The following is a 57,671-nucleotide window of genomic DNA, read 5'->3' as shown; positions in this document are numbered from 1 at the left end:
GTTCCGTCCTCCCTTCCCTTCCCTTCCCCTCCCCGCCGCGCCGCCGACGACGTCCGTCCCGGACCGGAGGGGCCGGGGAGGGGGCCGCCCGATCGGCCGCCCCCTCCATCGCACCGCCTGCGTCGCGGCCGCGCCAGTCAGCGGCTGTACCGGTCGGCGGAGGCGCCGGTCAGCGGAGGCGCAGCAGACGGGTACCGATCGAGGGCGGGCTCAGCTTCCGCTGCAAGGCCACCGGCACGGACCGGGCGCCGGGCCCCGACCCCACGGTCAGCACCCCCACCTCGGTGCCGGCCGCGGCCTCCCGGGGCAGCCCCCCGGACGGCTTCGGCGCCAGGTCCAGACGGATCCGCTGGCCGGGAAGGCCGGGCAGGGTGCAGTCCCGTACCGCCACCAAGGGGGTCCGGCCGCCCAGACCGTCGTCCAGATGGCCGACCACCTGGCCCTTGCGGACGGCCGGGGTCGCGGTCAGGGCCGCCCGTACCGCCTCGATGATCTTCTGGCTGTTGGTCTTGACCAGCGCCAGGCTGTTGAGGGCGTCCGGGTCCGGCGCCGGGGCGTGCTGGTCCAGCAGGGCGCCCAGGATCAGCGGGGTGTCGCTCCCGACGGTCTTGTACGCGGCCCACAACAGGGCCCCGCCGGCCGCCGAACTCGAACCCGTCTTGATTCCCTTGATGCTCAGGCCGGCCAGCAGCAGGTTGTCGTTGTTGTTGTTGATCGGGTCGGGCAGACCGGGGATCGTGGCGTTCGGCAGGGCGACGATCGCCCGGAAGGCGTCGAACCGCATGACCGCCTCGCCCAGCTTCAGCTGGTCGGCCGCCGTGCTCACCGTCCTGGCGTCCAGCCCGCTGGGATCGGTGTAGACGGTGTCCTTCATACCGAGCTCCCGGGCGGCGGCGTTCATCTTCGCGACGAACGCGGCCTCGGAGTCACTGCCGGTGTCCCAACGGGCCAGCTGCCGGGCGATGTTGTTGCCCGAGGGGATCATCAGCATCTTGAGCATGTCCTGGAGGGTGAACTCGCTGCCGGCCTCCAGACCGGTGATCCGCGACTCGCTGGTGGAGTTGCCGTCCGCGACGGCCTTGGAGTCGATGCGGATCCGGGGGCCGGCCTCGTTCTTCTTCAGCGGATGGCCCTTGAGGACCACATAGGCGGTCATCACCTTCGCCACACTGGCCGTCGGCACCGGCTTCTGCACGCCGAAGGTGCCGGTGTCGCCGGAGCCGACGATCCTTACGGCGCCTTGGCCCTCGGCGGGCCAGGGGGGCGTGAACGTGCCGGCGACCGTGTGGGCGGCCTCGGCACCGCCGAGCGCCACGGCGGGCAGCGGGCGCAGCAGTTGGGCGCCGGCGCCCAGGGCCAGGAGCAGCAGCAGCGGCGGAGTCCAGATCTTGAGCCGGCGGGCGGCCGTGCGGGGCAGGGTGGGCGGCGGGGGAGGCGTGTTGGTGAGCTGCGCCAACAGATCGAGCGGCACGGGCTGCTCGGCGGTCGCCTGCGCGATCCCGCGCGCCGGGGACGGCGCCGGGGCCGCGCCGGGCTGCGGCTGCCGGGCCGGGGCCCCGGCCGGGTTCGGCTGCGGCGTGCCATTCTGCGCGGCGCCGCGCAGCGGCGGAGCCTCGGCCGGGTTCGGCTGCGGCGTGCCGGGGCGCCCCGGAGCGTCCGCCGGTGCCGGCGCGGCGGCGCGGCTTGCCTGCGGTGTGGGGGTGACTTCGGCCGCCTGGTCCGGCTGCGGCGCGCTGCGCTGCGTCCGGGCTCCGGCCGTGTCCGGCTGCGTCGCCGTGCCGTGCCGCGTCAGGGCTTCGGCCGTCTGCGGCTGTACCTTCCCGCGCTGAGCCGGAGCTTCGGCCGTCTCCTGCTCTGCTGCGCCGTGCTGGGCCGGGGCCCCGGCCGGGTTCGGCTGCGGCGGGCCATTCCGCGCGGCGCCGCGCAGCGGCGGAGCCTCGGCCGGGTTCGGCTGTGCCGGGGCTTCGGTCGTTGCCGGCTGCGCCGGGCGGCTTGCCTGCGGCGTGCGCGCGGGCTCGGGGGCTGAGGCCCACGACGGCCGGGGTGTACGCACCGGAGGTGTCGTGCGCCGGAAGGGCGCGGTGCGAGGGTCGGGCGTTACCGCCGGGGCGCCTGCCCTGGGCGGGTCCAGCGGCTTCAACGCCACGAACTCGCTCGTCCGCTCCGAGTCGGTGTCGGCACCGTCTCCCGACGCCTTTGCGGCTGCCGCCGCCTTGTCCCCCGTACGTACCGCCGACGTGGCCGGGGCCGCGGCGGCGGCCATGCTCGCGGAGCCGCCCTCGGCCTGCGCCTCGGCGGCCGGGTTGGCCGCCGCCTTCGCGGGCGGCTTCGTGCCGGCGGTCGGCGCGGTCCCCTGAGCGCGCTCCGGGTCCGGCGCGTCTTCGCCACCTGCAACCCGCGCCGCCTGCGGCGTGGGCTCCGTCGGGGCAACGACGCCCGCCTGCGGCGTGGGCTCGGACCGCGGGTCGGCTTCGGGCCGCGGGGAGGCCTGTGCCCGCTGCGGGGCGGCCCCCTGCCGTGTGGGCTCGGCCGGTGGCCTGGCCTCCGTCGGGGCAACGACGCCCGCCTGCGGCGTGGGCTCGGCCTGCGGGTTGACCTGCGCCTGCGACCCGGCGTCCGCTTGGCGGGGCGCCTCCGCCTGCGCAGCGGCCTGCGCGTGCGGGATGGCTTCCGCCTGCCGTATGGGCTCGGCCTGCGGCCCGGCGTCCGCCGGTGGCGTGGCGTCCGCCTGGGCGGTGGCCTCGGCCTTCGGCGTGGCCTGAGGGTGCGGGCTGGCCTGCGGGCGCGGCGTGGCGTTCGCCTGCCGCGCGGCCTGCCCCTGCGGGGCGGGGTTCGCCTGCCGCGTGGCCTCGGCCTGCGGCCCGGGGGCCGCCTGGCGGCTGGCCGGTGCCTGAGAGGTGGCCTGTGCCTTCGGGGTGGCGGCCGCCTGCGGAGCGGCCTGGGCCTGCGGCGCGGCGGTCGCCTGTGGCGTGGCCCCCGGCTGCGGGGTGGCGTCGGCCTGCGGTGTGGGCTGGGACCGCGGGTCGGCTTCGGGCTGCTCGGTGGCCGGTGCCTGCGGCCTGGACTCCGCCTGCCGTATGGGCTCGGCCGGCGGTGTGGCCTCCGTCTGGGGTGCTGCGTCCGCCTGCGGGGTGGCGTCGGCCGGGGGTGTGGGTTCGGGGTGCGGTGTGGGGGCGGGCTCTGGCGTGGCCGGGGGTGGGGTGGGGTGGGACTGCGCTTTCGCCTTGTCCGGGTGCTGCTCCGGTGTCGTGGTCATCTGCCGCGCCGCTCTGCTCGTTCCGTGTCCGACTGGGGGACCGGCGCCCCCGGGGGGAACACCGTTCGATTGTCCAGATCGCTTCCGGCGCGCTGAGGTTTCGTGGTGACCGGTTCTGTTGCCGTTCGGTCATCTTCAGGTGCGGCACCGCTGTCCTGGCACCGTGGGCCGGGTGGAGCCCAGGTCACGGCGTTCCTCCTCGGTGAGCCCGCCCCAGACGCCGTACGTCTCCCCGGCGTCCAGTGCGTGCCGCAGGCAGGCGGCGCGTACGGGGCAGCGGGCGCAGACCCGCTTGGCGGCGCGGTCGCGTGCCTCGCGGGCGTCGCCGCGCTCGCCCGCGGGGTGGAAGAACGGGCGGGATCCCAGGCCCTGGCAGGCGGCCTGCTCCTGCCAGGTCCAGTGGTGTTCGGCGAGGCCGGGGAGTCGTCGGGTGTCGCTCATGGATGGGCTCCTTCCGAGGGGAGAGGGACGGGGGCGGGGACGGGGGAGCATTGTTCGCGCGCCTGCTCGTTAATCCGGAGGGCAAACCCCGGGGCCGCCGGTGCGGGAACCGGGAGGGTGCCAGGTCGGCGGTATATGTCGGTGGGTGACTTAAGATTTCGGCATGAGTGATCGTGCGATGCAGGAACCCACCCTCCTTCTCCTCACCGCGCTCGCGGACGAGCCCCGGCACGGCTACGCCATCGCCCGTGAGGTGGAGAAGATCTCGGACGGGCGGGTCAAGCTGCGGACCGGCACCCTGTACGGGGCGTTGGAGCGGCTGCTCGGGCAGGGGCTGATCGAGGTCCACGAGGAGGAGATCGTGGACAGCCGGCTCCGTCGTACGTACACCCTCACCGCCGCCGGCCGGCAGGGCCTCGCCGCGGAGGCCGAGCGGATCGCGGCCACGGCGCGGGAGGCCACCCGGCGGCTGGGTGCGGCCGGAGCCGCCGAGCCCTCCGGCAGTGGGATCTCCGGGATCTCCGGGAAGTCGGCGACCGCGTGAGCTGGTTGTTGCGTCTGTATCCGGCGCGGTTCCGGACGGAGTTCGGCGACGAGATAGCCGAGGCGTACCGGGAGGCCACCGCGGAGGCCGGGCCGGTGGACCGGTGGCGGGAGGGGGCCGACATCGCCGCGCACGCGCTGCGGATGCGGCTCGGGCTGGGCTCGGCGCATCGTGGCGGGCGGCTGGTCACGGCGGTGGCGCCGTTCGCGCTGGCCGGCACGGTCGCCTATGCCGGGTTCCATCTGCTGTCGACCGTCACCGACTGGCGGATCAGCCAGGACCCGGACTTCCTGGTGCCGTTGAGCTACGCCACCGGCGGCTGCTACCTGCTGGCCCTCACGGGCGCGGTGCTCGCGCTGGCCGGGCGGTTCGCCGGGGCGCTGTGGTCCCTGCTGGGGATGGCCGGCGCCGCCCTGGTCGTCCTGCTGGTGCTGTTGCCGGCGGAGCCGGCGCTCGGGTGGGAGTTCGCCGGGTACGTGGGTCCGCCGGTGCTGTTCGCGGCGGTTCCGCTGCTCTGTCCGCCGGATCTGCGCCCGCCGCGCCGGATCCACAGTGCCGCGGGGGTGGTGGCCCTGGCGATGTGGGTGCCGCTGTCGGTGTTCCTGCTCGCGCTGATCGAGTCGATGCAGCTGGGCCTGGTGCCGTACTGGCGCTACGGGGTTCCGGTGCTGGCGGCGCTGGCCCTGGCGGGCCGCCGTGCCTTCGCGGGGATCCGTACGGGCCCCCGGCTGGCGCTGTCCGTGGTCCCGTTCGCGTTCCTCGGGTACATCGCGGGGGTGCTGGACCAGGACGACCTGCTGCCGCTGGCCCTGCTGGTCGCCGGCGCGGGGGCGGTCATGCGGGCGTTGCGCCGGCGACCGAGTCCGGTCAGCCGGCCGTGATCCTGATCTTGGACTGGCCGTGGCCCAGTTCCTCCCAGTCCTCCATGAACCGCGCGGTGAGGCCGTACCGGGCGGCCAGCGCGACCAGGGTCCCGGTCTGGTAGTAGAAGTCCTCCCGCAGCACCTGGTGTTCGGTCCCGGTGGTGCGGTCGAAGGTGAAGTCGAAGTGGCCGCCGGGTGCCAGCACCCGGCCCACATGGGCGAAGCACTCCTCGATGACCTCGATCGGCGAGTGCGAGAACACGCTGTGCGCGTGGACCACGTCGAAGTGCGCGTCGGGCAGGAAGTCCAGCGTCAGATTGCCGGTGATGGTCAGGTGCGGGACCTTGGCCTGCAGGCCCCGTGAGGTCAGCGTGTCCTTCGCGGCCATCAGGATGTCCGGCGAGATGTCTATGCCGTAGTAGTGGCCGGGCTCCAGGTAGTCGATGAACCGCCAGCCGGCGCGCAGGTTGCCGCAGCCGATGTCGAGCATCCGGGCCTCCGGCCGGAGCCCGTGCCGGAGCAGGTAGTCGAACTGCATCCGGCCCAGCGCCAGCCACCGCTCGTGGGTCTGGCTGCCCACCGCCGCCTCCGGGTTCCGGCGGGTGTCCGAGGCCATCACGGCCCGGTAGTAGCCGACGTGGTCGGGGTGCTTGAAGGACAGCCACCGGTCGCGGGCGGCCCGCTTCAGGTACGGGGCGATGCGGCCCGGCTGGGTCGCGGCGTACCGGACCTTGTGGACCAGGGACGCCCGGTTGGCGACGAGGTTCTTCTTGGTGGCCATGCTGCGTTGCTCCGTTTCCCGTGCACGCCGGAGTCCCGGTCCGGCGGGGCGCGGTCGGACGCCCCACCGGAACGCCGGCTTCATGTCGTCACTATATGCCGTTCGCCGACATATGTAAGTCGGGGGGAGGGGTGGGCGGTGCGGGAGGGGTGTTGGGGGTTCCGCCGAGGGGTCCGGGCCGGGTTGGTCGGGACGACGCATTGCCCGCCGGGGGGTGCCGACGGGTTTGATTCGGAACGGATACGGGTTGGATCAAGGAACCGGCCGGTACCGGAGGAAGCGAAGGGACACCCATGCTCGCCGGCTGCACGCCCTGGCCCGATGAGTTCGTCGACCGCTACTGGGCGGCCGGACACTGGCGCGGCACCACCCTGGACAACCTGCTGCGCGGCTGGGCCGTGGGCTACGGACCGCGCACCGCCCTCGTGCACGGCGAAACCCGCCTCACCTACGCGGCCCTGAACCGACGCGTGGACCGGATGGCCGCCGGGATCCGGCTGCGCGGGATCCGCTCCGGGCAGCGGGTCCTCGTCCAGCTCCCCAACGTCCCCGAGTTCCTCGTCACCGTGTTCGCCCTGATGCGCGCCGGAGCGGTGCCGGTCCTCTGCCCGGTCACCCTCCGGGCGGACACCGTCTCCCCGCTGGTGCGGACCACCCAGGCCGTCGGCTACGTCGGCCCCGCGACCCACCAGGGCTTCGACCACACGGCCATGGCCGCCGCCATCGCCGCCGAAGGGGCCTTCCTGCGCCGGGTGTTCACCTACGAGCCGCCGGGCACCTCCTCCCCGTACGGCGGGATGACCACCGACCCGGCGGGCTGCCACTACAGTCCGCTCGGCACCATCGACGCCGCGCCCGAGCCGCCGCTCGCGACCAGCGCCGGAGAGGTGGCGTTCATGCTGCTCTCCGAGGGCGCCGACGGCGAACTCCGGCTGCTCCCGCGCACCCACAACGACTACGCCTACCAGGCCGGGGCCGCCGCCGCCCGGCTCTCCCTCGACGAGCGGGACGTGTACCTGGCCGCGCTGCCCGCCACCCTCAACCTCACCTTCGGCTGCCCCGGGATCCTCGGCACCCTCGCCGTCGGCGGCACCGTGGTCCTGGCCGAGGACCCCGCGCCCGCCACCTGCCTTCCGCTGCTCGCGCGGGAGCGGGTCACCCTCACCTCGGTGCTCCCCGAGCTCGCCCGGAGCTGGCTCGACGCGCTTCCCGGGGACGGTTCCGGCCCCGGCCCGCATCCCGGCCCCGCCGGGCCGCTCCTGGTGCAGTCCGGCGGGACGTCCGGCGAGCCGGCGTGCGGCGGCCCGGAGGCCGCCGCACGGCTCCGTGACGCCTGGGGGTGCCGGGTCCAGGAAGTCTTCGGCACCGACGGCGGGCCGCTCACCCTCACCCCGCCCACCGGGCCGGACCCGGTCGGCACCGCGCCGGCCGACCGCGGCCATGACCACGGCCACCCGCTCTCGCCCCTCGACGAGATCCGCATCCTCGGGCCGGACGGCGCGGAGGTGCCGGCCGGACAGTCCGGCGAACTCCTGGTCCGCGGCCCCTACACACCGCGCGGCTACTACCGGGCGCCCGAACACAACGCGCGCGCCTTCACCGCCGACGGCTACCTCCGCACCGGCGAACTCGCCCGCCGCCTCCCGGACGGCGCCCTGCTGCGCACCGGCCGCCTCCACACCCCCTGAGGGCCCTCGGCACCCGCAGCGGGCCATCGGCCCGTCAGCCGCGCCGGGACCACTCCTCGGCCAGCAGCCGGTAGGAGCGGACGCGGGCGGCATGGTCATGGGTGATCGTGGTGATCAGCAGCTCGTCGGCTCCGGTGGCCGCCCGCAGGACGTCGAGCCGGTCGGCGACCGTCCGGGCGGTGCCCACGAAGCGGGTGTCCACCCGGTCGGCGACCAGGGCGTGCTCGGCGGCCGACCAGCCGGCGGTGAGGGACCTCGACTCCTCGGGGGAGGGGTAGGGCGGGGCGCCCTCGGCGGTGCGGATCGCGTGCACCCAGGGTGCGTAGCCGGTGGCCAGCTCCCGGGCCGTCTCCTCGTCCTCGGCCACCACCACGTCCGCGGACACCGTCAGATAGGGCCGGTCGAGCTCGTCCGAGGGTTTGAAGGAGGTCCGGTAGCCGGCCGCCGCCTCCAGTACGGAGGCCGGGCTGACGTGGTAGTTGGCCGCGAACCGCAGCCCGTTGCGCCCCGCGGTCTCCGCGCTCACCCCGCCGCTGCTGCCCAGCACCCACACCTGGAGCCGGGCGCCTTCGCCGGGCACGGCCCTGGCCGGTACGCCCTCCGGCGAGCGGTAGTCGCCGCGCAGCAGGGCCAGTACGTCGGCGACCTGTCCGGGATAGTCCGGGGGCCGGGCCCCGGGCAGGTTGAGCAGCCGCTCCTGGAGGGCCACCCGTGGATGTTCCCGGAGGTGGGCGAAGGAGAACCGGGGCGGGATCAGCAGTCCTTCCGGGGTGTGCCCGACGAAGGGCGGAGCGGAGTCCGGGGCGGGGGCCGGCGGCCGGCCGGCGGAGCGGCCCAGCCCGAGATCGAGCCGCCCCGGGTGCAGGGCGTCGACCAGGCCGAACTCCTCGACGGTGGACAGCGCGGTGCGGTGGCCCAGCTGGACGGCGCCCGAGCCGATCCGGATCCGTTCGGTCGCGGAGGCGGTCAGGGCCAGCACCACCGCCGGGGAGGTCCCGGCCACGCCGGGGTTGAGGTGGTGTTCGGCGAACCAGTAGCGGGCGTAGCCGAAGCGCTCGGTCTGCCGGGCCAGGTCCACGGACCGGTGCAGGGCCTCGGCGGCGGTGGAACCCGAGCTGATCGGGACGAGGTCGAGGACCCCGAGGGGGGCGCGGGACATGCCTGCTCCTCAGCGGTGGGCGGTGGCGGGGCCGGGGACGCCCAGGTGGTCGCGGAGGGTGGTGCCCGTGTACTCGGACCGGAACACCCCGCGTTCCTGGAGCAGCGGGACGACCGTGTCGGCGAACACGTCCAGCCCCCCGGGGGTGATGTGCGGGACGAGGATGAACCCGTCGGCGGCGTCCTGCTGGACCAGGGCGTCGATGGACCGGGCGACGGTGGCGGGACTGCCCACGAACGTCTGGCGGGCGGTGGTCGCGATCACCAGCTCGCGGATCGACAGGTTCTTCTGCTCCGCGAGCGCCCGCCACTGACGGGCCGTGGCCGCCGGGTCGCGGAACTGCCGTACGCTCGCCCGGCCCAGCGCGACGGTGTTCTCGCCGGGCTCCGGGTCCACCTCGGGGAGCGGGCCGTCCGGGTCGTAGCCGGACAGGTCCCGGTTCCAGACGTGCTCCAGGTACTTGATCGCGGTCTGCCCGCTGACCTGGCTCCGGCGGACCTCGTGCGCGAGCTGCGCGGCCTCGGCGTCGGTGTCCCCGAGGACGAACGTGGCGGCCGGCAGGATCTTCAGCTCCTCCGGTGCGCGGCCGTACGCGGCGAGCCGGCCCTTGACGTCGGCGTAGAAGGCCCGGCCCTCGTCCGCGGTCGCGTGCCGCCCGAAGATCGCGTCTGCCTCGGCCGCGGCGAACTCCCGGCCCTCGTCGGAGTCGCCGGCCTGGAAGACCACCGGCCGCCCCTGAGGTCCGCGCGGCACGTTGAAGCGGCCCTCGATGTCGAAGTGCGTCCCGTGGTGGGCGAAGGCCCCGGCCCGGGCGTCGCGCAGGAAGGTGCCCGTCACGGGGTCCGCCGCGATCTCCGAGCCGTCCCAGGAGTCGAACAGCTCGTGGGCGGTGGCCAGGAACTCCCTCGCCCGCGCGTAGCGCTCCTCGCGCGGCAGGAAACCGCCGCGCCGGAAGTTCTCACCGGTGAAGGCGTCCCAGGAGGTGACCACGTTCCAGGCGGCCCGGCCGTCGGACAGGTGGTCCAGGGAGGCGAACTGGCGGGCCACCTCGTACGGTTCGTTGAAGGTGGAGTTGATGGTGCCGGTCAGCCCGATCCGTTCGGTGACGGCGGCGAGGGCCGCCAGCACGGTGAAGGTGTCCGGGCGGCCGACCACGTCCAGGTCGTAGATCTCGCCGCCCTGCTCCCGCAGGCGGAGGCCTTCGGCGAGGAAGAGGAAGTCGAACTTGGCGCGTTCGGCGGTCCGGGCGAAGTGGACGAAGGAGTCGAAGTCGATGTGGCTGCCCGCCGCCGGGTCGCTCCACACCGTGGTGTTGTTGACGCCCGGGAAGTGGGCGGCGAGGTGGATCTGCTTGGGCGGTCTGCTGCTCATGGGTCGCTGGTCCTTCCGGAGCGTCCGGGTCAGGTCGCGGGGCCGGTGGCCGGGGCGGCCGGGGAAGGGGCCGCGGCGGCGTAGCGGTTGGCCGGGTGCGGGTCCAGGCCGAGGAGGCCGCGCAGGGTGTCCGACGCGTAGGCGGTACGGAACAGGCCGCGCCGTTGCAGCTCGGGCACCAGGCCCCGGGTGATGGCCGGCAGGTCGCGGGCGATCACCGCGGGCCGCAGCCGGAAGCCCGACAGACCCGCCGCCCGGCGTTCCGCGAGGAGGTCGGCCAGCTCGGCCGGAGAGCCGGCGAACACCTCGGAGCCTTCCGTGTCCGGGCCGCCGTCGAGGGCGTCCAGCCGTTCCCGGCGGGCGGCGGCCGCCGGCCCGTCCCGCTCCAGATGGACGGTGAGCTCCCCGAACAGCCGGAGCGGCGCGGCCCCGGGGGCGGCCGCCTCCCGGGCCCGCCGGACCGCGGCCACGGCCTCGCGGGTGGCCTCGAAACCGTGGGCGGCGAGGAAGCCGAGGTCCGCGGAGCGGGCTGCCAGACCGTACGGGGGGACTCCGTCCCCCGGCGCCGCGGCCGTGGCGATCAGGGGCTGTCCCTGCGGCGGGCGCGGGGTGATGGAGGGGCCCCGCACGCTGAAGTGGCGGCCCCGGAAGTCGATGTGGTGGAGTTTGGCGCGGTCCACGAACCTGCCGGTGGCCGCGTCCCGGATCTCCGCGTCGTCCTCCCAGCTGTCCCACAGCCGCCGGATCACCTCGATGTGGTCGGCGGCCTCCTCGTGGAGTTCGGGTCCGGTCGGCGGGGCCGTGCGGCGGCCGAAGTGTTTCTCCTCGTGGGCGAGCCCGGAAACCTGGATGTGGACTCCCGCGCGTCCCCGGCTGACGTGGTCGAGGGTGGCGACGGCCTTGGAGATGTGGAAGGGCTCGGTGTGGGTGGCCGTCACGGCCGGGACCAGCCCGATGTGCCGGGTCAGCGGGGCGACCCGGGCGGCGGTCAGTACGGCGTCCAGCCGGCCCCGGACCCGGTCGGTACGGGTGTCGGGGCCGTCGGGTGCGGCGGACTGGAGGACGAGGGCGTCGTCGAAGGTGACCAGGTCCAGCAGACCGGCCTCGGCCTCGGCGACCAGCCCGGCCCAGTAGCGGGCGGTGAACAGCTCCCCGGGCCGGGCTCCCGGCTCGCGCCAGGCCGCCGGGTGCCGGCCGGCGCCGTCCAGGGCGACGGCCAGGTGCAGGAAGGGTGGGCGGGACGGGTTTCCGGGCGGGTTTGCGGGCGTGCTTCGGGGCGGGTTTCCGGGTGGGGGAGCGGCCATGTCGGAAAACGCTACGACCGGGTGTCCGGGCGTTCAATGACCGTGGTGTGAAGAGCATTTGGCGGCAGTGTGGCCTCACGGGGAGTGAGCTCCGGGTGGTCCGGCCGAGCCCGCCCGAACCGGCCGGGCCGGGCCCGGCCCTTGGCCGAAAGCGCGGTGCGGTCGGGGCGGTCCCCTGTTAATTCCTCGGAAACTCCCATCGCCGCCTTGTCTGGTCTAGACCTATGTTGGCCGGGTTTGGACCCCCGGGCGCCACACGTGCCGCATCCGGCCCCGCCACTCCGGCGACTACTATCGGCACAGAGGGTCACGGCGCGGGTGAGGGGCCGCGCGCCGGACTGCGGGGAGGAGACGGGGTGCCGATGACTGCCGCAGCAGCCGAGGACGGGCCGGCGCGGGAGCGGGGCCGGGCCCAGCTGGCCGAGCTGCTCGGGCTGAACGACCGCCTGCTCGACGTCTACCGGACCGTGGTCCGCCGTCCCGGATGGGGGGTCGCGGAGCTCGCCGGGCATCTGGGCATGACCGAGACCGAGGCCCGCGGCTGCCTGGACCGGCTGGCCGAGCTCTCCATGCTCTACCCGGCCGGCTACTCCGCCACCCCCGTCGCGCTCAACCCCGAGATCGGCCTGGCGGCCCTGCTCGACCGGCGGGACGCCGAGATCCAGAACCAGCGGGCCCAGCTGGCCGCCGCCCGCACCGAGGTGGCCGAGCTCGCCGTCGTCTACTCCACCCACCAGCCGTACTGGGGCAACCTGGGCCTGGAGCGGCTCGAAGAGGTGGCCGGCGTCCGGGCCCGGCTGGTGGAGCTCGCCGAACAGGCCCAGTCCGAGCTGCTGTGCTTCATGCCGGGCGGCGCGCAGAGCCGCGAAGCCCTGGACGCCAGCCGGCCGCTGGACGAGAAGAGCCTGTCCGCCGGGGTCCGGATCCGGACCCTCTACCTCGACAGCGTCCGCAACGACCGCGCCACCACCGAGTACGCCCGCTGGCTGGCCGGGCTCGGCGGCGAGATCCGCACCATCCCCTCGCTGCCCGTCCGGATGCTCGTCGTGGACCGGTCCGTCGCCCTCCTCCCCAACGACCCGGACAACAGCCGGGCCGGGGCCGTGGTGGTGAAGGCCCCGGGCGTGATCGCCGCCCTGGTGTACCTCTTCGAGTCCGCCTGGCAGCGCGGCCGGGCCCTGGAAGGGGTCAAGCCCTCCGGTCCGGGTGAGGTCAGCGTCCAGGAGCTGGAGCTGCTGAGACTTCTGGAGACGGGCAGCACCGACGAGGTCGCCGCCCGCAAGCTCGGCGTCTCGCTGCGCACGGTCCGCCGGATGATGGCCGACATCATGGGCAGGCTGGGCGCCCGCAGCCGTTTCGAGGCGGGCCTGCTGGCCGCGCGGTCCGGCTGGATGTAGCACCACGGCCATGGCCGGGAACGGACCCCGGCCCTGGCCGCCTCAGGCCATGGCAGTAAGTGGCCGGGACCGATCCGGTTTTCGCGGTTCCGGCCGGTGCCATCATGTGCAGCCATGTACGCCATTCATATCCTGGGACAGCTCGGCCACCTCGGCCAACTGGACATTGACGACGTTGTGCTGGAACTGCGTAAACTGCGCGACTTCGGTCTGGAGCACGTCTACGTACCCGGAACGAAGGAATCCGCGCACTGTGGGGTCCTCTATGTCACCGGAGCCTCAGCCAAAGCCGCGGGAGTCGCGGTGCTCACCGCTGTCCGGCAGGTGCTCGCCGGCAGTCGCATGCGGGCTGACCTGCATACTTCCCTGGACCCCCGGTCCGCCGGTCTCTGTGATGCCACCGTCAGGGTGACCGCTCCGGCGAGGTGAATGGCACCAAGTGGCCTCGGCACGATGTGGCCACTGAAACGGCTGGATACCGCCTCGACTTCTGTGTCATCTTTGCCGAGCAAAGAGCCGCCGAATTCACGGACAAAACGCTGGTCCGGGAAGAAGACGGCTCACCCGCACAGGCCTTGGGGCATTGTGCACAGCACGAAGAGGACCGACCCATGTTGACGCGCTTTCTGATTTCCCTCACCTGCTCGGCGGCGGCACTCACCGCCGTGGTCTTCTCCGCATCGGCAGAGCGTTCCCCCGTCTCCGAGGTCCGGGCCGGCGCCGCCCAGCCGGTCCAGACGACCCCCTACAGCTGGGGCTGGGACTAACCGTCCCGAACCGGGAACCGTCCGTTCCCGAAGCGGGAACCGTCCGTTCCCGACAGGGGGCGTCCGTCCCCGAGCCGCCGATGTGTCGCCATCGTCGCCGACACCGGCCCGCCCGCACCCGTGACCCGCACACCGCCGTGCCGCCGGGGCGATGTCATCCGCCGGTCCGCCCGAAGAAACCCGCGGACGGTTTTCCCTCCCTGTGAGGTCTCAGCTCGTGCAAGAACCACTCGTCCACCGTGCGCCGTTCACCTTCGGCCAGCTGTCCCTGTGGCGGTCCATCGAACGGATCCCGCCGGAGGTCTGCAATCTCCCCCAGCTCTGGACCCTTCCCGCCGGTACCGGCCTCGCTCGTGTCGAGCGGGCGCTGGAGACCCTGGAAGCCCGCCACGAATCACTGCGCACCCGCTGTGAACCCGAGGGCGAGTACGGCCTCACCCAGGCCGTCTGGCCGCCGGCCCCGGTCCGTCTGGAGGCCGTGGAGGCCGGTCCGGGACCGGAAGGGACCGCCCAGGCGGTCGCGGACGGCCTCGCCGCCGACCCCTTCGACCTGACCCTGGACCGGCCCTGGCGGGCCCGGGTGGTCACCGAGGGGGGCGAGCCCGTCCGGCTCGCCATCTGCTTCCACCACATCGCCGTGGACGCCTGGGCCATCAACCAGCTGAACGAGGAGTTCGGCGCCCTGCTGGCCGGCCGCGACCTCCCGGGCCTGGCACCGAACTGCCGGGACCTGGCCATGGAACAGTGGTCGGCGGCCCGGCAGGGGCGCCGGAAGTCCGCGCGCAAGCACTGGCGGCAGATCCTCGAAGCGGCCCCCGCCATGGAGCGGGAGGCGCCCACCGAGGAGTTCTCCAGCCGCTGGGCCCGGCTCGGCTCCGCCCCGGTCGCCCGGGCGGCCGCCGCGACCGCCGCCCGGCTGGGCGTCTCGCTCCCCTCGGTGGTCCTCGCCGCGTTCTGCCTGGCCCTCGCCAAGCGGACCGGCCGGACCAGGCTGCTGGTGGCCGTCTACACCAACAACCGCAGCGATCCGCGGTGGGAGGATCTGGTTGCCGCTCAGAACCAGATCATCCCGCTGCTGGTCGACCTCGCCCCCGGGGAGCCGTTCGAGGAGGTCGTCCGCCGCGTCCACTGGGAGTCGCTCCGGTCCTACCGGCACGGCGCCTACGACGTGGACGACATCCTCGAACTGGGCCGGGAGTTCGGCTACAGCGGGTCGGTGAACGGCTGCTTCGAGGGATCCGTCAGCGGGTTCTTCCCCTACTTCTTCAACTACCTCGGCCAGTACCAGCGGGACCAGAACGCCCCCGAGCCGAGGCTGGAGACCGGAACCGCCGGACGCAACATCGGCGCTCCGCTCTACCTCCAGGTCCAGGACGACGACGTGCTCACCTGCACCCTGCGCGAGAACTCCAACGCCCGGGGCTTCGACCAGGTGACCGAACTGCTCCGGGGCCTCCAGGAGGCCATCCTCTCCGCCACCGGCGTGGAGTAGACCCGCTCCGCATCAGGATCCATCCCCCGGGAGGGGAAGTGTCAGACCACCTCATAGTCATCCACCGGTGGAGCGACAGCTACGCGGACTACGCCGCCTACGTGGACCACGGCACCCACCGCATCAGCTACATCACCACCGGGCCCGGCGCCGGCTCGCTCCCCGGGACGGCCGCGGCCGTCCGCACCGTCGGCAGCACCGAGGACGGCAAGGAGGTGCGGGCCGCCGTCGCCGAACTGGTCGACGCCTTCGGCCCGCCCGCCCGGATCATCGCCCTGCACGAGGTCGACCTGGACATCGCGGCCGAACTCCGCGAGGAACTCGGCGTCCCCGGCGAGCAGCTGGCGGCCCTCGCGCCGTTCCGCGACAAGCTGGCCATGGCCCGGCGGCTCGCCGCCGCCGGGGTGCCGGTGCCCGCCACCGAGCCGGCACCCGACCACGCCGCGGTCCGCGCCTTCGCCGCCGTCCACGGCTGGCCGGTCCTGGTCAAGCCGGTGCGCGGCACCGCCAGCGCCGGGGTGACCCGGCTCGGCTCGGAGGCCGAACTGGACGCCTACGCGTTCCGCCCGGACGTCCCGATGCTGGTGCAGCCGTACCTGCCGCACGAGATCCTGCACGTGGACGGGGTGGCCACCCCGGAGGGGCTGGGCGCCTGGCGCGCCTCCCGCTACCTCAACACCTGCCTGGGGTTCACCGAGGGCGCCGCGCTCGGCTCGGTGGAGATCGACGATCCGCGGCTGCTCGGACCGATCGGCGAGTTCACCGCCGCGGCCACCCGGGCCCTGTCCGAGGGCTCCTGGGTGTTCCACCTCGAACTCTTCCTCTCCGGCCCGCCCGCGGAACCCCGTCTCCAGGTCCTGGAGGTGGGCGCCCGGCCCGGCGGCGCCGAGGTCCCCTTCCTGTGGAAGGAGGTCCACGGCATCGACCTGATGGCCAGTGCCTTCGCCCTCCAGCTGGGTGCCGAGCCGCCCGCCGCCGCCCGCACCCGCGCCGCCGCGGCGGTGTCCGCCGAGCGCGGCGGCTGGCTGCTGGTGCCCACCCCGGCCGCCCGGCCCTGCCGGGTGCTGGCCGCCGGATCCCGGCTCGGCACCGCCGACGGCCCGTACGCGGAGCGGATCCCGCTCGCCGGACGGACCCTGCCCGACCTTCCCGGCTACGAGCACTCCGGTGCCCGCTTCCGGTTCCGCGGCGGCAGCACCGCCGAGGTGGAGGCCGCGATCCTGCGGACCGTCGAGGAGTTCGATTTCCGCTGTGCGGAGATCGACCCCGGGGCCCCCGAACGCGTGGTCCTGGTCGGCACCGGCGGCCGCGCCTACCGCGAGTACGCCATGGCCTCCGCGGCCGCCCGCGCCGACATCGCCCTGGTCACGGCCACCGAACCGGACTGGCAGCTGGAGTACGCCGGCGACCACCGCACGGTCGCGGACACCGGCGCCGACGCCCTCACGGCGGCGGTCGCCGACTGCCTCGGCACGAGCACCGGCCGGACCGGGGTGTTCACCTGGGACGAGGTGCTGCTGGAGGCCACCGCCGAGGCGGCCCGCCGGCTGGGCCTGCCCCACATGTCCCCGGCCGCCGCCCGCAACTGCCGGGACAAGCTGTCCACCCGCCGGCTGCTCCGGGACGCGGGGGTCGCCGGAGTGCGCTTCGCCCACGTCCACGGCCGCGAGGAGGCGCTCCGCGAGGCGGCCGGCATCGGCTATCCCGTGGTGGTCAAGCCCCGCTCCCTGGCCGGGAGCGTCGGCGTGGTGATCGCCCAGGACGCCGGGGAGCTGGCCGCGCTCTACCACCTGGCCTCCGACGCGGCCTTCCCGGGCCTGGACCCGCTGGACGGCGTGGTCCTGGAGGAGTTCCTCGACGGGCCCGAGATCAGCATCGACTCGGTGGTCCGCGACGGCGAGGTCCGCCCGGTGAACGTGGCGCGCAAGCGGCTCGGCTTCGACCCCTTCTTCGAGGAGGTCGGCCATCTGGTGTCGCCCTGGCGGCAGGAGCCCTGGGCGGAGGAACTCCTCGACCTGGTCGTCGAGTCCCACCGGGCCCTGGGCGTCCGCACCGGGGTCACGCACGCGGAGGTGCGGCTCACCGCCGCCGGGCCGCGGCTGGTGGAGCTCAACGGCCGTCTCGGCGGCGACTTCATCCCGTACCTGGGACAGCTGGCCACCGGCATCGACCTGACCGCCGCCGCGGTGGACCTGGCGCTCGGCCGGGAGCCGGACCTGCGTCCGCTCCGGGACGTCTGCGCCGAGGTGCGCTTCCTGTACCCGGCCGAGGACAGCGTGGTCCGCTCGCTGGACGTGTCGGCCGCCCTGGCCGCCCCCGGAGTGGCGGAGATCGTGCCGCTCGCGGTACCGGGGACCCGGCTGCTGCTGCCCCCGCGCGGGGTGGTCCCGCGGCTGGCCGCCGTGATCGTCACCGGCGACACCCCCGAGGACTGCCGGGAGGCACTGGACCGGGCCTGCCCGCTGGTCCGCTGGGAGACCGAACCGCTCGGCACCGAAGGAGCCCCGGAATGAGCGTCCTGCGGATGATCGGACAGCGGCTGCTGGGCAGCTACGCGCTGCCCTCGAAGGAAGCCCGGCTGATCGCCGCCGCCGTGGTGGTCTACGCCACGGGCAGCGGCCTCTACCTGGCCGGCGGCACCGTCTACTTCGTCAAGGTCATCGGACTGAGCGTGGCCCAGGTCGGCACCGGCCTCACCCTCGCCGGTCTGGTCGGCTTCCTCACCACCGTGCCCGTGAGCATGCTGGCCAGACGGCTCGGCCCGCTCCGGCTGCTCCGCCTGGTGCAGGTGTGGCGGGCGGGCTGGTTCGCCGCCCTCGCCTTCGCCGACAACGTCTACACCTTCACCCTCTTCGCCTCCCTGTTCGCGATCTCGCAGGGACCGGTCTTCCCGATGGTGCAGCTGGTGGTGGGGGCCGTCGTCGGGGACGCGGACCGGACCCGGACCCTCGGGGTCATCGGCTCGGTCATCAACGTGGGCATGTCCGTCGGGGCCCTGGCCGCCGCGCCGTTCCTGATCGCCGGCAGCGACGCGATGTTCCAGGCCGTGCTGCTCGCCGGCGGCCTCTGCTGCCTCGGGTCCGCCGCCCTGTTCGGCCGGCTGAGGATCGCCCCGGCCGCCCCCGAGGAGGGGCCGGCCCGCTGGCACGCCGGACTGCTCTCGGTCTGCCGGGACCGCCGCTACGTGGCCCTGACCCTGGCCAACGGCGTGCTGTTCCTGCACACCGTCCTGCTCGGCGTCGGACTGCCGCTGTGGGTCATCCAGTCCACGGACGCCCCTGCCGGACTGCTCAGCGCGCTCTTCGCGGTGAACACCGTCCTCGCCATCCTCCTCCAGGTGCACTTCGCCAAGCGGGTCACCGACTCGGCCGGGGCCACCAGGGCGCTGCGCAACTCCGGGTTCGCGCTCGCCGCCTTCAGCGTGCTGCTGATCGTGTCGACCTACTCCGGGGACTGGCTCACCATCGGCGTGCTGGTGGCCGCCACCGTGCTGCTGACCTGCGGGGAGCTCCTCCAGGCGGCCGGTGGCTGGGAACTGTCCTACCGCCACGCGCCCACCGCGCAACGCACCGAATACCTGTCGGTGTTCAGCCTGGGCGGCGCCGCCGCCGGCATCGTCGGCCCGGCCCTGCTGGCCCTGCTGCTCAGCTGGGAGGTCCGGGGACTGACCGGTCTGGCCCTGCTGTTCGCGGGCACGGCCGCGGCGGTCACGGTGATCGGCGGCCGGCTCGCCCGGGCGGAGCGCGCCACCGAAACATCCGCAGAAGCGGAACAAGGAAAGGTCATGTCATGAAAGACCAGCTGCTCACCCTGATCGCGGCCGTCGTCGAAGAGCTCAACGAGCGCCGCGACGAGAAGATCCCCACCGACAACCTCCTGGAGGTCGGCCTGTACGGCGACACCGGTGTGTTCGACTCGATGCACCTGGTGAACTTCCTGGTCCTGGTCGAGGAGTCCCTGGAGGACGAGTTCGACGTGGAGGTCTCCCTGACCTCGGAGAAGGCCGTCTCCCGTCGGGTGAGCCCGTTCAGCAGCGTGCGCCGGCTGATCGAGTTCATCGAGGAGGAGATCGTGCTCGCCCGCGGCCCGCTGGAGCCGAGCGTTCTGTGATCGTCCTGATTACGGGGACCCGGACCGGTATCGGCAAGGCCCTGGCCACGCACTTCCTCGGGCTCGGCCACCGGGTGGTGGGCTGCAGCAGAAGGCCCTCGACCATCGACCACCCGGAGTACCGGCACCACGAGGTGGACCTCACCGATCCCAAGGCGATCAAGTCGATGTGCCGGGCGATCCGCACCGAGTACGGACACCTGGACGCGGTGGTCAACAACGCCGGCACGTCGAACATGAACCACTTCATGATGACCCCGGACGAGCTGTCCCGGCGGATCTTCGACATCAACTTCTTCGCGGTCCTCAACTGCTGCCGGGAGACCGTCAAGCTGCTCCAGAAGAGCCCGGAGGAGTCCCCGGCGATCCTGAACGTCTCCACGGTCGCCGTGCCGTGGGCCCTGGAGGGCCAGTTGGTCTACTCGGCCAGCAAGAGCGCCGTGGAGCAGCTCACCCGAGTGATGAGCAAGGAGCTGTCCGGCTTCGGGATCCGGGTCAACGGGATCGGTCTGCCGCCGGTCCACACGATCCTCACCCGGACCGTTCCCAAGGCGAGGATCGACGAACTGATAGGCCGTCAGACGGTCAAGCGGATGTGCACGATGGAAGACATTGTCGGGCCCGTCGAATTCCTGGTCTCCCGGGAATCCGGATTCGTCACTGGAGAGACAATATTTCTTGGTGGTGTGAACTGAATGCGCAACGAACTTCTCGGCAGGCTCGACGAACTCGGCACCCGGACCGCCGTCATCGACGGGGACACCCCCTACACCTACGCTGAACTGGGCGACCGCATAAGGCTGCTGGAGCGGGAGCTCCGGGAACAGGGCGTCCGCCCCCACGAGGTCGTCGTCCTCAACGCGGACTTCTCGTTCCTGTCGATCGCGGCCCTGCTCGCCCTGTACCTCAACCGGAACGTCCTGGTCCCCGTCGTCTCGCTGACCGAGACCACCCTCGCCACCGTCCAGGAGTCCTGCCACCCCGCCCATGTCCTGCGGGTCGGCGAGGAACTCGTCTTCGAGAGGACGGCCGGGACCCCGGCCGGTCCGGCCGCCGCCTACGAGCGGCTGGTCGAGGAGGGGGCCGCCGGACTGGTGCTGCTCAGCAGCGGCAGCACCGGGGCGCCCAAGGCGATCCTGCACAACCTGGACTCCCTGGTGGCGGAGAAGCTCGGCAGGCGGGCCCGGACCGGCGGCAGGCCCGCCAACGTCCTGATGTTCCTGCTCTTCGACCACATCGGCGGCATCAACTCCCTGCTGGGGGCGCTCCGGATCGGCGGCACCGCGATCGTGCCCCGCCGCCGCACCCCGGACGAGATCTGCGCCCTGATCGAGCGGCACGGCATCCGGCTGCTGCCGACCAGCCCGACCTTCCTCAACCTGATCCTGATCGCCGGCTACCACGAGGAGTTCGACCTCGGCAGCCTGCGCCTGATCACCTACGGCACCGAACCGATGCCGGAGGAACTGCTGAAGCGGGTCAACGCGGCCTTCCCCCGGGCGAGGCTGCTCCAGACCTTCGGCACCAGCGAGACCGGGATCTCCACGACCACCAGCGAGTCCTCGAAGAGCACCTACTTCAGGATCGAGGACGAGAACGTCCGCTACCGCATCGTGGACGGGGAGCTCCAGCTGAAGAGCACCACCCAGTTCCTCGGCTACCTCAACTACCCCAGCGACTCCCTCACCGAGGACTCCTGGTTCCGGACCGGCGACCTCGTCGAGGAGAACGCCGACGGCTTCATCAGGATCAAGGGCCGCACCAAGGAGATCATCAACGTCGGCGGGGAGAAGGTCCTCCCGCTGGAGCTGGAGTCCGTCCTGCTCTCCAGCCCGCTGATCGCCGACTGCGTGGTCTACGGGCAGCCGAACTCCATCACCGGCCAGTCCGTGTACGTGGACGTCCGCCCGCGCGGCGAGATGACCCGGGCCGAGGTCCGCCGGCACGTGGCGGAGTTCCTCACCGGCAAGGTCGAGCCGTTCAAGATGCCCTCCAAGGTCAACCTGGTCGACGCGGTGACCGTCTCGGAGCGCGGCAAGAAGAAGCGGATCCTGACATGAGCGGCCTGACCGTGATCGGGGCGGGGAAGTTCGCCGCCGAGGTCACCCGCTACATCGGGGACGCCGGGGCGGCCGACCCGGAGCGGTTCCGCGTCGAGCGGTACCTCAGGGCCGACGGGGAACCCGTCCACGTACCGGACGGCACCTGGACCGAGCTGGCGGAGTTCCGGCCCCCGGCCGGCACCCGGGTGGTCCTGGCCCTGGCCGACCCGGCGCTGCGCAGCTGGGTGATCGACGGGTTCGTCGACCGGTACGGGCTGACCGCCGAGAACATCGTCCACCCCTCCTCCCGGATCGACCCCGAGGGCGTCGCCGGGACCGGGAACCTCATCGGGCCGGACTGCTACTTCGGCGTCGGCACGGTCCTGGGCAGCTACAACGTCCTCAACTACCGCTGCACCGTGGGCAACTACTCCCATCTGGGATCCAACAACTTCATCGCGCCGAACTTCCACTGCGGGAACAGCGTGACGATCGGGACCGGCAACTTCTTCGGTCTCAGCTGCACGGTCGCCCCCGAGGTCACCGTCGGCGACGACAGCAGGTTCCAAGCGGGACTCACCCTCTTCGAGGACATGGCGAGCGGGCACTCCTATCTGGCGCCGAGCCGCATCAAGTCCATCAAGTCGTATCTGAAAGGCAAGCAATGAAGCGCGCGAAGATCTCGGTCATCGGTGCCGGCCCCGCCGGATGCGTGGCCGCCCTCACCCTGAACAAGCTCGGCCACGACGTGGAGGTGTTCGAGAAGGGCCAGTTCCCCCGCTACCGGGTCGGCGAGTCCTTCCTCCCCGGCACCCTGTCGATCCTGAACCGCCTCGGCCTCCAGGAGAAGATCGACGCGGCGAACTTCGTCCAGAAGCCCTCCGCGACCTTCCTGTGGGGCCAGGACCAGGCCCCCTGGACCTTCTCCTTCGCCACCCCCAAGACCGCCCCCTGGGTCTTCGGGCACGCCATCCAGGTCAAGCGCGAGGAGTTCGACGCGCTCCTCCTGGACGAGGTCCGCGAGCGCGGGGTCACCGTCCACGAGAGCACCTCGGTCGCCGACGTCGACATCTCCGCCGCCGACAAGGTCTCCCTGACCGTGCGCCACGCCGGTGAGACCCGGGTGGTCGAGAGCGACTACGTGATCGACGCCGGCGGCGCCGGCAGCCCCCTGGCCCGCCAGCTGAAGGTCCGCCGCTACGACGAGTTCTACAAGAACTTCGCCGTCTGGTCCTACTTCCAGCGCAAGGAGCCCTTCGAGGGCGACCTCAAGGGCACCACCTACTCGATCACCTTCGAGGACGGCTGGGTCTGGATGATCCCGCTCAAGGGCGACGTCTACAGCGTCGGCCTGGTCGTCGACCGCTCCAAGGCCGCCGAGGTCAAGGAGCTCGGCCCGGAGCGCTTCTACCGCGAGACCCTGGCCAAGGCCACCCGCGCCACGGACATCCTCGGCGACGCGGAGATCAGCGACGAGGTCCGCATCGTCCACGACTGGTCCTACGACTCGGAGCACTTCTCCGCCGACCGCTACTTCCTCTGCGGCGACTCCGCCTGCTTCACCGACCCGCTGTTCTCCCAGGGCGTCCACCTCGCCACCCAGTCCGGGGTCTCGGCCGCCGCGGCCATCGACCGGATCACCCGGCACGAGGACGAGGCCGAGGCGGTCCACGCCTGGTACAACCGCAGCTACCGCGAGACCTACGAGCAGTACCACGAGTTCCTCGCCTCGTTCTACACCTTCGCCTCCTTCACCGAGCCCGACTCGGAGTTCTGGCGCAAGCGCCGCATCAGCGAGTCCGACGACGCCCGCCTCAGCCGCAAGGCGTGGTTCGACAAGCTGGTCCAGGACGACCCGGAGAACCCGACCACCTCCGTCGCCGACTTCCGCGACCGCGCCTCCACGATGATCGCCATCGGCCGCCACCAGCGGAAGGAACTCAGCAGCGAGTTCTCCGAGGAGGAGCTCAACATCGCCCGGGTCCGCTGGATCAGCGACCTCACCAAGCAGCTCAACCGGATCACCCGGCTGGAGTGGACCGGCCAGGAGGTCCTGCTGAAGGACTACTACAAGGTCGAGCCGCTCAGCTTCCGCCTGGAACAGAAGCTGGTGCTCGCCAACGAGGACGGCCTCGACATGATCAAGTTCCCGGTCGAGGAGGAGCACCGCGACATCTTCCGGATCGTCACCAAGGAGACGGTCGGATACAAGAGCCTGATCAAGCAGCTCAACGACGCGGGCAAGCAGGAGGTGAGCTCGCAGATCGTCATCCGCCTGATGGAGGCGGGCCTGCTCACCGGCTACGACAAGCACGACAACCGCGTCTTCATCCAGGACCGCCTGCGCTTCGACGGCGTCGGCGTCGAGTACGAGGTGTGAGGGTGACCATGGATTCCGTCACGTACGTCTTCATCGCCGGCATCAGCAACTCCGGGCCGGAGCACTGGCAGGCCATCTGGCACGCCCGGACCCCCGGCAGCGTCTGGGTGGAGCACACCTCCTGGGACGACCCGGTCCGCGACGTCTGGGTCAAGGAACTCGACGACACCCTCCGGGCCGTCGAGGGCCCCAAGGTGCTGATCGCCCACAGCCTCGGCTGCACCCTGGTCGCCGAATGGGCCGCCGAGCACCGTGACGACACGGTCGCCGGCGCCTTCCTGGTCGCCACCCCCGACGTCCACGGCCCCGAGTTCCCCACCGCGGCCCTGGGCTTCGACCCCGCCCGGCACACCGCGCTGCCCTTCCCGGCCGTCGTGGTCGCCAGCGAGGACGACCCCTACGCCTCCGTGCGGTCGGCCTCCGAAGGCGCCGAACGGCTGGGCGCCCGGCTGGTCGAGGTGGGCCCCAAGGGGCACATCAACGCCGGCTCCGGCCTCGGCGACTGGCCCGAGGGCTGGGACCTGTTCACCGGGGCGTTCACCCGGTGACCCCGGCCGGGGAGCCGCCCGACGGCGGCTCCCCGGCCCCGCCACGGCCACGGCGGCCCCTCCGGACAGAGGTCGGAAAGAGCCGCCGTGCCCGGCGGCCCGGCTGGCTACCGTGAGCCGCGTACTCATCCACAGAGGAGAACACACCGTGCCCCACGCCGAGTGGATCACTGTCACCGCCATCGGCGCGATCGCCCTGGTCTTCCTCGTCGCCACCGCACTCACCGTGCTGTGCCGGCGCATCGGGCAGCCGGCCGTGGTCGGCGAGATCACCGCCGGCATCTGCCTCGGCCCCAGCCTCCTCGGGCTCCTCCCCGGGGACCTGCCCGCACGGCTCTTCCCCACCGAGATCCGCCCGCACCTCGGCGTGGTCGCCCAGGTCGGCCTGCTGCTCTTCATGTTCGTCATCGGCTGGGAGTTCGACGGCCGCTCCCTCAAGGGCCAGCTGGGCTCCACCGGCACGATCTGGTTCAGCTCGATCGCCCTCCCGATGATCCTGGGCGTCGGACTCGCCTGGGCCGTGTACTCCTCGCACAAGGTGGTCGACGGCCACACCGTCCCGTTCGCCGAGTTCGCCCTCTACCTCGGCGTGGCCATGTCCATCACGGCCTTCCCCGTACTGGCCCGGATCATCGCCGAACACGACCTCCAGCACACCCGCACCGGCATCCTCGCCCTGGGCCTGGCCGCCGTCGACGACCTCCTCGCCTGGTGCATGCTCGCCGTGGTCGTCGCCATGACCACCGCCACCGGCGCCGCCGGATTCCTCGGCGTGATGGGCTGGTCCGCGGTCTACCTGGCCGCCATGCTCTGGCTGGTCCGCCCGGCCCTCGCCGCACTGCACCGCCGGCTGCGTCCCGAGCACGGCCCCTATCTGGCCGTGCTGGTGGCCGGCGGGGTCTTCGGCTCGGCCGTCCTCACCTCGCACATCGGCATCCACGCCATCTTCGGCGCCTTCATGTTCGGCCTGGTGATGCCCCGCCGCGCCACCGGCGGACTCCTCGACCGGGCCGCCGGAGTCCCCATCGAGACCGTCGGCAAGGTCCTGATGCCGGTGTTCTTCGTGGTCACCGGACTCTCCGTGGACCTGACCTCGCTGTCCACCGGGGACTTCCTCCAGGCCGGGGCGATCATCCTGGTCGCCTGCCTCGGCAAGCTCGGCGGAGTCGCCCTGTCGGCCCGGATGACCGGCATGGCCTGGAAGGACGCCACCGCCCTGGGCGTGCTGATGAACACCCGGGGCCTGACCGAACTGGTCATCCTGAACGTCGGGCTCAGCATGGGCCTGCTCACCGTGCAGCTGTTCTCCTCGATGGTGATGATGGCCCTGATCACCACGGCGATCGCCGCACCCCTGCTCACCCTGCTGCTGCCCAAGCCCACCGGCGCCCCCACCGGCGCCCCTGCCGACACTTCCTCCGGTACGGCCGCCGAACCGGCCGGGGCCGGGACCCCGGCGCCGGCCCATGCGCCCGCTCCGTGAGGAACCCCTGCTGCCGGCCGGGCTGCTGCCACCGGGGGTCGCCGTGGGGGAGCTCTTCGCCGACCCGCCGCCCGGCACCGCACCCCTCCCGGCGGAGGAGGCCGTGGTGGCCGGGGCCCCGGCCACCCGGCGGGCCGAGTTCACCGCCGTACGGTGGTGCGCGCGGGCCGCGCTGGCCCGACTCGGGCTGGGGCCGGTCCCGATCCTCCCGGTGGGCGAGGGTCCCGCGTACGCCCGGGGAGCCGTCCGCTGGCCGGAGGGGTTCGTCGGCAGCATGACCCACTGCGCGGGCTACCGTGCGGCGGCGGTGGCCCGCCGCACGGAGTTCGCCTCGATCGGGGTGGACGCCGAACCGAACGAACCCGTCCCGGAGCGGATCAGGGACCGGGTCACCCTCCCCGAGGAGCGCGCCGACCTCGGCCCGCTCCTCGCGGACCGGCCCCGAGTGGCCTGGGACCGGCTGCTGTTCAGCGCCAAGGAGAGCGTCTACAAGGCGTGGTTCCCGCTCACCGGCCGATGGCTGGACTTCACCGACTGCCGGATCGTCCTCGATCCCGACCGGGGCACCTTCACCGGGACCCTGCTGGTCCCCGGACCGGTGCTCGGCGGTCGGCGGCTCGACCGCTTCGAGGGCCGCTGGGGCGGCCGGGGCCGGCTGCTGGCCACCGCCGTGACGGTACCCGCGGCCGCGCCCGCACCCACCCACCGACAGCAGAAGGGAACGGACGGATGAACGGGGAAGCACCGCTCGCCTCACGGGCGCGGGAGTTCGCGGCGGCGGCCCGGGCGCTCCTGGAGGCCGCCGCACCGGGCCCGGCGCCGGAGGCCGCCGGGGATCCCGGTGAGCTGCCGCCGCGGGTGGCGGCGGATCTGGAGGGCGCCCTGTCGGACCTGCACCGGCTCTGCGGGCTGCTCGTCCGGGCGGACCCGGGCGGTCCGTACGCCGAGGACCTGGCCCGGTCCGCCGAGGCGCTCCGCTCGGCCTCGGGGCACTGGCGGGCCGTCGCGGTGAACGGGTCCTGCGCCGGACCGTGGTGAGCCGCCGCCCCGCCGGCCGCCGTCCCGCCGGTGGCCGTCCGCCGGTCGCCGCTGCCGGTCAGAGCCAGGGGAACCGCTCGGCCGGGTAGCGGTAGGCCCGGAACACCGAGTTCTGGGCGCCCGCCGAGGACTCCAGCCCGACCCCGTCGCCGAAGGACCGGAACTGGGGGACCACGAACTCCCAGACCACGTCCCCGTCCGGGGTCACCTCGAAGAGCCGGCCGAAGGACCCCTCGGCGATGAAGGTGTTCCCGTTGTCCAGCCGCTGGGCGCTGGACATGTAGGGGCTGAAGAAGTTCTGCGGCGGGTTGTCCTGGTAGGCCCACACCTCCTCGCCGGTGTGCGGGTCGAGTTCCAGGACCCGGGAGTAGGGCACCGAGGTGGTGTCCCGGTAGGTGCCGTTGTCGAAGACGAGCACGGTGCCGCCGGGCAGTTCGTGCGGGTGGTGCTGCTGGGCCAGTACGTCCGGTCCCACCCGCCAGCGGACGGAGCCGTCGGCGCGGTCCACCGAGATGGCGGTGGACGCGCTGCGGAAGCCCAGCACCAGGGAGCCGTCGGCCTGCTCGTTGACGGTGTTGGCCATCGGCCAGTGCTCGCGGGCGAAGTGCGGGTTGAGCGGGAACTCGGCCGGGTCGAGGTGCTCGATGGCGGCCCACCGCCACACCGTCTCCCCCTCCCAGGTGAGTTCGTACACCACATCGCCGTAGATCACCCCGCCGGGCGCCTCGGAGCCGGGGATGCCGCCCTGGACGCGGGCCGCGTCGGCCGGGTCCAGCGGCTCCACCACGGTGATGACCAGGTTGCCGTTGCGGAGCACCGAGGCGTCGTGGTGGTGGAAGGGGTGCCGGACCTCGCGCACCACCGTGGAGTCGGGGGCGAGCTCCTGGAAGATGCCGCCGTGGTAGACGTCCCAGATGGGGAAGAGGGTCGGGCCGGTGGTGTCCTTGGCGGCGTAGAAGAGGTTTCCGCCGGGCAGCAGCTGGGCCTGGCGGCCGGGCGGGTGCGGGGAGGTCCAGGTGTGGACGGGGCGGCCCTCGATGTCGATCAGATGGATCTCGCCGGCGCTGGTGATGGGGGTGTAGAGGGTGAGGCCGCCGGAGCTGCGGTCGGGGTCGTGGGCGATCAGGCCGGTGCCGCGGCGCCGCAGGGTGTTCTGGTCGATGGTCACGGGATCCTCCGTAGGGTCGAACTGGGTTGTGGGTGTGGTCAGTTGGCGTCGAGGGTGACGGCGGCCGGGTCGGCGGCGGCCAGCGGCTCCGGGTCCAGGTACGCGGCGAGGGCGGCGGGTTCCGCGGAGCCGGGCAGGTCCTGGGCGGCCTTGGCCCAGGCGGCCTCGCGGGCCAGGTCGGTCAGCAGGGCGGGGGAGAGGGTGGTGCCGTAGCGGTAGCGGGGCTGGAAGGCGTCCACGTAGTCGGCCCGGAGGGCGCCCTTGGACTGGGCGAGGAGGTCCTTGCGGGCGGCCGCCGGGTCCTGGGCGATCAGCCGCTGGGCGCCGATCACGGCCCGGAGGGCGGCGGCGGTGCCCTCCGGGGTGGCGGCGGGGCCGGCCACCAGCAGGGTGTGCGCGGTGTAGCCGGTGAACGGCAGTTCGGCGTAGCGGCCGGCGAGGGCGGTGCGGGCGGCGCCGTAGAAGCTGGGGAAGGTGACCCCGGCGTCGACGTCCCCGCGGGCGAGTGCCGGGGTGACCTGGTTCGGTGCCAGGTTGACCACCGTCACGTCGGCGGCGGTCAGTCCGGCCGAGGCGAGCATCCGGGACAGTGCGTACTCGACGTTCGTGCCCTGCGGGACACCCACCTTGCGGCCCTTGAGCGCCGGGAAGGCGCCGATGCCGGTGTCGGTGCGGGTGAGCAGCCGCCAGTCGGAGAACCGGGAGAGGTCGGCGACGATCCTCAGCTCGCGCCCGCCCAGGGCGGCGGTGACGGCGGGCAGGTCGCCGACCACGCCGAGCTGGGCCTGGCCGCCGAGGACGGCGTTCAGCGCGTCCCGGCCGGTGGGCTGGTTGGTGAGGGTGGCTCCGATGTTCTCGGCGGACCACAGGGACCGCTGCTGGGCCACGTGCACCGGGGCGCCGCCCAGCTGGTCGCTGGCCGCGATGGTCACGGTGGCGCGGCCGCCGGCCCGCTCGCCGGAGTCCTCCGCGCAGGCGGTGGCGGTGGTGGCGAGCAGGGCGGTCAGCAAGGCGGCGGCCAGGGTCCGGGACCGGCGGGGCCGGGCGGGTCTGCGGGGCCCGGGTGCGGTGGTCGTGGCGGCGGTGACGGTCATGGTGGGGCCTTTCGGGGCGGGGCAGGGCGGGGCAGGGCAGGGCAGGGGGCAGGGCGGTGGCGGTGTGCCAGGTGCGGGTCGGGGCGGGCGGGTGACGGGCTAGTGCGGGGTGGGCTGGGCGCCGAGCAGGTCGGCGATCCGGGAGCGGAGAGCGGGGTCGGCGGGGCCGGGCGGGACGGGGTGGTCGGCGAGGATCCGGCCGGGCGGTCCGCCGAGCACCACGACCCGTCCGGCCAGGGCCAGCGCCTCGTCGATGTCATGGGTGACGAACAGCACGGTGGTGCCCCGGCGCTGCCACAGTTCCCGCAGCAGCTCCTGCATCCGGCTCCGGGTGAGGGCGTCGAGGGCACCGAACGGCTCGTCCATCAGCAGGACTTCGGGTTCGGCGGCCAGGGCGCGGGCCAGGGCGACCCGCTGCTGCATCCCTCCGGAGAGCTGGGCCGGGTACTTCTCGGCGCCCTCGGCCAGGCCGACCTCGGCCAGTGCGGCCAGGGCGCGCCGGCGGCGTTCGGCCCGGGGCAGTCCGAGCCGTTTCAGGGCGAACTCCACGTTGCCGCGGGCGGTGCGCCAGGGGAACAGCGCGTAGTGCTGGAAGACCACGCCCCGGTCCGGGCCCGGGCCGGGGACCGGGGCCGGGCCGGCCGTCACCCGGCCGGCGGTGGGCCGGACGAACCCGGCGACCGCGCCGAGCACGGTGGACTTGCCGCAGCCGCTCGGCCCGAGCAGGGCCGTGAAGGAGCCTGCGGGCAGTTCCAGATCGGTGGGTTCCAGGATCCGCTGGGTTCCGTAGGACACGGTGAGGCCGTCGAGGCGGACGTCCAGGCTCATGAGGCGCTCCAGTGCACGAAACGACGTCCGATCGCGGCGAGGACCAGGTCCACGGCCACGCCGAGCAGGCCCAGCACGATCAGTCCGGCGAACATCCTGTCCACCCGCAGGAACTGTCCGTCCACCTGGAGGCGGTAGGCCAACCCGGCGTCGGCGCCGCCGAGTTCGGCCGCGACCAGGGCCAACAGGGCCACCGAGGCGCCGTACCGGAGGGCGGCGAGGACGGCCGGAGCGGCGGCCGGCAGCAGGACCTCGGTGAAGCGCCGGTGCAGCGGTGCGCCGAGTGAGCGGGCGGCCCGCAGATGGCTGGCCGGGATCCGGGACACCCCGTCGTGGACGTACAGCCAGACGGCGAGCAGTACCGCGTAGGCGATGAGGAGGCGTTTGGCGGTCTCGCCGATGCCGAACCAGGCGGTGGCCAGCGGGACCAGGGCGATGGCCGGGATCGGGCGGAGGAAGGAGACGGCCGGGGTGACGGCGGCCGAGACCTTCGGCAGGTAGCCGGTGAGGAAGCCGAGGGCGCTGCCGAGCAGGGCGCCGAGGGCGAAGCCCTGTCCGGCCCGGGTCAGGCTGGCGCCGAGGTCGGTGGCCAGGACCCCGCTGCGGGCGCTGTCGGCGAGTGCGGCGGCGGTCTCGGCCGGGGTGGGCAGCAGTCCCGGGGCCACCGCGCCGGACCGGGCCAGCAGGTACCACAGTGCGAGCACCGCGGCGGCGGTGCCCAGGGCCGGACCGAGCCGGCCCAGGGCCCGGCCGGGCGGTGAGGGGGTGGCGTGCACGGGGCTGCTCCTCGCTCGTCAATAAGTGAGGTCAATAATTGACCACGCTTATGACGGGAGTGTTGCGGCAGTGCGAAACCTCTCCGGGGCCCCCGGACGCCTGATCGCGATGCGGTACGTTCACCTGCGTGTCACGACCCGAACCCACCCCCGAGGCGATCGAGGTCGGGCGGGTGATCCGCGACTGCCGCAAGGGGCAGGGCGTCTCCATGGCCGTCCTCGCCACCCGCTCGGGCCTCTCCCAGCCCTTCCTCAGCCAGCTCGAACGCGGCCTGGCCACCCCGAGCCTGAGCTCCATCTACCGGATCGCCGAGGCCCTCGACGTCGCCCCCGGCACCTTCCTGCGCCCGCCCGCCCGCCCCGGCGCGGTCAGCCACGAGAGCGATCCACAGGTCATCCGGGTCAGCGAGGCCGCCGGCCAGACCGCGCAGGTGCTGATCCCCGGCGGCAGCAGCGCCCTGATGGAGGCCTACGAGCACCACTTCGAACCCGGCCGCGGCGAACGCGGCTGGTTCCGCCATCCCGGCGAGGACTTCCTCTACGTCCTGGCGGGAGAGGTCGTGCTGGAGGTCGAGGGCGAGGAGCCGCTGACCCTGCGCGCCGGGCAGAGCGCCCACCACCGGGGCGAGACCCCGCACCGCTGCCGGCTGGCCGGCCCGGACCCGGCGCGCACCCTGCTGGTCATCGCCGGCCAGTAGACGGGAGGTCTCCGGCGGCCGACGGGATCGCACCGCAATCGACTTAGGGTAGCCTTACTTCGCCCGGGGCGGGGCGGTGGTCAGCCGTGCCCGCGCCGGGCACCGGGGGGCCCGGAACGGCCGGGCGGCAGTGCTTCGTGGAGGTATGACCGTGACCATATCCGCCCTGATCGGCGCGCCCGCGCCCGAACGGACCACGGGCACCGCCGTGGACGAGGAGTTCATCGCGGCCGGCGGCCATCCCGCCCACGTCCACGACTACCACCAGTTCCTCTACGTGCCGCTGGGCCGGATCACGGTCACCGCGGACGGCCGCGACCACCGGCTGGACCCGTCCGTGGCCCTGTGGATCCCGGCCGGTGTCCGGCACAGCGCCCGCTTCGACCCCGACTCCCTCATCGTCGCCGAGTCCTTCGACCCGGACGCGCACCGGCTGCCCTACACCGGACCGGCCGTCATCAACGTCACCGCCGCCCAGCGGACCCTGCTGCTCGCCCGGATGCGCAGCTCCGGGGCGGCCGCCGACGATCCGGCGGTCTTCGCCGCCCTCAGCGGCGGACACCCGGACGCCCTGCCGCTGCCCCAGCCCACCGGCCGGGTCGCCACCGAGGTGGCGCGCGGGCTCGCCCGCCGCCCCGAAGACCCGCGCACCGCCACCGAATGGGCCCGGGACGTCTACACCAGCCCCACCACCCTGCGCCGGTCCTTCCGGGAGGAGACCGGGCTGGCCTTCACCGAGTGGCGCACCAGGCTCCGGCTCAACCACTCGCTGGAACTGCTCGACCAGGGGATCCTGGTGGGGACCGTGGCCGCCCGGGTCGGGTTCACCACCACGAACGGCTATATCGCCGCCTTCCGCCGCCACTTCGGCCAGACCCCCGGCTCCTACACCCGGCACTCCGCCTGAACTCCCGGCCGACGGGGCCTCACCAGGCCTCCGCCACCCGGTCCGCCGTGGTCACGTACGCGCACCGGCCGGCCGCCCACTCCAGGGCCATCCGGTGCTCCCGGGCGGAGAAGTCCGCGACGGCGTCGGCCACCACGAACGCCTGGACGTCCCGCATCCACGCGTCGCAGGCCGTCATCATCACCCCGATGTGCGCGTACACGCCGGTGATCACCAGCTGGTCCCGGCCCAGGGCCCGCATCCGCTCCAGCAGGTCCGTCCGCACGAACGCGCTGTACTTCCACTTGGTGAGCACCAGGTCCTCGGGGCCGGGGGCGACCGCCGGGGCGATGGCCTCCGCCTTCGGATCCGCCGGCAGCCCAGGACCCCAGAAGTCCTGCTGGAGCCCCCGCTCCTCGGGGCTCTGACCGCCCGGCTGTGCCGTGTAGACCACCGGCACACCCGCCCGGCGGGCGTCCGCGCACAGCCGGGAGACCTCCTTGAGCAGTCCGGTGACGGGCTGCTCCGCCGTGTCGTAGGCGGACAGGAAGTAGTTCTGCAGGTCGTGCACGAGCAGCACCGACCGTCGGGGGTCGAGCTTCCACTCCACCCGGTTCGCGGGAAGTTCGGCGGCGGTGGGCATCGGGTAGGGGGCGACGGCGGGCAGGGCCATGGGAGTTCCGTTCGGTAGCGCGAAGGCGGGGCGGTGAGGGTGCGGGCGGGGAGGAGGGTCAGGAGGCGGTGGTGGCGCGTAGGTCCCGCTTGGAGATCTTGCCGACCCCGGTGGTGGGGAAGGCCGTGACGAACAGCACCCGGTCGGGCACCTTGTACGCGGCGAGCCCGCGCTCGCGGACGAACCGGCGCAGCTCGGCACCCGTCGCGGGATCCGCCTCCGCGCGCAGGATCACATAGGCGCAGGTCCGTTCGCCCAGATAGGCGTCCGGCTCGGCGACCACGTTCGCGTCGTGCACCGAGGGGTGCGCGAGGAGGTGGTTCTCCACCTCCTCGGCGGCGATCTTCTCGCCGCCCCGGTTGATCTGGTCCTTCGCCCGCCCCTCGACCACCAGATGGCCGGTCGGGGTGGCCCGGACCAGGTCTCCGGTCCGGTAGAAGCCGTCCTCGGTGAACGAACGCGCGTTGTGGTCCGGCGCGTTCCAGTACCCGCGGATCGTGTACGGGCCCCGGGTCAGCAGATGGCCCACGGCCCCCTCCTCGACCGGCCGGTCCTCGTCGTCCACGATCCGGATCTCGTCGTCCGGGGAGATCGGCCGGCCCTGGGTGGTGACGATCAGCTCCTCCGGATCGTCCAGCCGGGTGTAGTTCACCAGGCCCTCCGCCATCCCGAACACCTGCTGGAGGGTGCAGCCCAGCGCGGGCCGGACCCGCCGCGCCGCCTCCTCGGCGAACTTCGCCCCGCCGACCAGCAGCACCTCAAGACTGCTCAGATCGTGCGCGGTGCGCCCCGCGGCCTCGGTCCACAGCAGGGCCAGCGGGGGCACCAGCCCGGTGATGGTCACCCCCTCGGCGGCGATCAGCGGGAACGCCGTGTCCGGCACCGGCTGCGGCGCCAGCACCACCCGGCCGCCCGCGTACAGGGCGCCCAGCGAACCGGGCGAGGACAGCGGGAAGTTGTGGGCGGCGGGCAGGGCCACCAGATAGACGGATTCCTCGGTCACCCCGCACAGCTCGTTGGAGCCGCGCAGCGAGTAGATGTAGTCGTCGTGCGTGTGGGGGATCAGCTTCGGCACCCCCGTGCTGCCGCCCGACAGCTGGAGGAACGCCAGGTCCCCGGGGCCCGGCCGGTGGGCGGGGAGACCGGGAGCCGGATCGACGGGGACCTCGGCCAGGGCGGTGAACGGGCCCGGATCCGCGTCTGCGATGAACACCTGCCGCAGGGTGGGCACTTCGGCGCGGACCTCGGCGGCCAGCTCGCGGTGGTCGAACTGGGACAGCACGCCCGGACCGATGTAGGCCACCGCCTCGGTGAAGGCGCAGAAGTAGCCGATCTCGGTGCGGCGGTGGGCCGGCAGTGCGAAGACCGGGAGCGCCCCCAGCCGGAACAGCGCGAAGACCACCTCGAAGAACTCGGCCCGGTTGGGCAGCTGGACGACCACCTTGTCCCCGGCCCCGATGCCGCGGGCCGCGAACCCGGCGGCCATCCGGTCGGCCCGCACGTCCAGTTCACCGTACGTCCACGTGCGGCGGCCGCCGTCCGGGCCGCCTTCCGGGTCGACGATCGCGATCCGGTCGGGGTGGGCGGCGGCCCGCTCGGCGAGCATCCCGCCGAAGGTCTCGCCGCGCCACCAGCCGGCCGCCCGGTAGCGCTCGGCGAACTCGGCCGGCCACAGGGGGGTTTCGGTGCTCACAGGGACACCCCCACGGCGCGCAGGAAGGTGCCGAACTTGGCGGCGGTCTCCGCCGTCTCCTCGTCCGGGCGGGACTGGGCGACGATCCCGGCCCCCGCGTACAGCCGGAGTCTGCCCCCGCCGCCGTCCTCCGGCCCGGTCTCCTCGGCCTCGGCGCAGCGGATGGTCACCACCCACTCGCCGTCGCCGGAAGCGTCCTGCCAGCCGACCATCCCGGTGAAGAACCCCCGGTCGAAGGCCTCCGTCTCGCCGATGACCCGACGGGCCACCTCGGTCGGGGTCCCGCAGACCGCGGGGGTGGGGTGCAGCGCGGCGGCCAGCTCCAGGGCCGTCAGCTCGGGGCGGGCCACCGTGGCCGTCAGCGTGGTCGAGAGGTGCCACATGGCGGCGGTCCGGATCAGGGTTGGCCGCTCGGGCACCACCAGGTCGGTGGTGTACGGGGCCAGCGCCCGGCGCATCGCCTCCACCACCACCGCGTGCTCGTGGAGGTCCTTCGGGGAGTTCAGCAGGGCCGCGGCACGGCTGACGTCCTCGGCCAGGTCCCCGCTGCGCGGCACCGAGCCGGCCAGCGGATTGGCGACGAGGCGGTTGCCGCGCCGGGACACCAGCAGCTCGGGGCTGGCCCCGATCAGGGTGCGGCCCGGGCCGGTGGGCAGCGCGAAGTTGTAGGCGCCCGGATCCCGGCGGGCCAGCCGCTGGAGCATCGCGGGCAGGTCCAGCGGCGCGTCGGAGGCCAGCTCCAGCGAGCGGGCCAGCACCACCTTGTCGAACTCCCCGGCCCGCATCCGCCGGACCGCGGCCGCCACGCCCTTGCCGTACACCTCCGGCTCCGGAACGGCCGTCACCGACCAGCGGGCCTCGGCCGCCGGCGCCGGCGGCAGGGCGACCAGGGGGTCGGCGGCCAGCGGCGGACCCTGGCGCACCGACCCGGCGACGACCAGCGCGTCGGGGGCGTCCGGGGCGAACGGTACGCAGCCGATGGCCAGCGGCCGGGGCAGCCCCGCCCGGGCGGCCCGGGCCAGAGCGGTCCGCACCCGCTCCGGCAGCGGCCGCCCGTCGGCGGCTATCGCACGGTGCACGCCCTCGGCGAGCAGGGTCCGGGAGGGGGTGGCGAGGAACCGCGCCCCCGGGCGGTAGGCGTCGAGGAGCCCGGTCGCCGCGCCCACCGAGGGGTGGCCGGGGGCGGGGGAAGCGGGGGCGGTGGTGGGGGCCGGGGTGGCGGCCTGGGGGACCGTCGGCACGGTGACTCCTGTTCGGGACGGCTGGGCGGTGGTGTGGTGGGGGCCCGATCGGGGATCGGGCGGGGGCGGGGAGGGTGCGGGTTGGTGCGGGGCGGCGGTCAGCGCAGGGTGGCGCCGCCGTCCACGTACAGGTCCTGCATGGTGATGTGCCGGGCGCGGTCGGAGCAGAGGAACGCCACCGCGTCGGCGATGTCCTGGGGATCGGCGATCCGGCGCAGCGGGATACCGGTCCGGTAGCTGGCGAGGTCCCCGTCGAGGACCCGCCGGGGCGCCTCCGGATCCGTCCACAGGGCCCGCTGCATCGCGGTGTCGGTGGAGCCGGGGCAGACGGTGTTGCAGCGGACCCCGCTGCCCGCGTACTCCAGGCCCACGCACTTGGTGAACATCACCGAGGCGGCCTTCGAGGCGGCGTACGCGGCCATCCGGGCGCGCGGGATCCCCGCGGCGTTGGAGGCCACCGTCACGATGCTGCCGGAACCGCGCCGGGCCATCGGCCCGACCACCGCCCGGGTGGTGTGGAAGACCCCGGTGGAGTTCACCGCGAAGGTCTGCGCCCAGTCCTCGTCGGTGAGTTCGGCGGCCGGCCCGGTGCGCAGCACCCCGGCGACGTTCACCAGGATGCCGACCGGGCCGAGCTCCCGTTCGACCAGGGCCACGGTCTCCTCGACGGCGGCGGACCCGGTCACGTCCAGCGGGTACGCCCGGACCCCGCCGGCGCCCGCCGCGGCGAGCCGGTCGGGGAGCCCGGTGAGGGCCCCGCCGGGCAGGTCCGTGGCGGCGACGACCGCGCCGAGCCCGGCGAGCGTGCGGGCCACGGCCTCCCCGATGCCCCGGGCGGCGCCGGTGACCAGCGCGACCCGGCCGTCGAGCCGGGACCGGTCGGCGGGAGTGGCTGCGGACATGGATCGATCCTCCTGAGGTGGGGGTTCCCGTAATCGGGGACGGTTCAGCGGGGGGTGGACCCGAGGGCCCGGGCGACCAGCGGGCCGATCTCGGCCAGGGCCGCCGGGGACATCAGCGCGTCGTGCCCGCAGTCCAGGACGTGCTCGGTGAGCCGCCCGTCCAGGTACGGCGGCCACACCCGGCCCGGTGCCTCGGCGGCCGGGGTGCTGCGGCCCGCGGTGACGAACAGGACGTCACCCCGGTAGCGGCGGGTGCGGCTGCGGGACAGCAGCCGGACGCAGTGCAGGTTGGTGGCGACGATCGCGTCGAGGAGGTCCTCGTCGAAGCCGGCCAGCAGGCCCTGGCTGTCCCGGATCGCCCGGAGGGCCTCCGTGCGGTCGGGACCCGGCCCGTCGGCGTCCGCGGTGGGCGCCTCCAGCCCGGCCACGGACAGCAGGAACCCGCTCTCCTCCCGCTTCAGCCGCTCCGCCCAGTCGGGCGAGTCCACGTACGACCAGTCCTCGTTCTCCGGCGGGTAGGCGTCCAGCAGTCCGAGGAAGGCGACCTCCTCGCCGCGTTCCTGGAGCAGCGCGGCCAGGGTCTGGGCGACCGTCCCGCCGAAGGAGTAGCCGAGGAAGTGGTACGGGCCCTCGGGCTGGACCGTCCTGATCTCCGCCAGGTACAGCTCGGCCAACCCGGCCGCATCCTCGACCTCCGGCAGCGCCCCCGCCAGCCTCGGCGACTGGAGCCCGTACACCGGCCGGTCCGCGTCCAGATGGCGCAGCAGACCGGTGTACTGCCAGCCGAACCCGGAAGCCGGGTGGAAGCAGAACAGCGGTGCGGCCGTGCCGCGTTCGCGCAGCGGCATCAGGACCCGCAGCGCGTCCCGGCGGGCGTCGGAACCGATCCGGGCGGCGATGTCGGCGACGGTGGGCGCCGACATCACGGTGGCCACCTGGAGCGGGATCCCGAGCTCGGCGCGGATCCGGCCGACCAGCCGCATCGCCAGCAGCGAATGCCCGCCCAGTTCGAAGAAGTTGTCCTCCGCGCCCACCCGGTCCAGTCCCAGCACCTCGGCGAACACCCCGGCGATCAGTTCCTCCCGGGCGTCCTTGGGCGGGCGTCCGCCGCCGTCGCCGAAGTCCGGGGCGGGCAGCGCCGCCCGGTCCACCTTCCCGTTCACCGTCAGCGGCAGTGCCGACAGCTCCACGAACGCCGACGGCACCATGTACTCCGGCAGCGACGCGGACAGCGCGGCCCGCAGCCGGACCGGATCGGCGGTCTCCGAGCCCGACGGCACCGTGTAGGCGACCAGCCGCTTGAGGCCGGACGCGGCGGTGTGGACCACCACGGTCGCCGCCGACACCCCCGGAAGGGCCGCCACCGCCGACTCGATCTCGCCCGGCTCGATCCGGAATCCGCGGATCTTCACCTGGTCGTCGGTCCGCCCCAGATAGTCGATCAGACCGTCGGGGCGCCGGCGCACCAGGTCACCCGTCCGGTACATCAGGGTGCCCGGCTCGCCGAACGGGTCGGCGGTGAACCGCTCCGCCGTCAGCGCCGGCCGCCCCAGATAGCCGCGCGCCAGACCGGCACCCGCCAGGTACAGCTCCCCGGCCACCCCGGTCGGCACCGGGCGCAGCGAGCCGTCCAGCACATAGGCGCGGGTGTTGAGGATGGGCCCGCCCACGCAGGAGGCGGTGCTGTCGGCGACATCGGCGCCCAGCGCGTTGATGGTGTACTCGGTCGGCCCGTACAGGTTGTAGCCGGTGGTGCCGGGCGTCTCCCGCAGCAGGGTCCACAGCGTGTCGGGCACCGCCTCGCCGCCGAGCAGGACCAGCGCCGGCCGGTGCCGGTCCGCGTCGAGGAGACCGGCGTCGACGAGCTGCTGCCCGTACGAGGGCGTCACGTTGACCACGTCGATGCCGACCCGGTCGTAGTGTGCGGTCAGGGCCGCCGGGTCCATCCGCAGCTCCTCGCCGATCACGTGCACCTCGTGCCCGTCGACCAGCCAGAACAGCTCCTCCCAGGACATGTCGAAGGCGAACGACACGGTGTGCGCCACCTTCAGCCGGCCCCCGCCGGCCGCCCGCACCGCCGGGGCGAAGATCCGCTCCCGGTGGTTGGCCAGCATGTTCGTCAGACCCGCGTACGGCACCAGGACGCCCTTGGGGCGGCCGGTGGAACCGGAGGTGTAGATCACGTACGCCGGGTTGCGGCCGTCCACCCGGCCCGCGGTCCCGGTCCCGGACAGACCGTCCGAGGACAGCCCGGCCAGTTCGGTCCGCAGCGGGTCCGAGTCCAGCACCAGCGCCGGCACCCCCTCCACCACCGGCATCCGGTCGGCGACGGCGGCCGTGGTCAGCAGGCACAGCGGGCCCGCGTCGGAGACCATCGCGCCCAGCCGGTCCACCGGGTGGCCGAGGTCCAGCGGAAGGTAGGCGGCACCCGTCTTCAGCACGGCGAACAGCGCGACCAGGAACTCCGCGGACCGCGGCAGCCCCAGGGCGACCACCCGCTCCGGACCGGCCCCGCGGGCCGCCAGGGCGCGCGCCAGCCGGTTGGCCCGGCCGTCCAGCTCCGCGTACGTCAGCCGCTGCTCCCCGAAGACCAGGGCCGTCGCCTCCGGGGTGCGCGCCGCCTGCCCCGCGAACAGGTCCACGACCGTACGGTCCGGGAACGGCTGCCCGGTGCAGTCGCCCCAGGCGAGCTGCTCGGCCCGCTCGTCCGGCGTCAGCGTGTCCAGTCGGCCCACCGGCAGGCCCCCGCCGTCGGCGAGCTGCCCCACGAGCAGGGCCAGCCGGCCGGCCAGGGCCCGCGCGGTCTCCTCCTCGTACAGGTCGGGCCGGTAGGCCAGGGTCAGTTCCAGGGCGCGACCCGGGGTGACCGCCAGGGTCAGCGGGTAGTGGGTGCCGTCGACGCTGTGCGTCCAGCCGATCTGGTGGGCCTCGTAGGCCGCCTCCCGGGCCGCGTCGTCCCGCGGGGTGTTGCGGAACACGTAGAGGGTGTCGAAGAGCTGCCCGATGCCGGTGTCCCGCTGGACCGGGCCCAGGCCCACGTAGTGGTGCGGCAGCAGGGCGGCGTGCTCGCCCTGCACCCGGACCAGCAGGTCCCGCAGGGTCTCGCCCGGCCGCAGACCCACCCGGAACGGCAGCGTGTTCATGAACATGCCGATCATCTGGTCCACGCCGGGGACATCGGCGGGCCGGCCGGAGACCGTCGCGCCGAACACCACGTCGTCGCGGCCCGTCAGACCGGCCAGGGTCATCGCCCAGGCCGTGCTCAGCACCGTGTTCAGGGTGACCCCGGCGCCCCGGGCGAAGACCCGCAGCCGGTCGCTGGTCTCCTCGTCCAGGGACAGGTCCACGACCTCCGCCGTCACCGGCCGGCGGGCCGGATCGGCGGGGGCGACCAGCGTGCCCTGCTCCAGACCCGACAGATGGGCCCGCCACGCGGCCAGCGAGGCATCGGTGTCCACCGCGGCCAGCCAGCGCAGGTAGTCCCGGTAGGGGGTGACCTGAGCCGCGTCCTCGGCCGGCCGGCCACCGCGCGCCCCGTACAGGGCGAACAGCTCCTCCAGGAACAGCGACTCCGACCAGCCGTCCGTCAGGATGTGGTGCTGGGTCACGCACAGCACCCACCGCTCCTCGGCGAACCGCAGCAGCGTCACCCGGACCAGCGGCGGCGCCGCCAGGTCGAAACGGGTGTGGGCGTCCGCCAGCGAGAACTCCCGCAGCGCCTCGTCCTGCGCCTCGCGGTCCAGACCGGAGTGGTCCACCACCCGCCAGGGCAGCTCCCACTCGCCCGGGACCACCTGCACCGGGGCGGGCAGCCCCTCGTGCCAGAAGCCGGCCCGCAGGTGCGGGTGCCGCGCCAGCAGCGTCTCGAACGCCGACCGCATCGCGGCCTCGTCCACCGCGTGCCCCAGCTCGATGAAGTTCTGCATCAGGTACACGTCGAGCGCGTGGTCGTCGTACACCGCGTGGAAGTACAGGCCCTCCTGGAGCGGGGCCAGCGGCAGCACCTCCTCGCCGGACGGGAACGCCTCGGCCAGGACGGCCTTCTGGGCGTCCGTCAGCTCGACCAGCGGACGGTCGGAGGCCGGCGCCTGTGCCGACGCACCGCCGGCCGTACCGGCGGCCTCCGCCAGCCGGGCCGGGGTCCGCTGCTCGAACACGTCGCGCGGGGTGAGGACCAGGCCCTCCTTGCGAGCCCTGGCCACCAGCCGGATCGAGACGATGCTGTCCCCGCCCAGCGCGAAGAAGTCCTCGTCCGGACCCGCCGACTCCAGCCCCAGGACCTCCGTGAACACCGCGCACAGCGCTTCCTCGCGGGCGTTCCTCGGCGCCCGGGCACCGGCCGTGCCACCGAGCACCGGAGCGGGCAGCGCCGCCCGGTCCAGCTTGCCGCTGACGTTCACCGGCAGTACGTCCAGCACCACCACCGCCGAAGGCACCAGATACTCGGGCAGCCGGGCCGCCAGCAGCTCCCGCGCCGCCACCGGATCCACGGACCCGGTGACATATCCCACCAGCCGCTTCACCCCCGGGGTGTCCTCGCGGACCACCGCCGCCGCACCGGTCACCCCGTCCAGGGCCGCCAGCTCGGCCTCCACCTCGCCCAGTTCGATGCGGAAGCCGCGGATCTTCACCTGGTGGTCGGCCCGGCCGAGGAACTCCAGTTCCCCGTCCGGCCGCAGCCGCACCAGGTCACCGGTCCGGTACATCCGGCCCCCCGGCGCCCCGAACGGGTCGGCGGTGAACCGCTCGGCCGTGAGCGCCGCACGCCCCAGATAGCCCCGCGCGATCCCGTGCCCGGCCAGGTACAGCTCACCGGGCGCACCCGCCGGAACCGGGCGCAGCGCCCCGTCCAGCACGTACGCCGAGGTGTTCCCGATCGGGCGCCCGACCACCGCCGTGTCCGAGACCGACAGGTCCGCGGCCAGCGCGTCCACCGTGTACTCGGTGGGCCCGTACAGGTTCACCGACATCACCCCGGGGGCCTCGCGGACCTCGGTCCACACCGACTCCGGGACCGCCTCGCCGCCCAGCAGCAGCAGAGCGGGCCGGTGGTGGTCCGCGCTCAGCAGGCCCCACTCCAGCAGGGCCTGGGCGTGCGTCGGAGTCACGTCCATGGCGTCCATGCGCCGCTCGCGGACGTAGCGGACGGTGAACTCGGCGTCCTTGCGGCCCACTTCGTCCAGGATGTGCAGCTCGTGTCCGGCGATCAGCCAGAACAGCTGCTCCCAGGAGGTGTCGAAGCCGAAGGAGGCGGTGTGCAGGGCGCGCAGCCGCCGCCCGCCGGCCGCCGCGATCACCGGACCGAACACCTCGGCGAGGTGGTTGGCGTACAGGTTCGCCAGACCGCCGTGGGTCAGGACCACGCCCTTGGGCACGCCGGTGGAACCCGAGGTGTAGATCACGTACGCCGGATGGGCCGAGTCCACCGGTACGGCCGCGAACCCCGGCTCCAGTGCGGCCAGTTCCGCGACCGTCCCCGGCGCGTCCAGCACGATCCGGGGCGCGCCCGAGGGCTCCTCGGCGGGCAGCAGCCCGGCCGCCGCGAGGGTGGTCAGCACGCACACCGGCCGGGCGTCACCGAGCATCATCCCCAGCCGCTCCGCCGGGTGGTCCAGGTCCAGCGGCAGATACGCCGCCCCGGCCCGCAGCACCGCCAGCACCGCCACCGCGGAGTCCACGGAGCGCGGCAGCGCCAGCCCCACCACCGTGTCCGGTCCGGCGCCCCGCTCCGCGAGCAGCGCGGCCAGCCGCCCGGCCCGCTCGTCGAGCTCGGCGAACGTCAGCCGACGCTCGCCGGAGACCACCGCGCAGGCGTCCGGGGTGGCCGAGGCCCGCTCCGAGAACCGGTCCGAGACGGTACCCGCGGGCACGTCCCGCCGGGCACCGTGCCAGCCGGCCGTCAGGGCCGCCCGCTCGGCGGGGGCCAGCAGCTCCAGCGAGCCGACCGGCCGTTCCGGATCCGCGCACACCTGCTCCAGCACGGCCGCGAACCGTTCCGCGATCCGCGCCGCGTCCCGGCCGGTGAACAGGTCGGGACGGTATTCCAGGGCCAGTTCGGCCCGCTCGTCCAGGGACACCGCCAGGGTCAGCGGGTAGTGGGTGCCGTCCCGGGCCTCCACCCCGGTCACCCGCACCCCGTCCGAGAGCGCCGGCCGGGCGGCCGGGTCCACCGGATAGTTCTCGATGACCACCAGGGTGTCGAACAGCTCGCCCGCCCCGGCCTGCTTGCGGATCAGCCGCAGCCCCAGGTGGTGGTGGGCCAGCAGCCCGTTCTGCTCGTCCCGGAACCGGCGCAGCACCCGCGCCACGCTCTCACCCGGCCGGGCGGCGACCCGCACCGGCACGGTGGTGATGAACAGCCCGATCATCGACTCGACCCCGGGTATCTCCTCCGGCCGTCCCGCCACGGTCAGCCCGAACACCACGTCCTGGCGCCCGGTCAGCGAGCCGAGGAGCAGCCCCCACGCGGCCTGGAGGACGGTGCTCGGCGTGGTGCCCAGCCCGCGGGCCGCGGCCGTCAGCCCCGCGGTCGCCTCGGCGCTCAGCTCCAGCCGGTGCACACCCGGCCGGACCGCGAGGCGCGCCGGATCGGCCGGGGCCACCAGCGTCGCCTCGTCCACCCCGGCCAGCGCGCCCCGCCAGGCCGCCTCGGCGGCGGCCCCGTCCTGCTGCTTCAGCCACTTCAGATAGTCCCGGTAGGGGCGCATCGGGGCCAGCCCGGAGGGATCGCCGTTCCGGTCGTACAGCGCCAGCAGATCGGCCACCAGCAGGGGCATCGACCACCCGTCCACCAGGATGTGATGGACCGTCACCACGAGGACGTACTCCTCGGGGCCCAGCTTCGCCAGCGCCAGCCGCAGCAGCGGCGGCCGGTGCAGCTCGAACCGGCGGGCCAGCTCGGCCCGCTCCACCCGGCGCACCGCCGAGGGCGACGGGTCGTCCGCCAGGTCCACCCGGTCCAGGGCGAAGGACACCTCGGCCGGCACGAACTGCACGGGCTGGGGGACGCCCTCGCACCAGAACCCGGCGCGCAGGTTGGGGTGGCGGCGCAGCAGTGCCGCCCCCGCCCGCTCCAGCCGGTCCGCGTCCACCGCTCCGCCCAGGCGCACCGACACCTGCACGGTGTACACGTCGGGCGCGCTCCGGTCGTACACGGAGTGGAACAGCATGCCCTGCTGCAAGGGGGACAGCGGGAGCATGTCCTCGATTCGCGCCTGCGTCACTGCTGGGCCCTCCACATTTCTTCGAGCATGTCGATCTGGTCCTGGTTGAGTTCGACCAGGTCGAGGTCCGAGGGGGTGTGCCCCCCGGTGGTGCCGCCATTGGCCCAGGCGGCGAGGGTGTCGAGCGCGTCCAGCCAGCGGTCGGCGAGTCGGGTGACGGTCTCCTCGGAGAGGAGCTCGCCGGCCCGGATGAACACCGCGGCCAGTTCCGGTCCGTCCGGCCCGTCGACGATCTCGACGTTGACCTCCAGCGGGTGCGACAGCGGCAGTTCGGGGTGCGGCCGCCCGGACAGGGCGTCCGCCTCCTCGGCCGGCCCCCAGGCGGAGGGCTCCCGGCCGCCGCCGGTCTGCCGGCCCAGGTAGTTCCACAGCACCTCGGCGCCGCCCGTGCCGCCGTCCGAGGCGAACAGGGGCGCGGTCGCCGGGTTCGCGTACCGCAGCAGCCCGGCGCCGATGCCGCCGTCCGGGACCTCCCGCAGCAGCTCCTTGACCTCCTTCAGGGCGGCCCCGGCGTCCTCCCGGCCGGCCAGCACGGCGACCGGGTCGTAGGAGGAGGCCGCCAGCCGCAGCGGATGGATGCTGGTCAGCCAGCCGACGGTCCGGGTGAGGTCGGCTCCCGGCAGGAGCTCCTGCTCCCGGCCGTGGCCCTCCAGGTCGACGGTGAACCCGCCGCCCGCGGAGCCGGTGCGCCCGGTCGTCCACTCGCCGACGGCCAGCGACAGCGCCGTCAGCAGGGTGTCCCCGACGGTGCCGTGGAACGCGGACGGCACCGCCTGCAACAGCGGGGCGGTCCGCTCCGCCGACAGCCGCACGGACAGGGCCCGCGCGGTGGCCGCGGTGTCCCGGGACGGGTCCAGCGGGCGGTCGGCCAGCAGCGGGGCGCCGGGGGCGGCCGCCAGCCAGCGGTCCAGCTCCACGGTCCGGCGCGGGTGCTGGGCCTCGGCGAGCAGATGGGTGGTCCAGGTCCGCAGCGAGGTGCCGACCGGTTCCAGGACCGGTGTCCGGCCCTCGGCCGCCTGCTCGTACGCCGACCGGAGGTCGGGCAGCAGGATCTGCCAGGACACCTCGTCCACCACCAGGTGGTGCGCGGCCATCAGCAGTCGGCCGGGCTCGTCGGGGCCGCGGTCGAGGTGCACGGCCCGGAAGACCGTCCCGTTCTCGGGGTCCAGCAGTCCGGAGAGCCGGGCGGAGGTGGCGGTGACCAGCTCGCGGAGCTCTTCGGCGGCCAGCCCGGCGGCGTCGAGGCGTTCCAGCAGGGAGCCGGCCCGCACCTCCTCGACCGGACGGACCTCCGCGCTCCACACGCCGGGCCGGGGCACCGACAGCGACTGCCGCAGCCCGTCGTGGTGGTCGAGCACGGACTGCAGGGCCGTCGTCAGACGGGCGTGGTCGGTTCCGGCGGGCAGCCGCATCAGACGCGCCTGCCCGAAGGAGGCGTACGGTCCGCCGCGGGCGGCCAGCCACTGGGCGACCGGCGGCAGCGGCAGCGGTCCGGGACCGCCGTCCGCCGACCGGGCCGGAACGGCCGTGGCCGCCTCGCGCGGTATGGCCACGGAGGCCAGGCCGGCCGGGGTCGGGTTCTGGAAGATCTGCCGGGCCGACACCGTCAGACCGGCCTTGCGGGCCAGGCCCACCAGCCGGATGGAGACGATGCTGTCCCCGCCGAGTTCGAAGAAGTTCTCCTCCCCGCCCATGGACGGCAGGCCCAGGACCTCGGCCATCAGCGCGGCGAGCACCACATCGGGGCTGCCGACCGGCCCTGAGGGGACCGGTGCCGCGGCGGCGGCCGCCGGCCGGGCCGGGACGGCCGGGGCGGGCAGCGCCCGCCGGTCCAGCTTCCCGTTCGGGGACAGCGGCAGCCGCTCCAGGGTCAGGAACAGGGCCGGGACCATGTACTCCGGCAGACGGGCGGCGGTGTGGGCGCGCAGCGCCTCCGGATCGACCGCGGTACCCGCGACGGGCACCGCGTAGGCCACCAGCCGCTGGATGCCGGGGACGTCCTCCCGGACCAGCACCGCCGACTGCGCCACACCCTCCGCGCCCGCCAACACGACCTCGATCTCACCGAGTTCGATGCGGAAGCCGCGCAGCTTCACCTGGTCGTCGGTCCGGCCCAGGTAGTGGAGCCGGCCGTCGGGCAGGTGGTGGACCAGGTCTCCGGTCCGGTACATGCGGCTGCCGGGCTCGCCGGGGGGTGCGAACGGGTCGGCGACGAAGCGTTCGGCGGTGAGGCCGGGCCGGGCCAGATAGCCGCGGGCCAGCTGGATTCCGGCCAGGTACAGCTCGCCGGGTGTGCCGGGCGGCACCGGGCGGAGCCGCCCGTCCAGGACGTACACCCGGGTGTTCCACACGGGAGACCCGATCGGGGCCGAGGCCCGCCCGCTGTGCCGCTCCTCCGGGTCGGAGGTGGCGGCGGTGACGTCGACGGCCGCCTCGGTGGGTCCGTAGAGGTTGGCGAGTCGTGCGTGGGGGGTGGTGTGGTGGAAGCGGGTGGTGAGGTCGGTGGGGAGGGCTTCGCCGGAGCAGGTGACGAGGCGGACGGTGGTGGGGAGGGTGGTCTCGCCGAGGTAGGCGGCGAGCATGGAGGGCACGAAGTGGAGGACGGTGACGTGCTGTTCGCGGATGAGGTCGGCGAGGTAGCGGGGGTCCTTGTGGCCCTCGGGTCGGGCGATGACCAGGGGGGTGCCCTGGGTGAGGGGCCAGAAGAACTCCCAGACGGAGACGTCGAATCCGGCGGGGGTCTTCTGGAGGACCCGGTCGTGGGTGGTCAGTCGGTAGGTGTGCTGCATCCACTGGATGCGGTTGGTGATGGCCCGGTGGTCGACCATGACGCCCTTGGGGCGGCCGGTGGATCCTGAGGTGAAGATGACGTAGGCCGGGTGGCGGGGGAGCAGGGGTGTGCGCCGGTCGGTGTCGAGGATCTCGTGGGCGGGCTGGTCGTCCAGGGCGGGGGAGTCCACCAGGACCCGGGGCGTCGGGATGTCGTCGGGGAGGGATGTTGCCGACAGAGTGTCGGTAAGGATGAGTGCGGGGGCGGCCGTCTCCGTCATGTAGGTGAGGCGGTCGGCGGGGAGGGTGAGGTCCAGGGGGAGGTAGGCGCCTCCGGCGCGGATGACCGCGTGCAGGGCGATGACCAGGTCGAAGGAGCGGGGCAGGGCCACGGCGACCACGCTCTCCGGGCCGACTCCACGGCCGATCAGCAGGCGGGCCAGGCGGTTGACGCGTGCCTCGAAGGCCGGCCGGGACAGCTCTTCACCCTCGAAGACCAGGGCGGGGCCGGTGGCCTGGCCGGTTCCCGCCGAGACCAGTGCGGCCAGGTCGGCCGGTCCCGTCAGGACGGTGTCGGTGTCGTTCCAGGTGTGCAGGACCAGGTCCCGCTCCTCCGGCGAGAGGATCTCCAGCTCCGCGACCGGCAGGTCCGGACCCGCCACCGCCGCGTCCAGCAGCCGGACCAGACGGTCCGCCAGGGTGCGGACGGTCGACTCGTCGAACAGATCGGTGGCGTAACGGATCCCGCCCTCGATCCCCGCACCCGCACGGGTGCTGCCGAACGCGATCTCCAGGTCGAACTTGGCGCCCCCGGTCTCCACCGTCAGCTCGGCGGCCGGCAGCCCGAACAGCTCGGGCACCGCACCGTCCACCGAGTGGTAGGTGACCATCGTCTGGAACAGCGGGTTCCGGGCGCGCGAGCGCTCGTGGTCCACGGACTCCACGACCGTCTCCCACGGCAGGTCCGCATGGGCGAAGGCGGCCAGCCCGGTGTCCCGGACCCGGCCCAGCAGCTCCCCGAAGGTCGGGGCTCCCGACAGGTCGGCCCGCAGCACCAGCGTGTTCAGGAAGAACCCGGCCAGACCCTCCAGCTCGGCCCCCTCACGGGCCGAGACCGGGCTGCCCAGCGGGATGTCCTCGCCCGCGCCCAGCCGGTGCAGCAGGACCGCCACCGCCGCGTGCGCCGCCATGAACGGGGTGGCCCCGTGCTCGTGGGCGAGCCGGACCAGGGCGTCCGCCGTCGCGGGGGACACCGAGAACCCGACCACCCCGCCCCGGTGCGAGGGCTCGTCGGGCCGCGGCCGGTCGGCCGGCAGGGCCAGCTCGGCCGGCACCCCGGCCAGTGCCGTACGCCAGAACTCCGCCTGCCGGGCCGCGGCCGACTCCGGGTCCCCGGCGTCGCCCAGCAGCTCCCGCTGCCAGCGCGCGAAGTCCACGTACTGCACCGGAAGTTCGGCGAACTCCGTTGCGGTGCCCGCCAGTCGGGACCGGTACGCCAGGTCGAGATCCGTGAGCAGCAGCTCCGTGGAGGACTCGTCCGTCGCGATGTGGTGTACCAGCAGCACCAGGACGTGTGCGTCCGGGGCGGCCCGCAGCAGGGTCACCCGGACCGGCGGCTCCGCCGCCAGGTCGAAGACGTGCCCGCCGGCCCGGACCGCCTCATCGGCCAGCCGGTCCGCCGGAACCTCCCGCAGCTCCACCGGGACCACCGCGCCGTCGGCCGGCAGCACCCGCTGGTACGGCTCGCCCTCGTGCTCGGCGATCACCGTGCGCAGCACCTCGTGCCGGGCCACCAGATCGGCGACGGCGGCCCGCAGCGCAGGGAGGTCCACCGGTCCGGCCAGCCGGACCGCGACCGGCACGTTGTAGGTGGCGGACGGCCCGCGCACGCTGTCGATCAGCCACAGCCGGTGCTGGGCGAAGGACAGCGGCGGCCGCTCCGGCCGGGGTCCGGCGACGGGCCGGGGGCGGCTGCCCGCCGTCCGGTCGGCGAGCCGTGCGGCCAGCGACTCCACGGTCCGCAGCTCGAACAGGTCGCGGATCTCGCAGTCGACGCCGAGCACCTCGCGGATCCGGCCCGCGGCGCGGGCGGCCAGCAGCGAATGGCCGCCGAGGGCGAAGAAGTCCTCGGTCACGCCCACGGCCGGTCGTCCCAGGACGTCCGCCACGATCCCGGCGAGGACCTCCTCGCGGAGGTTCCGAGGTGCGCGCGAGGCCGACACCGGGGTCGCCTCGGGCGCGGGCAGCGCCCGCCGGTCCAGCTTCCCGTTCGGGGACAGCGGCAGCCGCTCCAGGGTCAGGAACGCGGTCGGGACCATGTACTCGGGCAGACGGGCGGCGGCATGGGCGCGCAGCGCCCCCGTGTCGGGCTCCGCACCGGCTGCGGGGACCGTGTAGGCCACCAGCTGCTGGATCCCCGGGATGTCCTCCCGGACGAGCACGGCGGCCTGGGCGACCCCGGGAGCCGATCCCAGGACGGTGGAGATCTCACCGAGTTCGATGCGGAACCCGCGCAGCTTCACCTGGTCGTCGGTCCGGCCCAGGTACTGGATCCGGCCGTCGGCCAGCTGGTGCACGAGGTCCCCGGTGCGGTACATACGTCCGCCGGGAGCGCCGTAGGGGTTGGCGACGAAACGTTCCGCTGTGAGGTCGGGGCGGGTGAGGTAGCCGCGGGCCAGCTGCACCCCGGCCAGGTACAGCTCGCCCGGGGTGCCGGGCGGCACCGGGCGGAGCCGCTGGTCCAGGACGTAGACCCGGGTGTTCCAGACAGGGCCGCCGATGGACGCGGACGGGTGCCGTCCGGCGTCCGCCTCCTCGGGAGCGCAGAAGCCGGCGGTGACGTCGACGGCCGCCTCGGTGGGCCCGTAGAGGTTGGCGAGCCGCGCGTGCGGGGCCGTCCGGTGGAAGCGGGCGGTGAGCTCGCCCGGGAGTGCCTCGCCGGAGCAGGCGACGAGGCGGACGGTGGTGGGGAGGGCGGTCTCGCCGAGGAAGGCGGCGAGCATGGAGGGCACGAAGTGGAGCACGGTGACGTGCTGTTCGCGGATGAGGTCGGCGAGGTAGCGGGGGTCCTTGTGGCCCTCGGGTCGGGCGATGACCAGGGGGACGCCCTGGGTGAGGGGCCAGAAGAACTCCCAGACGGAGACGTCGAATCCGGCGGGGGTCTTCTGGAGGACCCGGTCGTGGGTGGTCAGTCGGTAGGTGTGCTGCATCCACCGGATGCGGTTGACGATGGCCTCGTGTTCGACCATGACGCCCTTGGGGCGGCCGGTGGAGCCGGAGGTGAAGATCACGTAGGCGGGGTGCCGCGGCAGCAGGGGAGCGCGCCGGTCGGCGTCGCAGACCTCGTCCGCGGTCTCGGCGGAGAGCCGGCGCGCCGTCTCGGGGGAGTCCAGGAGGATGCGGATGCCGTCTCCGGCCTCGGGGAGGGAGTCTGCCGACAGGGTGTCGGTAAGGGTGAGGGTGGGCTTGGCGGTCTCGGCCATGTAGGCGAGGCGGTCGGCGGGGAGGGTGAGGTCGAGGGGGAGGTAGGCGCCGCCCGCGCGGATGACCGCGTGGAGGGCGACGAGGAGGTCGAAGGAGCGGGGCAGGGCGACGGCCACGACGGACTCGGGGCCGACTCCGCGGCCGATGAGCAGTCGGGCGAGGCGGTTGACGCGCTGTTCGAAGACGGGCCGGGTCAGTTCCGCGCCCTCGCATACGAGGGCGGGGCCGCTGGCGTCCGCGGTGCCCGCGGAGACCAGTGCGGCCAGGTCGGCGGGGCCGGTCAGGGGGGTGTCGGTGTCGTTCCAGGTGTGCAGGACCAGCTCCCGCTCCTGGGCGGAGAGGAGGTCGAGCTCGGCGACCGGGAGGTCGGGGCCGGCCACCGCCGCGTCCAGCAGACGCACCAGACGGTCCGCCAGCGCCACCACGGTCGGCTCGTCGAACAGGTCCGTGGCATAGCGGATGCCACAGGTCATCCCCGAAACCCCGGCGCCCGCACGACGGAACAGGATCTCCAGGTCGAACTTGGCGGCGCCGGCCGCGACCGGGACCTCCTCGGCCGTGAGCCCCTCGAACAGGGACACCGGGCCGCGCCCGCCGCCCTCGTACGCCACCATCGTCTGGAACAGCGGGTGACGGGACAGGGACCGCTCCGGGTTCACCGCCTCCACCACGGCCTCGAACGGCAGGTCCGCGTTCTCCAGGGCCGCCGTGGCGGTCGCCGCCGTCCTCCGCAGGAGTTCGCGGAAGGTGGGGGCGCCCGACAGGTCGGCGCGCAGCACCACCGTGTTGACGAAGAAGCCCACCAGCGGGTCCAGCAGCTCCTCGCCGCGGCCCGCGACCGGGCTGCCCAGCGGAACGTCCTCGCCCGCGCCCAGCCGGTGCAGCAGGGCCGCGACCGCCGCGGACACCACGGTGAACACCGTGGTCCCCGCCGAGGAGGCGAGGGCGTCCAGGCCGGACACCAGTCCTGCCGGAAGCGCCGCTGTGACCGTCCGCCCCTCGTGCGAGGGAACCGCCGGACGCGCCCGGTCCACGGGCAGCGCCGATTCGGCCGGCACTCCGGCCAGCGCCGCACGCCAGTAGTCCGCCTGACGGTGGGCCAGGGAGCCTTCCGCCGAGGGCTCGCCGAGCAGCTCCCGCTGCCACAGCGCGTAGTCCGCGTACTGCACCGGGAGTCCGGCGAACTCGGGGGCGCGGCCGTCCGTACGGGCCGCGTACGCGGCCGCCAGGTCCGCGAGCAGCGGGCCGGTCGACCACTCGTCACCGGCGATGTGGTGCATCAGCAGGAGCAGCGTCCGCTCCGTCCCGCCGTCCTCCAACAGCAGCGCGCGCAGCGGGAGTTCCTCCGCCAGATCGAAGGGACGGGCCGACTCCCGGTCGATCCGGTCCGCATGGCCGGCCGCCGGCAGCCGCTCGACCAGGAACGGCACCTCGGCCTCGGAGGCCGCCAGGATCCGCTGGAACGGCCCCCGCGCGTCCTGCCCGTACACGGTCCGCAGCACCTCGTGACGGGCCACCACATCGGCGACCGCCGCGGCCAGCGCCACCGCGTCCACGGCCCCGCTCAGCCGCAGCGCCAGCGGGATGTTGTATGTGGCCGAAGGGCCCTCCAGCCCGTACAGGAACCACAGACGGGCCTGCGCCGCCGACATCGGCAGCCGCTCCGGCCGCGTCCCGGCGCGCAGCGCGGGACGGCCGGAACCGGCCCGCCCGGCCAGCCGGTCCGCCAGCGCGGCCACGGTACGGGCCTCGAAGACGTCCCGGACCGTGCAGTCGCCGCCCGCTGCACGCAGCCGCGCCGCCACCCGGGTCGCCAGCAGCGAATGACCGCCCAGCCCGAAGAAGTCGTCCTCGGCACCGACCGAAGGCAGCGACAGCGCCTCCGAGAACACCTCGGCCACCCGCTCCTCGGCCTCCCCGCGAGGAGCCCGCGAACCCGTCGCGGGGGCCGCCGCCGGGGCCGGAAGCAGCGCCCGGTCCAGCTTCCCGTTGACGTTCGTCGGCAGCTCCGTCAGGGCCACCAGCGCCGCCGGCACCAGGTGCTCCGGCAGCCGCTCCGCCAGCTCGGCGCGCAGCCGTGCCAGCCCGTCCTCCGCGACACCCGTCACATAGCCGACCAGTCGCGGGATGCCCGGCACGTCCTCGCGCACCAGCACCGCCGCCGCCGACACCCCGGCCAGTGCCGTCAGCGCCGACTCCACCTCCCCGAGCTCCACCCGGAACCCGCGGATCTTCACCTGGTCGTCGGCCCGGCCCAGGAACTCGATCAGCCCGTCCGGCCGGTACCGCACCAGGTCACCCGTGCGGTACATCCGGCTCCCCGGCGCCCCGAACGGGTCCGCAACGAACCGCTCCGCCGTCAGCGCGAACCGGCCCAGATAGCCGCGCGCGATCTGCTCGCCCGCCAGGTACAGCTCACCCGTCACCCCGGTCGGCACCGGACGCAGCCGGCCGTCCAGCACATGCGCCCGCGCGTTGTCCAGCGGACGGCCCACCACCGGGGTCGGGCAGTCCCCGACCCGCGCCACCAGGGCGTCCACGGTGAACTCGGTCGGACCGTAGTAGTTCACCACCTCCACGTCCTCGAAGGCGGCCAGCTCCCGCCACAGCCCCGCCGGAACGGCCTCGCCGCCCAGCAGGAACAGCGGGGGCCGCCAGGTCCCGGCCAGCAGACCGGCGTCCACCAGCTGCCGACCGTACGACGGGGTCACGTCCAGGGTGTCGATCCGCTCGGACCGCACGTACGCCACCACCGCCTCCGCGTCCCGGCGCGCGTACTCGTCCAGCAGGTGCAGCTCGTGCCCCGCGACCAGCCACAGCAGCTGCTCCCAGGAGGAGTCGAAGGAGAACGAGGCCGTGTGCAGGGCGCGGACCCGGCGGCCCAGCCGGCGGGCGACCGGCAGGTACAGGTCCCGCTCGTGGTCCCGGAACAGCCGGGTCAGACCGGCGTGCCGGAGCAGCACCCCCTTGGGGAGGCCGGTGGAACCCGAGGTGTAGATCACGTACGCGGCGTGCTCGGGGTCCGGCACGGCGTCCGGACCGGGCACCGCGGCCGCCAGCCGCTCCCGCGTCGCCGGATCGTCCAGGACCACCGAGGGAACCCCCGGGATCCGTGCCGCCGCGTCGCGGACGGTCACCGCGCACACCGGGGAGGCGTCCCGCAGCATGTGCTCCAGCCGTCCGGCGGGCAGCTCCAGGTCCAGCGGCAGATAGGCGGCGCCCGCCTTGAGGACGGCGAGGACGGCGACGACCGCGTCGGCGGACCGGGGCAGGGCCAGCGCCACCACCGAGTCCGCGCCGACCCCCTCCGCCACCAGGACGGCGGCCAGCCGGCCCGCCCGGTCGGACAGTTCGGCGAACGTCAGCCGCTCCGCGCCGGCCACCACCGCGACGGCGTCCGGGGCGGCGGCCGCCCGCTCGGCGAACACCTCCGGCACGCTCTGGGCGAGCACCGGACGGGCCGTGTCGTTCCACCGCCCCTGCCGGGCCCGCTCCTCCTCGTCGCGCAGCTCCCACTCCGACACCGCGAGCCCGGGGGCGGCGACCGCCTCGGCCAGGGCGCGCAGCAGCCGGTCCGCGAAGGTCTCCACCGTCGCCCGGTCGAACAAGGCCGTCGAGTAGAAGACCTCCAGTTCCAGGTCCTCGCCGTGCGCGGAGTCCGCGAAGGTGATGTCCAGGTCGAACTTGGTGACACCGGGGTCGACCCGGTCGGCGTCGGCGGACAGCCCGAACAGGCTCCGGACGTCCTGGGAGACCGTGCTGTGCGAGACCATCGTCTGGAACAGCGGGTGGCGGGACAGCGACCGCTCGGGGTTGACGGCCTCCACCACCTGGTCGAACGGCAGGTCGGAGTGGTCGAGGGCGGTCAGGTCCGCGGACCGGACCCGGTCCAGCAGTTCGGCGAAGGTCGGATCGCCGGACAGGTCGGTGCGCAGCACCACCGTGTTGACGAAGAAGCCCACCAGCTCGTCGAGCGCGCTGTCGGCACGCCCGGCCACCGGGCTGCCCAGGACCAGGTCCTCGCCCGCGCCGAGGCGGTGCAGGGTCGCGGCGACCACCGCGTGCACCACCATGAACACGCTGGTGCCGGACTCCCGGGCCAGCACCCGCACCGCACGGGCCAGTTCGCGCGGCACCGGCCGGAAGGCCATGGCGCCCGCGGGATCGGCGACGGCCGGCCGCGGCCGGTCCGCCGGCAGGCCCCCGGCCTCGGCCGGCAGGCCCGCCAGCTCGGCCCGCCAGTAGGCGGCCTGACCGGCCGCCAGGCTGTCCGGCGCGTCCACGGCGCCCAGCAGTTCCCGCTGCCACAGCGCGTAGTCCCCGTACTGCAGGGGCAGTTCGGCGAACTCGGGGGCCGAGTCCGCCAGCCGGGCCGCGTAGGCGAGCTCCAGATCGCGCAGGAACGGACCCATCGACCATTCGTCGCTCGCGATGTGGTGCAGCAGCACCACCAGCGCGTCCGCACCGGGGGACCGCACCAGGGTCACCCGCAGCGGGGCCTCGACGGTCAGGTCGAAGACATGCGCGAGCGCCCGGTCCACGGCCGCGTCGACATCGGCTTCCTCGGTGACGGCCAGCCGCACCCCGGCCTCCGCCGGGGTCAGCACCCGCTGGAAGGGCACGCCGTCCCGCTCCCCGAACACGGTCCGCAGGGACTCGTGCCGGGCCACGGTGTCGGCGAGCGCCCCGTCCAGGGCGACGGCGTCGAGCCGTCCGGTGAAACGCACCGCGAAGGGGATGTTGTACGTGGTGCCGGGACCCTCCATCTGGTGCAGGAACCACAGCCGCTGCTGGGCGTACGACAGCGGCAGCGGGTCGGGGCGCTCCGCGGCCGCCGGGGCGGTCCGGGAGGCGGCGGCCCGGCCTGCCAGCAGAGCGGCCAGCGCGGCCACGGTGCGGGCCTCGAAGACGTCCTTGATGCCGCACTCGGTGCCCAGCGCGGTACGGGTCCGGGCGATCACCCGGGCGGCGAGCAGCGAGTGCCCGCCGAGTGCGAAGAAGTCGTCCACGGCGCCCACCGAGGGGACGCCCAGCACATCGGCGAAGATCCCGGCGAGGATCTCCTCACGGGCCCCGCGCGGGGCCCGGCCGCCCTCGGCGACCAGCCCGGACAGGTCCGGGGCGGGCAGGGCGCGCCGGTCCACCTTGCCGTTCGCGGTGAGCGGGAACCGGTCCAGGACCACGAAGGCGGAGGGCACCATGTACTCGGGCAGCGCCTCGGCGGCGGCCGCGCGCAGCGCACCGGCGGCCGGGCCGTCCCCGGCCGGGCCGTCCCCGGCCGGGGTGACGTAGCCGATCAGGGCCGGGAAGCCGGGCAGGTCCTCACGGACCAGGCAGACCGCCTGCCCGACCCTCGCACAGCCCGCCAACACGGCTTCGATCTCGCCGAGTTCGATGCGGAACCCGCGCAGTTTGATCTGGTCGTCGGCCCGGCCCAGGAACTCGATCCGGCCGTCGGCCCGGCGCCGGACCAGGTCCCCGGTCCGGTACATGCGCTCGCCCGGCGCGCCGAACGGGTCGGCCGTGAACCGCTCCGAGGTCAGCGAGGGGCGCCCCAGATAGCCGCGGGCCAGCTGCCCGCCCGCCAGGTACAGCTCCCCGGGCCGGCCGGGGGCCACCGGGCGCAGCGCGCCGTCCAGGACCCGGGCGCGGGTGTTCCAGAACGGGGTGCCGATGTCGGGGACCCCGGTGTGGCCGGGCGGCAGCACGGCGGAGGTGGCCCAGACGGTCGCCTCGGTCGGACCGTACACGTTGGTGACCGACGCTGCCGTACGGGTCAGGCGTTCGGCCAGGGCGGCCGGCAGGGCCTCCCCGCCGACCAGCACCCGGGTCCCGGCCAGGGCGGTGGGCCGGCCGTCCTCCAGCAGGGCGTGCCACAGTGAGGGGGTGGCCTGCATGACGGCCGGGCGGTGCTCGTCCACCAGGGCGGCCAGCGCGGCCGGGTCGCGGACGGTGTCGCGGTCGGCGAGGACCACGGTGGCGCCGCACAGCAGCGGGGTGTGGATCTCCAGGACGTGGATGTCGAAGGAGACGGTGGTCACGGCGACCAGCCGGTCCTCGGGGGCCAGGCCGAGTTCGGCGGACTGCATGCGGAGGAAGTTGGCGAGCGCGGAGTGCGGGACCACCACCCCCTTGGGGCGGCCGGTGGAACCCGAGGTGTAGATCACGTACGCGGGGTGCTGCGGCCCCGGCCGGACCGGCGCGGCCACCGGTCCGGCGGCGGCCCCCGCTTCCGGATCCGCCTCGGTGCCGGCGTCCGGACCGGCGTCGGGAGCGGCGTCGGCGAGCGCGGAGAGGGTGTCGGGCGCGTCCAGGACCACCACCGGGACCCCCGGGACATCGGGGACCAGACGGGCGAGGTCCAGGGTGGTCAGCACGCACACCGGGCGGGCGTCCTCGACCATGAACGACAGCCGGTCCGCCGGGTAGTCCAGGTCCAGCGGCAGATAGGCGCCGCCCGCCTTGAGCACCCCGAGCAGGGCGACGACGAGCTCCCGGGACCGGGGCAGCGCGATGCCGACCACGGCCTCCGGGCCCACCCCGTGTCCGGCGAGCACCCGGGCCAGCCGTTCGGAGCGGTCGTCCAGTTCCGCGTAGCCGAGGGAGCTCTTCCCGGAGATCACCGCGGGGAGCCCGCCGTGCCGCCGCGCGACCTCCCCGAACAGGTCGACGACGGTCCCGGACGGCAGCTCGCGGGCGGTGTCCGCGTCCCTGTCCACGGCCGCGGCCAGGGCGGCCGCGTCGAGCAGGTCGGGGCGGCCCACCGGGGCCTGCGGGCCGGCCGCGGCCAGCTCCTTCAGGTAGTGCGCGAACTCGGCGCACCGGGCGGCCAGCGCATCCCGGTCGTAGGCCTCCGGGTTGCCGTCGAACTCGAAGCGGAGCACGCCCCGCGCGGTGTCGTGGTGGACGCCGAGGGTGAGGTCGTCCACCGGCCCGGCGGCGATGTTGTGCACGGTCCCGGGGGAGCCCGCGAAGTCCAGGGCGGTATCGAAGGCCTTGATGTTGACCATGGGGCCCAGCAGGCCGCGGGCCCGCCCGGACAGACCGAGGTCGCGCCGGATGTCCTCGGCGCGGTAGCGCTGGTGGCGGCGGAGTCCGGTGACGGCGGCGGCCACCGTCCCGACCAGCTCCGCGATCGGGGTGTCGGGACGGACGGGAACCCGCAGCGGCAGGACGTTCACCACCATGGCCGGCACCTTCAGCGCCGCGGTGCCCAGCCGGGCCATCGCCGGGAGGGACAGCAGGACGTCACGGCCACCGGTGGAGCGGTGTACGAAGGCGGCGAAGGCCGCGGTCACCACGTCCGCCCAACTCGCCTTCGCCGCCCGGGCGATGGCCAGCAGCCCGGCGGTCTCCGGGGCGGTCAGCTCGGCGCCGTCGCGCAGGAACCCGTGCGCGGCCGGGACGGCCGTCCCGCTGACCGGTTCCGGCTCGGGGCAGTCGGCGAGCCGCTCCAGCCAGTACGCCCGGTCCGCCGCCCGGCTGCCGGAGTCCTGGTACTCCCGCTCGGCCTCCACCACGGAGGCGAGGCTGCCGAAGGTGCGGGGGGCGGGCTCGGTGCCGGCCATCAGGG

General features: G+C 74.0%; 36 protein-coding genes and 1 pseudogene (1 of these 37 cut by a window edge). 21 read left to right on the top strand and 16 right to left on the bottom strand.

Annotated elements, in window-relative coordinates:
• Positions 1-169: 169 nt before the first annotated feature.
• Positions 170-1,471: a D-alanyl-D-alanine carboxypeptidase family protein gene (locus ACZ50K_RS24260; RefSeq protein WP_468906595.1), complete on the bottom strand. Its 1,302-nt coding sequence runs from the start codon at positions 1,469-1,471 to the stop codon at positions 170-172.
• A 742-nt stretch (positions 1,472-2,213) separates the two neighbouring features.
• Here ACZ50K_RS24260 and ACZ50K_RS24255 point away from each other — a divergent pair.
• On the top strand, positions 2,214-2,357 hold the full coding sequence (locus tag ACZ50K_RS24255) for a hypothetical protein (RefSeq protein ID WP_468906592.1): 144 nt from the start codon (positions 2,214-2,216) through the stop codon (positions 2,355-2,357).
• 1,034 nt (positions 2,358-3,391) lie between these two features.
• On the opposite strand, the gene ACZ50K_RS24250 is transcribed toward ACZ50K_RS24255, so the two are convergent.
• Complete coding sequence (locus tag ACZ50K_RS24250; protein ID WP_468906590.1) at positions 3,392-3,697, bottom strand: WhiB family transcriptional regulator; 306 nt, start codon at positions 3,695-3,697, stop codon at positions 3,392-3,394.
• Between the two features lie 163 nt (positions 3,698-3,860).
• Here ACZ50K_RS24250 and ACZ50K_RS24245 point away from each other — a divergent pair, with 163 nt between their 5' ends.
• Together ACZ50K_RS24245 and ACZ50K_RS24240 are read left to right on the top strand one after the other, a co-directional pair.
• Positions 3,861-4,241, top strand: coding sequence for a PadR family transcriptional regulator (locus ACZ50K_RS24245; RefSeq protein WP_468906587.1), 381 nt, complete (start codon positions 3,861-3,863; stop codon positions 4,239-4,241).
• Positions 4,238-5,122 (top strand): hypothetical protein, encoded by an 885-nt coding sequence (locus ACZ50K_RS24240; RefSeq protein ID WP_468906584.1) that lies wholly within the window; start codon positions 4,238-4,240, stop codon positions 5,120-5,122. The genes ACZ50K_RS24245 and ACZ50K_RS24240 overlap by 4 nt, the downstream gene beginning before the upstream one ends.
• Here the strand turns inward: ACZ50K_RS24240 and ACZ50K_RS24235 are convergent.
• The gene (locus ACZ50K_RS24235) at positions 5,109-5,885 is read right to left on the bottom strand and encodes a class I SAM-dependent methyltransferase (protein ID WP_468906581.1); all 777 of its coding nucleotides are present in this window, start codon (positions 5,883-5,885) and stop codon (positions 5,109-5,111) included. The two genes, ACZ50K_RS24240 and ACZ50K_RS24235, sit on opposite strands and share 14 nt — an antisense overlap.
• Positions 5,886-6,178: 293 nt before the next feature.
• On the opposite strand from ACZ50K_RS24235, the gene ACZ50K_RS24230 reads away from it, so the two are divergent.
• Positions 6,179-7,573, top strand: a complete 1,395-nt coding sequence (locus ACZ50K_RS24230; protein WP_468906578.1) for an AMP-binding protein — start codon at positions 6,179-6,181, stop codon at positions 7,571-7,573.
• 34 nt (positions 7,574-7,607) lie between these two features.
• On the opposite strand, the gene ACZ50K_RS24225 is transcribed toward ACZ50K_RS24230, so the two are convergent.
• Genes ACZ50K_RS24225 through ACZ50K_RS24215 form a run of 3 tightly spaced genes read right to left on the bottom strand, consistent with a single transcriptional unit; the run spans position 7,608 to position 11,407 of the window.
• Positions 7,608-8,732 (bottom strand): LLM class flavin-dependent oxidoreductase, encoded by a 1,125-nt coding sequence (locus ACZ50K_RS24225; protein ID WP_468906575.1) that lies wholly within the window; start codon positions 8,730-8,732, stop codon positions 7,608-7,610.
• A 9-nt stretch (positions 8,733-8,741) separates the two neighbouring features.
• A complete protein-coding gene (locus ACZ50K_RS24220) occupies positions 8,742-10,103 on the bottom strand; it encodes an NtaA/DmoA family FMN-dependent monooxygenase (RefSeq protein WP_468906573.1) in 1,362 nt (453 codons plus the stop codon).
• A 29-nt stretch (positions 10,104-10,132) separates the two neighbouring features.
• Positions 10,133-11,407, bottom strand: a complete 1,275-nt coding sequence (locus ACZ50K_RS24215; protein ID WP_468906571.1) for an LLM class flavin-dependent oxidoreductase — start codon at positions 11,405-11,407, stop codon at positions 10,133-10,135.
• 362 nt (positions 11,408-11,769) lie between these two features.
• Here ACZ50K_RS24215 and ACZ50K_RS24210 point away from each other — a divergent pair, with 362 nt between their 5' ends.
• From ACZ50K_RS24210 to ACZ50K_RS24140, 15 genes and pseudogenes are all read left to right on the top strand, one after another.
• Positions 11,770-12,804, top strand: coding sequence for a LuxR C-terminal-related transcriptional regulator (locus ACZ50K_RS24210; RefSeq protein ID WP_468906568.1), 1,035 nt, complete (start codon positions 11,770-11,772; stop codon positions 12,802-12,804).
• 114 nt (positions 12,805-12,918) lie between these two features.
• Positions 12,919-13,233: a hypothetical protein gene (locus ACZ50K_RS24205; RefSeq protein WP_468906566.1), complete on the top strand. Its 315-nt coding sequence runs from the start codon at positions 12,919-12,921 to the stop codon at positions 13,231-13,233.
• 182 nt (positions 13,234-13,415) lie between these two features.
• Positions 13,416-13,571: a hypothetical protein gene (locus ACZ50K_RS24200; protein WP_468906564.1), complete on the top strand. Its 156-nt coding sequence runs from the start codon at positions 13,416-13,418 to the stop codon at positions 13,569-13,571.
• Between the two features lie 217 nt (positions 13,572-13,788).
• The gene (locus tag ACZ50K_RS24195) at positions 13,789-15,063 is read left to right on the top strand and encodes a condensation domain-containing protein (RefSeq protein ID WP_468906562.1); all 1,275 of its coding nucleotides are present in this window, start codon (positions 13,789-13,791) and stop codon (positions 15,061-15,063) included.
• Between the two features lie 38 nt (positions 15,064-15,101).
• On the top strand, positions 15,102-17,576 hold the full coding sequence (locus tag ACZ50K_RS24190; RefSeq protein WP_468906560.1) for an ATP-grasp domain-containing protein: 2,475 nt from the start codon (positions 15,102-15,104) through the stop codon (positions 17,574-17,576).
• Positions 17,573-18,856: an MFS transporter gene (locus ACZ50K_RS24185; protein WP_468906558.1), complete on the top strand. Its 1,284-nt coding sequence runs from the start codon at positions 17,573-17,575 to the stop codon at positions 18,854-18,856. Before ACZ50K_RS24190 ends, ACZ50K_RS24185 begins: the two co-directional genes overlap by 4 nt.
• Positions 18,853-19,173 carry a hypothetical protein gene (locus ACZ50K_RS24180; protein WP_468906556.1) on the top strand — a complete coding sequence of 107 codons (321 nt, stop codon included), beginning with the start codon at positions 18,853-18,855 and terminating at the stop codon, positions 19,171-19,173. Before ACZ50K_RS24185 ends, ACZ50K_RS24180 begins: the two co-directional genes overlap by 4 nt.
• The gene (locus ACZ50K_RS24175) at positions 19,170-19,868 is read left to right on the top strand and encodes an SDR family NAD(P)-dependent oxidoreductase (protein ID WP_468906555.1); all 699 of its coding nucleotides are present in this window, start codon (positions 19,170-19,172) and stop codon (positions 19,866-19,868) included. Before ACZ50K_RS24180 ends, ACZ50K_RS24175 begins: the two co-directional genes overlap by 4 nt.
• The gene (locus tag ACZ50K_RS24170) at positions 19,869-21,233 is read left to right on the top strand and encodes an ANL family adenylate-forming protein (RefSeq protein ID WP_468906553.1); all 1,365 of its coding nucleotides are present in this window, start codon (positions 19,869-19,871) and stop codon (positions 21,231-21,233) included. It begins immediately after the preceding gene.
• Positions 21,230-21,883, top strand: coding sequence for an LbetaH domain-containing protein (locus ACZ50K_RS24165; protein WP_468906551.1), 654 nt, complete (start codon positions 21,230-21,232; stop codon positions 21,881-21,883). The genes ACZ50K_RS24170 and ACZ50K_RS24165 overlap by 4 nt, the downstream gene beginning before the upstream one ends.
• An 11-nt stretch (positions 21,884-21,894) precedes the next feature.
• Positions 21,895-23,595 (top strand): annotated as a pseudogene (gene cmlS / locus ACZ50K_RS24160) (chloramphenicol-biosynthetic FADH2-dependent halogenase CmlS); the annotation flags it as partial.
• 8 nt (positions 23,596-23,603) lie between these two features.
• Positions 23,604-24,143, top strand: coding sequence for an RBBP9/YdeN family alpha/beta hydrolase (locus ACZ50K_RS24155; protein ID WP_468906681.1), 540 nt, complete (start codon positions 23,604-23,606; stop codon positions 24,141-24,143).
• 148 nt (positions 24,144-24,291) lie between these two features.
• Positions 24,292-25,626 carry a cation:proton antiporter gene (locus ACZ50K_RS24150; RefSeq protein WP_468906550.1) on the top strand — a complete coding sequence of 445 codons (1,335 nt, stop codon included), beginning with the start codon at positions 24,292-24,294 and terminating at the stop codon, positions 25,624-25,626.
• A complete protein-coding gene (locus ACZ50K_RS24145) occupies positions 25,610-26,359 on the top strand; it encodes a 4'-phosphopantetheinyl transferase family protein (protein ID WP_468906547.1) in 750 nt (249 codons plus the stop codon). Before ACZ50K_RS24150 ends, ACZ50K_RS24145 begins: the two co-directional genes overlap by 17 nt.
• Positions 26,356-26,664, top strand: a complete 309-nt coding sequence (locus tag ACZ50K_RS24140; protein WP_468906544.1) for a hypothetical protein — start codon at positions 26,356-26,358, stop codon at positions 26,662-26,664. Before ACZ50K_RS24145 ends, ACZ50K_RS24140 begins: the two co-directional genes overlap by 4 nt.
• Positions 26,665-26,722: 58 nt before the next feature.
• Here ACZ50K_RS24140 and ACZ50K_RS24135 read toward each other — a convergent pair whose 3' ends face one another.
• The 4 genes from ACZ50K_RS24135 to ACZ50K_RS24120 all read right to left on the bottom strand — a co-directional run bounded on the left by ACZ50K_RS24135 (position 26,723) and on the right by ACZ50K_RS24120 (position 30,530).
• The gene (locus tag ACZ50K_RS24135) at positions 26,723-27,832 is read right to left on the bottom strand and encodes an aryl-sulfate sulfotransferase (RefSeq protein WP_468906542.1); all 1,110 of its coding nucleotides are present in this window, start codon (positions 27,830-27,832) and stop codon (positions 26,723-26,725) included.
• Between the two features lie 38 nt (positions 27,833-27,870).
• A complete protein-coding gene (locus tag ACZ50K_RS24130) occupies positions 27,871-28,926 on the bottom strand; it encodes an ABC transporter substrate-binding protein (protein ID WP_468906539.1) in 1,056 nt (351 codons plus the stop codon).
• A gap of 99 nt (positions 28,927-29,025) precedes the next feature.
• Positions 29,026-29,754, bottom strand: coding sequence for an ABC transporter ATP-binding protein (locus ACZ50K_RS24125; RefSeq protein WP_468906537.1), 729 nt, complete (start codon positions 29,752-29,754; stop codon positions 29,026-29,028).
• Positions 29,751-30,530: an ABC transporter permease gene (locus ACZ50K_RS24120; protein ID WP_468906535.1), complete on the bottom strand. Its 780-nt coding sequence runs from the start codon at positions 30,528-30,530 to the stop codon at positions 29,751-29,753. Before ACZ50K_RS24120 ends, ACZ50K_RS24125 begins: the two co-directional genes overlap by 4 nt.
• Positions 30,531-30,658: 128 nt before the next feature.
• On the opposite strand from ACZ50K_RS24120, the gene ACZ50K_RS24115 reads away from it, so the two are divergent.
• Complete coding sequence (locus ACZ50K_RS24115) at positions 30,659-31,228, top strand: helix-turn-helix domain-containing protein (RefSeq protein ID WP_468906532.1); 570 nt, start codon at positions 30,659-30,661, stop codon at positions 31,226-31,228.
• A 151-nt stretch (positions 31,229-31,379) separates the two neighbouring features.
• A complete protein-coding gene (locus ACZ50K_RS24110; protein ID WP_468906530.1) occupies positions 31,380-32,135 on the top strand; it encodes a helix-turn-helix transcriptional regulator in 756 nt (251 codons plus the stop codon).
• A gap of 19 nt (positions 32,136-32,154) precedes the next feature.
• On the opposite strand, the gene ACZ50K_RS24105 is transcribed toward ACZ50K_RS24110, so the two are convergent.
• From ACZ50K_RS24105 to ACZ50K_RS24080, 6 genes are all read right to left on the bottom strand, one after another.
• A complete protein-coding gene (locus ACZ50K_RS24105; protein WP_468906527.1) occupies positions 32,155-32,787 on the bottom strand; it encodes an isochorismatase family protein in 633 nt (210 codons plus the stop codon).
• Between the two features lie 58 nt (positions 32,788-32,845).
• On the bottom strand, positions 32,846-34,480 hold the full coding sequence (locus tag ACZ50K_RS24100) for a (2,3-dihydroxybenzoyl)adenylate synthase (RefSeq protein WP_468906524.1): 1,635 nt from the start codon (positions 34,478-34,480) through the stop codon (positions 32,846-32,848).
• The gene (locus ACZ50K_RS24095) at positions 34,477-35,721 is read right to left on the bottom strand and encodes an isochorismate synthase (RefSeq protein WP_468906521.1); all 1,245 of its coding nucleotides are present in this window, start codon (positions 35,719-35,721) and stop codon (positions 34,477-34,479) included. The genes ACZ50K_RS24100 and ACZ50K_RS24095 overlap by 4 nt, the downstream gene beginning before the upstream one ends.
• Positions 35,722-35,819: 98 nt before the next feature.
• Positions 35,820-36,623 carry a 2,3-dihydro-2,3-dihydroxybenzoate dehydrogenase gene (locus ACZ50K_RS24090; protein ID WP_468906519.1) on the bottom strand — a complete coding sequence of 268 codons (804 nt, stop codon included), beginning with the start codon at positions 36,621-36,623 and terminating at the stop codon, positions 35,820-35,822.
• 44 nt (positions 36,624-36,667) lie between these two features.
• Positions 36,668-43,822 carry an amino acid adenylation domain-containing protein gene (locus tag ACZ50K_RS24085; protein ID WP_468906678.1) on the bottom strand — a complete coding sequence of 2,385 codons (7,155 nt, stop codon included), beginning with the start codon at positions 43,820-43,822 and terminating at the stop codon, positions 36,668-36,670.
• Positions 43,823-43,842: 20 nt separating this feature from the next.
• On the bottom strand, positions 43,843-57,671 hold the 3' portion of the coding sequence (locus ACZ50K_RS24080) for an amino acid adenylation domain-containing protein (protein WP_468906517.1). It continues 490 nt past the right edge of the window; only the last 13,829 of its 14,319 coding nucleotides appear in the window; its start codon lies beyond the right edge, outside the window — the gene reads right to left on this strand; it ends in the stop codon at positions 43,843-43,845.

The sequence above is a fragment of the Streptomyces sp. NPDC033845 genome (assembly GCF_055576225.1).
The sequence above is the reverse complement of the archived record's forward strand: the minus strand, read 5'-3'. Positions and strand labels throughout refer to the sequence as shown.

What these genes read in the sequence shown, in the direction of transcription:
- ACZ50K_RS24130 (WP_468906539.1), bottom strand. Translation starts at nt 28,926, where the DNA reads ATGACCGTCACCGCCGCCACGACCACCGCACCCGGGCCCCGCAGACCC.
- ACZ50K_RS24180 (WP_468906556.1), top strand. Translation starts at nt 18,853, where the DNA reads ATGAAAGACCAGCTGCTCACCCTGATCGCGGCCGTCGTCGAAGAGCTC.
- ACZ50K_RS24245 (WP_468906587.1), top strand. Translation starts at nt 3,861, where the DNA reads ATGAGTGATCGTGCGATGCAGGAACCCACCCTCCTTCTCCTCACCGCG.
- ACZ50K_RS24085 (WP_468906678.1), bottom strand. Translation starts at nt 43,822, where the DNA reads ATGCTCCCGCTGTCCCCCTTGCAGCAGGGCATGCTGTTCCACTCCGTG.
- ACZ50K_RS24230 (WP_468906578.1), top strand. Translation starts at nt 6,179, where the DNA reads ATGCTCGCCGGCTGCACGCCCTGGCCCGATGAGTTCGTCGACCGCTAC.
- ACZ50K_RS24165 (WP_468906551.1), top strand. Translation starts at nt 21,230, where the DNA reads ATGAGCGGCCTGACCGTGATCGGGGCGGGGAAGTTCGCCGCCGAGGTC.
- ACZ50K_RS24220 (WP_468906573.1), bottom strand. Translation starts at nt 10,103, where the DNA reads ATGAGCAGCAGACCGCCCAAGCAGATCCACCTCGCCGCCCACTTCCCG.
- ACZ50K_RS24145 (WP_468906547.1), top strand. Translation starts at nt 25,610, where the DNA reads ATGCGCCCGCTCCGTGAGGAACCCCTGCTGCCGGCCGGGCTGCTGCCA.
- ACZ50K_RS24185 (WP_468906558.1), top strand. Translation starts at nt 17,573, where the DNA reads ATGAGCGTCCTGCGGATGATCGGACAGCGGCTGCTGGGCAGCTACGCG.
- ACZ50K_RS24235 (WP_468906581.1), bottom strand. Translation starts at nt 5,885, where the DNA reads ATGGCCACCAAGAAGAACCTCGTCGCCAACCGGGCGTCCCTGGTCCAC.
- ACZ50K_RS24225 (WP_468906575.1), bottom strand. Translation starts at nt 8,732, where the DNA reads ATGTCCCGCGCCCCCCTCGGGGTCCTCGACCTCGTCCCGATCAGCTCG.
- ACZ50K_RS24170 (WP_468906553.1), top strand. Translation starts at nt 19,869, where the DNA reads ATGCGCAACGAACTTCTCGGCAGGCTCGACGAACTCGGCACCCGGACC.
- ACZ50K_RS24105 (WP_468906527.1), bottom strand. Translation starts at nt 32,787, where the DNA reads ATGGCCCTGCCCGCCGTCGCCCCCTACCCGATGCCCACCGCCGCCGAA.
- ACZ50K_RS24200 (WP_468906564.1), top strand. Translation starts at nt 13,416, where the DNA reads ATGTTGACGCGCTTTCTGATTTCCCTCACCTGCTCGGCGGCGGCACTC.
- ACZ50K_RS24250 (WP_468906590.1), bottom strand. Translation starts at nt 3,697, where the DNA reads ATGAGCGACACCCGACGACTCCCCGGCCTCGCCGAACACCACTGGACC.
- ACZ50K_RS24155 (WP_468906681.1), top strand. Translation starts at nt 23,604, where the DNA reads ATGGATTCCGTCACGTACGTCTTCATCGCCGGCATCAGCAACTCCGGG.
- ACZ50K_RS24125 (WP_468906537.1), bottom strand. Translation starts at nt 29,754, where the DNA reads ATGAGCCTGGACGTCCGCCTCGACGGCCTCACCGTGTCCTACGGAACC.
- ACZ50K_RS24210 (WP_468906568.1), top strand. Translation starts at nt 11,770, where the DNA reads ATGACTGCCGCAGCAGCCGAGGACGGGCCGGCGCGGGAGCGGGGCCGG.
- ACZ50K_RS24205 (WP_468906566.1), top strand. Translation starts at nt 12,919, where the DNA reads ATGTACGCCATTCATATCCTGGGACAGCTCGGCCACCTCGGCCAACTG.
- ACZ50K_RS24140 (WP_468906544.1), top strand. Translation starts at nt 26,356, where the DNA reads ATGAACGGGGAAGCACCGCTCGCCTCACGGGCGCGGGAGTTCGCGGCG.
- ACZ50K_RS24215 (WP_468906571.1), bottom strand. Translation starts at nt 11,407, where the DNA reads ATGGCCGCTCCCCCACCCGGAAACCCGCCCCGAAGCACGCCCGCAAAC.
- ACZ50K_RS24090 (WP_468906519.1), bottom strand. Translation starts at nt 36,623, where the DNA reads ATGTCCGCAGCCACTCCCGCCGACCGGTCCCGGCTCGACGGCCGGGTC.